The organism is Bacteroidetes Order II. bacterium, assembly GCA_016788705.1.
In the GTDB taxonomy this organism is placed as follows: domain Bacteria; phylum Bacteroidota; class Rhodothermia; order Rhodothermales; family UBA2364; genus UBA2364.
In genome coordinates, this window is the sequence record JAEUSQ010000012.1 from 1 (window position 1) to 57671 (window position 57671).

50 protein-coding genes and 1 tRNA gene (1 of these 51 running past the window's edge) are annotated in these 57671 nt (G+C 47.0%); 13 read left to right on the forward strand and 38 right to left on the reverse strand.

The window, feature by feature from the left end:
* Window positions 1–152: 152 nt before the first annotated feature.
* Both JNN12_01760 and raiA read left to right on the forward strand, forming a co-directional pair.
* On the forward strand, window positions 153–770 hold the full coding sequence (locus tag JNN12_01760) for a hypothetical protein (GenBank protein ID MBL7977037.1): 618 nt from the start codon (window positions 153–155) through the stop codon (window positions 768–770).
* A gap of 131 nt (window positions 771–901) precedes the next feature.
* On the forward strand, window positions 902–1252 hold the full coding sequence (raiA, locus tag JNN12_01765) for a ribosome-associated translation inhibitor RaiA (protein ID MBL7977038.1): 351 nt from the start codon (window positions 902–904) through the stop codon (window positions 1250–1252).
* 235 nt (window positions 1253–1487) lie between these two features.
* Here the strand turns inward: raiA and JNN12_01770 are convergent, their stop codons facing one another.
* The gene (locus JNN12_01770) at window positions 1488–1895 is read right to left on the reverse strand and encodes a rhodanese-like domain-containing protein (protein MBL7977039.1); all 408 of its coding nucleotides are present in this window, start codon (window positions 1893–1895) and stop codon (window positions 1488–1490) included.
* A gap of 210 nt (window positions 1896–2105) precedes the next feature.
* Here JNN12_01770 and JNN12_01775 point away from each other — a divergent pair, with 210 nt between their 5' ends.
* Window positions 2106–2867, forward strand: coding sequence for an endonuclease/exonuclease/phosphatase family protein (locus tag JNN12_01775; protein ID MBL7977040.1), 762 nt, complete (start codon window positions 2106–2108; stop codon window positions 2865–2867).
* Here the strand turns inward: JNN12_01775 and JNN12_01780 are convergent, their stop codons facing one another.
* Together JNN12_01780 and JNN12_01785 are read right to left on the reverse strand one after the other, a co-directional pair.
* A complete protein-coding gene (locus JNN12_01780; protein ID MBL7977041.1) occupies window positions 2868–4394 on the reverse strand; it encodes a HAMP domain-containing histidine kinase in 1527 nt (508 codons plus the stop codon). It lies immediately after the preceding gene.
* Window positions 4394–5125 carry a response regulator transcription factor gene (locus tag JNN12_01785; protein MBL7977042.1) on the reverse strand — a complete coding sequence of 244 codons (732 nt, stop codon included), beginning with the start codon at window positions 5123–5125 and terminating at the stop codon, window positions 4394–4396. The genes JNN12_01780 and JNN12_01785 overlap by 1 nt, the downstream gene beginning before the upstream one ends.
* A 230-nt stretch (window positions 5126–5355) precedes the next feature.
* Here JNN12_01785 and JNN12_01790 point away from each other — a divergent pair, with 230 nt between their 5' ends.
* The gene (locus JNN12_01790; GenBank protein MBL7977043.1) at window positions 5356–6114 is read left to right on the forward strand and encodes a hypothetical protein; all 759 of its coding nucleotides are present in this window, start codon (window positions 5356–5358) and stop codon (window positions 6112–6114) included.
* Between the two features lie 234 nt (window positions 6115–6348).
* Here JNN12_01790 and JNN12_01795 read toward each other — a convergent pair whose 3' ends face one another.
* The 4 genes from JNN12_01795 to JNN12_01810 all read right to left on the reverse strand — a co-directional run bounded on the left by JNN12_01795 (window position 6349) and on the right by JNN12_01810 (window position 10916).
* Window positions 6349–6582, reverse strand: coding sequence for a type I restriction-modification system subunit M N-terminal domain-containing protein (locus JNN12_01795; protein ID MBL7977044.1), 234 nt, complete (start codon window positions 6580–6582; stop codon window positions 6349–6351).
* Complete coding sequence (locus JNN12_01800) at window positions 6583–6738, reverse strand: SAM-dependent DNA methyltransferase (protein ID MBL7977045.1); 156 nt, start codon at window positions 6736–6738, stop codon at window positions 6583–6585. It abuts the gene before it with no gap.
* Window positions 6739–7186: 448 nt separating this feature from the next.
* A complete protein-coding gene (locus JNN12_01805) occupies window positions 7187–9448 on the reverse strand; it encodes a S9 family peptidase (GenBank protein MBL7977046.1) in 2262 nt (753 codons plus the stop codon).
* Between the two features lie 79 nt (window positions 9449–9527).
* Window positions 9528–10916, reverse strand: a complete 1389-nt coding sequence (locus JNN12_01810) for a Gfo/Idh/MocA family oxidoreductase (protein MBL7977047.1) — start codon at window positions 10914–10916, stop codon at window positions 9528–9530.
* Between the two features lie 87 nt (window positions 10917–11003).
* On the opposite strand from JNN12_01810, the gene JNN12_01815 reads away from it, so the two are divergent.
* Complete coding sequence (locus JNN12_01815; GenBank protein ID MBL7977048.1) at window positions 11004–12785, forward strand: Na+:solute symporter; 1782 nt, start codon at window positions 11004–11006, stop codon at window positions 12783–12785.
* A gap of 138 nt (window positions 12786–12923) precedes the next feature.
* Here the strand turns inward: JNN12_01815 and JNN12_01820 are convergent, their stop codons facing one another.
* The gene (locus JNN12_01820) at window positions 12924–13400 is read right to left on the reverse strand and encodes an ester cyclase (GenBank protein ID MBL7977049.1); all 477 of its coding nucleotides are present in this window, start codon (window positions 13398–13400) and stop codon (window positions 12924–12926) included.
* Between the two features lie 121 nt (window positions 13401–13521).
* On the opposite strand from JNN12_01820, the gene JNN12_01825 reads away from it, so the two are divergent.
* From JNN12_01825 to JNN12_01850, 6 genes are all read left to right on the forward strand, one after another.
* On the forward strand, window positions 13522–13854 hold the full coding sequence (locus JNN12_01825; GenBank protein ID MBL7977050.1) for a helix-turn-helix transcriptional regulator: 333 nt from the start codon (window positions 13522–13524) through the stop codon (window positions 13852–13854).
* Window positions 13855–14070: 216 nt separating this feature from the next.
* Window positions 14071–15150, forward strand: coding sequence for a peptide chain release factor 2 (prfB, locus tag JNN12_01830; protein ID MBL7977051.1), 1080 nt, complete (start codon window positions 14071–14073; stop codon window positions 15148–15150).
* 188 nt (window positions 15151–15338) lie between these two features.
* Window positions 15339–16178, forward strand: coding sequence for a hypothetical protein (locus tag JNN12_01835; protein MBL7977052.1), 840 nt, complete (start codon window positions 15339–15341; stop codon window positions 16176–16178).
* Window positions 16179–16208: 30 nt separating this feature from the next.
* Window positions 16209–17792 (forward strand): L-aspartate oxidase, encoded by a 1584-nt coding sequence (gene nadB, locus JNN12_01840; GenBank protein ID MBL7977053.1) that lies wholly within the window; start codon window positions 16209–16211, stop codon window positions 17790–17792.
* Window positions 17776–18960: a hypothetical protein gene (locus tag JNN12_01845; protein ID MBL7977054.1), complete on the forward strand. Its 1185-nt coding sequence runs from the start codon at window positions 17776–17778 to the stop codon at window positions 18958–18960. Before nadB ends, JNN12_01845 begins: the two co-directional genes overlap by 17 nt.
* Window positions 18961–19006: 46 nt before the next feature.
* A tRNA-Thr gene (locus JNN12_01850) sits at window positions 19007–19079 on the forward strand.
* Window positions 19080–19184: 105 nt separating this feature from the next.
* Here JNN12_01850 and JNN12_01855 read toward each other — a convergent pair.
* The 3 genes from JNN12_01855 to JNN12_01865 all read right to left on the reverse strand — a co-directional run bounded on the left by JNN12_01855 (window position 19185) and on the right by JNN12_01865 (window position 21648).
* A complete protein-coding gene (locus tag JNN12_01855) occupies window positions 19185–19706 on the reverse strand; it encodes a hypothetical protein (protein MBL7977055.1) in 522 nt (173 codons plus the stop codon).
* 268 nt (window positions 19707–19974) lie between these two features.
* On the reverse strand, window positions 19975–20790 hold the full coding sequence (locus JNN12_01860) for a thioredoxin domain-containing protein (GenBank protein ID MBL7977056.1): 816 nt from the start codon (window positions 20788–20790) through the stop codon (window positions 19975–19977).
* 129 nt (window positions 20791–20919) lie between these two features.
* Window positions 20920–21648, reverse strand: a complete 729-nt coding sequence (locus JNN12_01865) for a PorT family protein (protein ID MBL7977057.1) — start codon at window positions 21646–21648, stop codon at window positions 20920–20922.
* Between the two features lie 107 nt (window positions 21649–21755).
* Between JNN12_01865 and JNN12_01870 the strand changes: the two genes are divergently transcribed.
* Window positions 21756–22853, forward strand: a complete 1098-nt coding sequence (locus tag JNN12_01870; protein MBL7977058.1) for a quinone-dependent dihydroorotate dehydrogenase — start codon at window positions 21756–21758, stop codon at window positions 22851–22853.
* Window positions 22854–22905: 52 nt separating this feature from the next.
* The gene (locus tag JNN12_01875) at window positions 22906–24492 is read left to right on the forward strand and encodes a hypothetical protein (protein ID MBL7977059.1); all 1587 of its coding nucleotides are present in this window, start codon (window positions 22906–22908) and stop codon (window positions 24490–24492) included.
* A gap of 19 nt (window positions 24493–24511) precedes the next feature.
* Here the strand turns inward: JNN12_01875 and JNN12_01880 are convergent, their stop codons facing one another.
* The 27 genes from JNN12_01880 to tagF all read right to left on the reverse strand — a co-directional run.
* Window positions 24512–25078 (reverse strand): GrpB family protein, encoded by a 567-nt coding sequence (locus JNN12_01880; protein MBL7977060.1) that lies wholly within the window; start codon window positions 25076–25078, stop codon window positions 24512–24514.
* A 114-nt stretch (window positions 25079–25192) separates the two neighbouring features.
* A complete protein-coding gene (locus tag JNN12_01885) occupies window positions 25193–29245 on the reverse strand; it encodes a DUF11 domain-containing protein (protein MBL7977061.1) in 4053 nt (1350 codons plus the stop codon).
* Window positions 29246–29357: 112 nt separating this feature from the next.
* Window positions 29358–30269, reverse strand: coding sequence for a hypothetical protein (locus JNN12_01890; protein MBL7977062.1), 912 nt, complete (start codon window positions 30267–30269; stop codon window positions 29358–29360).
* A 73-nt stretch (window positions 30270–30342) separates the two neighbouring features.
* Window positions 30343–31260: a hypothetical protein gene (locus tag JNN12_01895; GenBank protein ID MBL7977063.1), complete on the reverse strand. Its 918-nt coding sequence runs from the start codon at window positions 31258–31260 to the stop codon at window positions 30343–30345.
* 7 nt (window positions 31261–31267) lie between these two features.
* Entirely contained in the window at window positions 31268–32563 is a 1296-nt protein-coding gene (locus JNN12_01900) for a DUF2169 domain-containing protein (GenBank protein MBL7977064.1), read from the reverse strand.
* A 1-nt stretch (window position 32564) separates the two neighbouring features.
* Window positions 32565–33557 carry a DUF2169 domain-containing protein gene (locus JNN12_01905; GenBank protein ID MBL7977065.1) on the reverse strand — a complete coding sequence of 331 codons (993 nt, stop codon included), beginning with the start codon at window positions 33555–33557 and terminating at the stop codon, window positions 32565–32567.
* The gene (locus tag JNN12_01910) at window positions 33557–33892 is read right to left on the reverse strand and encodes a hypothetical protein (GenBank protein ID MBL7977066.1); all 336 of its coding nucleotides are present in this window, start codon (window positions 33890–33892) and stop codon (window positions 33557–33559) included. Before JNN12_01910 ends, JNN12_01905 begins: the two co-directional genes overlap by 1 nt.
* Before the next feature lie 12 nt (window positions 33893–33904).
* Complete coding sequence (locus tag JNN12_01915) at window positions 33905–34294, reverse strand: hypothetical protein (GenBank protein MBL7977067.1); 390 nt, start codon at window positions 34292–34294, stop codon at window positions 33905–33907.
* Window positions 34295–34308: 14 nt separating this feature from the next.
* Window positions 34309–36528: a type VI secretion system tip protein VgrG gene (gene tssI / locus JNN12_01920; protein MBL7977068.1), complete on the reverse strand. Its 2220-nt coding sequence runs from the start codon at window positions 36526–36528 to the stop codon at window positions 34309–34311.
* Window positions 36529–36714: 186 nt separating this feature from the next.
* On the reverse strand, window positions 36715–38016 hold the full coding sequence (locus JNN12_01925; protein ID MBL7977069.1) for an alpha/beta hydrolase: 1302 nt from the start codon (window positions 38014–38016) through the stop codon (window positions 36715–36717).
* Between the two features lie 13 nt (window positions 38017–38029).
* Window positions 38030–38887: a hypothetical protein gene (locus tag JNN12_01930; protein ID MBL7977070.1), complete on the reverse strand. Its 858-nt coding sequence runs from the start codon at window positions 38885–38887 to the stop codon at window positions 38030–38032.
* Window positions 38888–38910: 23 nt separating this feature from the next.
* Complete coding sequence (locus JNN12_01935) at window positions 38911–39798, reverse strand: hypothetical protein (protein MBL7977071.1); 888 nt, start codon at window positions 39796–39798, stop codon at window positions 38911–38913.
* The gene (locus JNN12_01940; protein ID MBL7977072.1) at window positions 39795–40262 is read right to left on the reverse strand and encodes a DcrB-related protein; all 468 of its coding nucleotides are present in this window, start codon (window positions 40260–40262) and stop codon (window positions 39795–39797) included. The genes JNN12_01935 and JNN12_01940 overlap by 4 nt, the downstream gene beginning before the upstream one ends.
* A gap of 3 nt (window positions 40263–40265) precedes the next feature.
* Window positions 40266–41048 carry a hypothetical protein gene (locus JNN12_01945; protein MBL7977073.1) on the reverse strand — a complete coding sequence of 261 codons (783 nt, stop codon included), beginning with the start codon at window positions 41046–41048 and terminating at the stop codon, window positions 40266–40268.
* A 3-nt stretch (window positions 41049–41051) separates the two neighbouring features.
* A complete protein-coding gene (locus tag JNN12_01950) occupies window positions 41052–42242 on the reverse strand; it encodes a hypothetical protein (GenBank protein MBL7977074.1) in 1191 nt (396 codons plus the stop codon).
* A 3-nt stretch (window positions 42243–42245) separates the two neighbouring features.
* Window positions 42246–42746, reverse strand: a complete 501-nt coding sequence (locus JNN12_01955) for a hypothetical protein (protein MBL7977075.1) — start codon at window positions 42744–42746, stop codon at window positions 42246–42248.
* A complete protein-coding gene (locus JNN12_01960; protein ID MBL7977076.1) occupies window positions 42743–43849 on the reverse strand; it encodes a PAAR domain-containing protein in 1107 nt (368 codons plus the stop codon). Before JNN12_01960 ends, JNN12_01955 begins: the two co-directional genes overlap by 4 nt.
* Window positions 43850–43863: 14 nt before the next feature.
* On the reverse strand, window positions 43864–46053 hold the full coding sequence (tssI, locus tag JNN12_01965) for a type VI secretion system tip protein VgrG (GenBank protein MBL7977077.1): 2190 nt from the start codon (window positions 46051–46053) through the stop codon (window positions 43864–43866).
* A 94-nt stretch (window positions 46054–46147) separates the two neighbouring features.
* Window positions 46148–48769: a type VI secretion system ATPase TssH gene (tssH, locus tag JNN12_01970; GenBank protein MBL7977078.1), complete on the reverse strand. Its 2622-nt coding sequence runs from the start codon at window positions 48767–48769 to the stop codon at window positions 46148–46150.
* A gap of 91 nt (window positions 48770–48860) precedes the next feature.
* Window positions 48861–49871, reverse strand: coding sequence for a type VI secretion system baseplate subunit TssG (gene tssG, locus JNN12_01975; GenBank protein MBL7977079.1), 1011 nt, complete (start codon window positions 49869–49871; stop codon window positions 48861–48863).
* 44 nt (window positions 49872–49915) lie between these two features.
* Entirely contained in the window at window positions 49916–51658 is a 1743-nt protein-coding gene (tssF, locus tag JNN12_01980) for a type VI secretion system baseplate subunit TssF (protein ID MBL7977080.1), read from the reverse strand.
* 52 nt (window positions 51659–51710) lie between these two features.
* On the reverse strand, window positions 51711–52130 hold the full coding sequence (gene tssE, locus JNN12_01985; protein MBL7977081.1) for a type VI secretion system baseplate subunit TssE: 420 nt from the start codon (window positions 52128–52130) through the stop codon (window positions 51711–51713).
* A 117-nt stretch (window positions 52131–52247) separates the two neighbouring features.
* Window positions 52248–52754, reverse strand: coding sequence for an Hcp family type VI secretion system effector (locus JNN12_01990; protein ID MBL7977082.1), 507 nt, complete (start codon window positions 52752–52754; stop codon window positions 52248–52250).
* A gap of 159 nt (window positions 52755–52913) precedes the next feature.
* The gene (gene tssC, locus JNN12_01995; GenBank protein ID MBL7977083.1) at window positions 52914–54446 is read right to left on the reverse strand and encodes a type VI secretion system contractile sheath large subunit; all 1533 of its coding nucleotides are present in this window, start codon (window positions 54444–54446) and stop codon (window positions 52914–52916) included.
* A 77-nt stretch (window positions 54447–54523) separates the two neighbouring features.
* On the reverse strand, window positions 54524–55027 hold the full coding sequence (gene tssB / locus JNN12_02000) for a type VI secretion system contractile sheath small subunit (GenBank protein MBL7977084.1): 504 nt from the start codon (window positions 55025–55027) through the stop codon (window positions 54524–54526).
* A gap of 222 nt (window positions 55028–55249) precedes the next feature.
* On the reverse strand, window positions 55250–57010 hold the full coding sequence (gene tssA, locus JNN12_02005) for a type VI secretion system protein TssA (GenBank protein ID MBL7977085.1): 1761 nt from the start codon (window positions 57008–57010) through the stop codon (window positions 55250–55252).
* A 70-nt stretch (window positions 57011–57080) separates the two neighbouring features.
* On the reverse strand, window positions 57081–57671 hold the 3' portion of the coding sequence (gene tagF / locus JNN12_02010; protein MBL7977086.1) for a type VI secretion system-associated protein TagF. Its footprint extends 360 nt past the window's final position; the window shows 591 of its 951 coding nt (coding positions 361–951); the start codon falls outside the window, past its right edge; the stop codon is at window positions 57081–57083.

Genomic DNA, 57671 nt, shown 5'->3' on the forward strand with positions numbered 1-57671 from the left:
CGGAGCGGAAATCTATGCCCGTATTCAATCCTTTATCTCCACTGTCCGAAAACTCCAATTCAATCCTTTCAATGAACTCTATACCGTGCTATCTGGCGGTATCCCAGAGTATCGGGGCCCCGCAGGCTAACCAGTTACGAAAAATAAACTAAATGCAGCACGGTCGAAATTTTCGGATTCTTGCCTTGGGCGATTCCTATACCATTGGTGAAGGGGTTTTGCCAGAACATCGTTGGCCTAATTTATTGGCCCAATACATACATACAGGGGGGATTTCCTGCGAAGTTCCGGTATTGATCGCCCAAACGGGTTGGACCACCGACGAATTGCAAGATGCATTTATGACAGAAAAGTTAAACCCATCGGTTGATGTTATCACGTTGTTGATTGGGGTGAATAACCAATACAGGGGACAAAAGCCTTCGGTGTATCGTCGTCACTTAACGTCCTTGTTTCAAGTAATCCGGGACTTCTATCCGCAGACACCGTTATTGGTATTGGCCATTCCTAATTGGGGGCTTACCCCTTTTGCGGCAGGTCGAGACCGGGCAAAAATTACATCCGAAATAAAAACATTCAATCAAATAAACCGAGCACTGGCCATCCGGTTTGACGCACGATGGACACCGCAATGGGGGCCGGAAGCGGAGGTTATCCCACCTGCGGAATGGATTGCTGCGGATGGATTGCATTATACCTATATGGTGTATGCGCAATGGGCAAGGGTTGTTTATGACATTTTGCGTACAGAAAACTTTTTTCCTGTGTAAATAAATCCCCTATTGACACAAGGATAAATTGATCTTAACATATACTTAACCTTTTCAACTAAGCACCAATGGGTGTCATTCAGTATGGTGCCTATTGGATTTTTACAAATTTGGTATAGGAGCGATAGCATATGAGAACCCAAATTTCCTCTCGGCAATTCAAAGCAACCGAAACCCTCAAACAATATGCGGAGGAAAAGCTAAAAAAACTCTCCCAGTTTTATCCAGATATTATAGAAATAAAAGTCATTTTTGAACACCTGAAAGATACCAGTGTCAATACTGCGGATGTGGTATTGAGCATTCCGGGCGGAACCCTCACTTCGACGGTAACAGCAGATAAGCATGAATTGGCTTTAGATGAATGTGTGGAAAACCTAAAACGCCAATTGATTAAAATAAAGGAAAAAAGAAATAATCGCCGCGTTTCACCCCCGTCCATCGTCGAGGCAGAACCTGAATTGGAAATGGAAGACGAATAATCGTGCTGAATAACGGGAAGCGTTAAATAAAAATAAGCATACTTTGTTTGCCTTGATCTATCAGGTATTTCTTTTCGATGATTGTTGTGAGTAAGCACAAAGAGGCGAATATCTTGAAAGTATATTCGCCTCTTTTTTTGGAATTTTGTCAAAGGAAAAAAATAAAAATTACCCAATAATTAAATAGAATTTGGATATTAAGCGATGCTTAATATCTTTTTAAAGGTTTTCTGTTTTAGTTTTTGCCTTTTACCACTGGAAGCCCTTGCGCCTGCCATTGTAGCATTCCTCCTTCCATATTGGTCATATTGGTATAGCCTTTTTCTTTAAGGAGGTTATAGGCTTGCTGGCTTCTTCGGCCGGAACGGCACATCATCACCACTTGTTTGTCTTTGGGTATTTCGGTATATCGGCTTTCAAAAACACTCAAGGGGATGTGTATCACGCCGGGGATGTCATAAGCTTGTTCTGCCACCTCGTTGGGCTCACGTACATCCACAAATACCGTCTTTTTACCAATAAGCATATGTGCTTCCGCTACCGAAATTTGGCTACTTGGACTTATAAAAGCTTTTGGGGTACAGCCAGTAGCCGTAACAAGGGCGAGAAATACCAATGTGTGTAATAAGGTTGACTTTTTCATAAAAGGAATGATTAAGGTGATAAAATCGCTTGACGTAAAGGATAAAAAGTACTGCCAAATCACTGAAGGTGAAAACAATACGTCTTTTTTTGTCTTACCTTAATGAAAAACGACAATCCCATGCGAATACTGCTCCTTATGTTTCCATTTTTATGGGCGATAAGTTCATGTAAAAATTTGCCTTATAAAGGGCCAGAAGACCTTAAAGTTATGACTTATAACATCCGATTCAATAATCCTGATGATGGTCTAAATGCGTGGCCTTATCGCAAAGCGGCGGTGCGGCGTCTCGTTTTGTTTGAAAAACCGGATATTTTCGGCATACAAGAAGGGTTGTGGGATCAGGTTCAGTTCTTAGACAGTCTTACACAGTACGAACGGGAGGGAGTAGGACGTGATGACGGGAAGACAAGCGGCGAGTTTAGTGCGTTGTTTTTTCGTAAAGACCGATTTCATCGCCTTGATGGTGGTACTTTTTGGCTGTCGGAAACACCCAATGTCCCGTCCAAAGGGTGGGATGCGGCCCTTAACCGAATTTGTACATGGGCGAAATTACAAGACCGCAGAAATGGAAAAAAAATAGTCGTTTTGAATACCCATTTTGATCATCAAGGTATGGAAGCGCGTATTCAATCTGCCGAATTGTTGCACCATAAAGCCAAAGAGCTGACTCATGATGGGCCTGTGATCTTATTAGGAGATTTTAACCTGCCCCCCGAAAGCGTACCGATAAAAAAAATACAAAGTTTTTTTCAAGATGCTTTTCTGGCAACCCAAACCGAACCTTTTGGCCCAGTTGGTACGTTTAACGCGTTCAAAATAGCGCAGACATATAACCATCGTATAGATTATGTGTTTGTAAACAATGGCTTTGTGGTATTGGATTATCAGGTAAGGAGCGATGTTCGGTCGGGTGGGTATTTCTTGTCAGACCATTTCCCGGTCATCAGTCGTCTGGTATATCAAGAATAATCAGGAGGTGGGAAGCGGTTCGGCTGGGTGCAGGGGGAGTTGGATGGTAAAAGTGCTGCCTTTGCCCTGAATACTTGCTGCAATCATTTGACCACCATGTGCTTCTGTGATGGCTTTGGAGATGGCCAATCCTAGCCCCGTTCCATGTGCACCCCGTGTTCTGGCGTCCCCACCTCGGTAATACCGCTCAAAGACATGTTTCAGTTCCTCTTCACTCATGCCACTGCCCGTATCGCGTACAAAAATAGACAAAAGGTGTGTATGCCTTTGCACGCCAAGGGTAACTGTTCCGCCAGCGGTTGTGTGCCGCCGGGCATTGGAGAGGAGGTTATCCAATACGCGCAGCAGACGCAAACCATCTGCCTGAATGGGCGGCAAGCCGGAGGGGATTTCTAGTACCAATTCAAGGCCAGCACTTGTAAACAATCGTCGGTGACCGCGTGCCGCTTCATGAAGCAGCTCGCTGATTGGGATGGATTCGCGTCGCAAGGTGTAGTGCCCCGCATCTAACAAACTAAGCTCGAACAAGTCTTGCAACAGGCGGTTTAGGTATTGGGCTTGTTCTCGTGCTGTTTTAAGGGCATCTCGTGCGGCTACGGGGTTCCGAACGTCGGTGTGCCGTTCTGCTTCTTCTATATTGCCCAAAACGGCAGCAATGGGGGTGCGTAAATCATGGCCAATATTGGCAATGAGTTCACGGCGTACTTGGTCGGTGGTACGGAGGGCTTCTACACTCGTTTCAACTTCTGCTGCCATCTGATTAACGGCTCCAGCCAATCGGCCCAATTCGTCATGGCCTGTTTGCTGGATTCTGGTTTGATAATTTCCTTGTCCAATAGCCTCCACTTTTTCCGTAATTTTACGAACAGGTGTTACCAGACGCCATGTTAGAATTCCGCCCATCATCAAGGCCACAACCCCCCCAATGAGCAATACGATCAGTAGGGCATCCACGAAAGTTTGCTGCACGCTCGATAATTCGCCCTCCAAGGTCTTACGGAGTGAAGGTGCATAGATGGCGCCAGCGAGTTCTCCTTTATAAAAAAATGGCGTTATCCCCCAAGATTGATCCACCCGGAAAAGTGAACGGGGAAAAGAAATGAAGTTGTTGTTGTTTTGGATGGCTGAAAGTCCTTCTATGGGGATGGTAGAAAGGTTTGTCCGTGTGGTATCTGATTCTGATAAACCCGCAAATTGTTCAGGGGAAAGGACTTCCCCCTTTCTGTCTGTGATGAAAATGGGGTCTTTTAAACGTCCCGTCAAATCCAGGTAAGCAAAAGAGGGCATCTGAAACGATCCATCCTCTGCAAATTCAGCATTTCGTTCCATTTCAGCGGCCACATTGTTCAGTTGCAAAGCCACACTATTCTGGATTAAAGTTACGCTCTGCGAAGCGGCAATCCATACCGTAATCCCAACCGCCACCAGCCCTGTAAGCAATTGAGCACCAATCAGAATACCCGCAACCCGCCAGAAAATTGAATTTCGAACGGCAACCCGAAGGGCGGGAGGAGCCGGAAGTTGCATTATTCCTCGTCTTTGCTTTGGAATTTGTATCCAAGACCCCAAACCGTCCGAACATAACGCGGGTTCTCGGAATCACGCTCTATTTTGGTCCTTAGGCGCTGAACATGCGAATCCACCGTCCGGTCATACCCTTCATACCGGATGTCCCAAACTTTTTCCAATAATTGCCCTCGGGTAAAAGGGCGATCTGGGTTTTGCATCAGAAAAAGCAAAAGATCAAATTCACGCACCGTTAGATGAAGTAATTGTCCGTCTTTGCGTACCTCCCGACGGGTCACATCCAAATGAAGGCCATCGAATTGCAGAAGTTCATTCGGCGTTACTTTGGGGAACGTATTGCCACCACCCGATTCTTGGGTCAGCCGAATCCGCCGAAGAATGGAACGAACACGGGCAACCAGTTCTTGTAAGCTAAACGGTTTGGTGATGTAGTCATCTGCACCCACTTCCAGCCCCACTATTCGGTCTATTTCGTCGGTTCTTGCGGTCAGCATCACAATATAGAGCAAAGGATGTTGTGCCCGAACCCTCCTACAGACTTCTAAGCCATCAAACCCCGGTAACATGACGTCCAGCAGCAGCAAATCGGGTAATTGGGCTTGTACGGCATCAACCGCATCAGGACCGCTACCAACCACACGGATGTCGTAGCCAGAGTCTCGCAATCGCCCGGATACTAATTTTGCCAGTTCAGCATCATCTTCCACTAGTAAAATATTCGGATTGTTCATATGGGGTCACTCATTAGGTTTGGAAAGATACCCTTAACTTTTTTAAAGTACGTTGTTTCTAAGGCGTGTAAGCCCATAAAGGCGCAACTTTTTTTTCTGCGCTCAGATCAATATAAAAAACCTGCATCCGAAAAGAAGGCTCGTACAAAAATCCCATGCTCATTCCATACTTTTGTGACAACTTCTAAACAAGGTTCGTCGTTCTTTTGGAAACGTAAACCAATATGCCCATGACCCACCGATACCTTTTTCCTTTATATGTGATTTTAATCGCCCCAGTGGGGTGTTTATTTGCGCAACCTAGTGCCCAAAGTCTTTGGAATCAGTGGCGTAGTGGTCAACGCCAAGAAACACAACGTTTTCAGCAAATGGCGGCCAATGAATCTGCACGTTGTATTATTGAGAACCGTTTTGAGAAATGGGACTTGGTGACTGAAGCCAAAATTTCGCGTCAGACGGGTAGTTTTGAGCCGAATCGTCGGTTTGTAAATGCGACACTCAATGGTCGTGCGGTCAGTGATCTCGGAAATTTGGATTTTGGTGGACAAGCAGAGTGGCGGCCCCGATTCCGACGCATCTGCCAAGCATCCGTTGTGCTCAATCCAGGACTCCTACTCAATTTGGAAGCTAAGTCAAATGCTAAACTGGAAAACTTCGACGGCAATTCTGCTTACCGGATTAAACTTGAGGTAAAAAATACCAACCTGCCCATACGAGCAGCCGAAGTATGGATTTCGCGCCGTGACGGAAGGTTGCTGGCTGCCCGATTGGTGCGTCCGTTACCTTTCCCCCGGTTAGACGAGCCGGGAGGACCGTCTCCACCTGATCCATTGATCGTAAATCTGTATTTTGACCGTTTACAAGGCATAGACCTTATTAAGCGCTCCGAAGTCACGGTTACATTTAAACGAAAAATGCGGGGCCAAGTCTTTCATACCGTTATACAACTCAATGCGCAGTATAATGGCTTTGCGTTTTTTGAAAAGTGATCCTACTTTTTCAGAATATTCAGGGTTTGCAGGGTGTCTCTTGGTATTGGGCATAATGTTTCACGGCTTTGCGAAGGTGGCGACTTTCACCACTAAACTTCAATCGAAGCACCAAGTTTTGATTAATCACTTCACTGTCATACGAAGCACTGCACCGCCACTTTTACAAAACCGCTGTTACCAACTGGCGTTCTGTCGTCCGTGTTTGTAAACCATTGTCGTTCTTGAGTTTCACTATATTTGTCGGGCAAATACTTTGGGCAAAACGCCTTTTAAGGAAGTATTTTCTTTTTCGATGACATCCATGGCATCGTCCACAAACTTCCCGATTTCCGGTTGCTTGGCTTTCGATTGCAAGTAGGTCCATCGGGCATCCTGCGGCACAAAAAATACATTTTCTGCTTTGTATTCGTCTTTATCTTCGGGGTCTGCTCCGTTTGCTTCGTCTGCTTTTAGTCTTGCATACAATTATTCAAAAGCATCAGAGATATATTTCAGGAAGATGACACCCAACACAATGTGCTTGTATTCGGTAGCGTCAATGTTTGTGCGGAGTTTGTCGTCAGCTTTCCAGGGTTGTTTCTCTAAAGGTTCTTCCGTTGTTGCTTTTTGTTTTGCTATTATGTTTTCTTAAGTTTTAATTCGTTTTTAGCCTGCCGATCGGCAGACAGTTCTGCTAAATTATGTTTTTAATGTCCATTATCGTCATTGGGTGTGGTGGCAAAAATGGCTTTTGGGGCGTTGGCTCTTGTGTCTGTGAAAACCAAATATGCCATTTACGGCGAGTTGGCTTTTTATACGGATGCTTCATAGTACAATACCTTTGGAAAAGTTGTATGGATTCAATAGAATATAGGGATTGAACGAAACAACGCCACAATGTCTTTTCTACGTAGTAAAAATAACGTTTTTCTCAAGAAATATGACCAAGTAGTCTGTGCAAGCTTATTTCGGAAAGGCATAAGCGAAAAGAAAGGATTGCAATGAAAATAAAGTGATTGTTCTTTGGTTTTTAGACGAAAAACGGCCCCTCCCAGTTTGGAAGAGCCGTTTTTTCTTGGCAAACGTTGGGTTATTCCACAGGTTCGGGCTTAAGGTGTTGCTCGAAATAATCTAAGCGAAGCGTATTGTAGTGCTTGCCGGATGGACCACCAATGCCGTGGCGGTTAAGTGGATACATCATTAGATCGAATTTTTTACCTTCCTTCACCAGTGCTTCGATCAATTGCATGGTATTTCCGGGATGAACATTGTTATCAATGGTGCCATGTACCAAAAGGAGTTTGCCTTTCAGGTTTTTGGCATAAGTCATCGTAGCCCCTTCATCATAGCCGGACTTGTTTTCTTGCGGCGTAAACATATAGCGTTCGGTGTAGATGGTGTCGTAGTTCCGCCAATCGGTCACGGGTGCACCTGCCACGCCCACATGATACACCTCTGGTTCGCGAAGTAAGGCCAAGGCGCTCATATAGCCGCCGTAGGAATGACCATAGATACCCACACGGCTACAGTCCACAAAGCTAAATTGGGCGCAAACCTGTTTAATGGCTGCGGTTTGGTCGTCTAAATCCACCAAGCCCAGTTTTCGGTAGGTTGCGGTTTCAAACGCTTTTCCTCTGCCCACCAAACCTCGGTTATCCACATGCCAGACGACGTAGCCCAATTGTGCCAACGCCTGCAAATTATTGGCCATATTATAGCTATTCCGAATGGCTTTGGAGTGCGGTCCCCCATATACGCTTACGAGTAAAGGATATTTTTTGGCGGGATTATAGCCCGCTGGACGATATAAAATGCCGGGCAGGTCGGTTGCTTGATCGGCGGCTTTTACGATTACCAATGCTGGTTTTTCGAGTTTCCAACCATCCACTTTATCGGTTTTGGAAGTGGCACGGTTTTCAATCAGGGTTCCGTCTGCTTTGTGTAAATTTGACGTTGTGGGGGTAGAAAAATTGGAGTACGTGTCGAGGTAATAAGTGGCCGTATTGTCCATCGAAATATTATGACTTCCGGGAACAGTAGTCAGGGCTTGCGCCACGCCTGTACCATCTAATTTGGTTCGCATAAACACGGTTTCCATGCCCATATTGTCATTCGCCATATAATAAACATAGCCATTTTTTTCGTCCACATGCACCACATTTTGTACAGGCTTCGTACCGCTTGTCAAAGATTTTAGGAGGTTTCCTTGCCAATCATACATGTATAATTGGCGGTATCCACTGCGTTCGGAACTCCAGAGGAAACTTTTGCCGTCTTTGAGTTGGAAATAATCGTCTTGCAGATTCACAAACTGAGGTTCTTGCTCAGTGAGAATGGTACGCAAGGTTCCTTTTTTTGCATCTGCAGCCAGTAGTTCCACCACATTTTGTTGGCGGTTTACCCGCTGGAAGGTCAGTTCTTTGCTATCCAATGTCCACGTGGGGCGAACAAGGTAGTTATCGGCGGTGCTATTGGTGGCCAATTCTACTTTTTTACCAGTGGGTATTTCAGCGATAAATAGCTTAACGGTGGGGTTGGGTTCGCCCGCTTTAGGATAGCTTTGCAATTCTAATTCGGCCTCGGGTGCATTGTCGCGCACCAGTGGGTATTTCCATACGGCGGATTCATCGGAGCGATAAAAGGCCAGTCGTTTGCTATCTGGCGACCACCAATAGGCGGTTTGTTGGTCAAACTCTTCGGGATAGACCCAGTTGGGGCGTCCATTGAAGATGTTTTCGCTACCGTCGTTGGTGATGCGATAGGTTTTGCCATTGCGGGTATCCGCCACATACAGGTCATAATCCACCACATAGGCAAACCAGTTATAATCTGGAGAGTATTCCCCATTCCAAAGTTGGCTACCGGACATATTGCGCATCAGGCCATCGGTTCCGGGTTGTTGTTTTACTTCCGGGTGTTTTAATTCTCGGAGTTTCCGACTTTTCAGGTCATAAACAAAAGGCCGCTTTTCTACCTTGAAAAAGATCCCTGAACCCTCATTGGTAAATTGCATCTGTTGCGAGAACGGCAGGTTCTGTACGCCAAGGCCTGTTATATCGTTGTACTGTCGGATAATGGCTGTGCGCTGGGCCTCGTCAAAAAGCAGGGTTTTAACTTTTGTAACGGGATCCACTTTATACCATTGTGCGGTTTCGGTTTTGCCTTGTTGCCCACTTTCATAAACCAGTGTAGCGGCTTCGGTGGGGTGCCAGCGCATAAAGGTGGAGCCATTCATAGAGGTTGCCGGCCCCGAGGTCATTGCTTGGTAAAGGGCTTTGCCACGGGGTTGGGCAAAGATGATTCCAAAGGCCAGGCCGCATAAGATGAATGATTTTAATAGTTTAATTCGCATGGTTAAACATATTGTTTGGTTAAAGAAGACATAAGTTGTGTTAAGTGAAGGTGGGGCATGTACATGTTTTTTTTGAAATCTATTCTACTACTTCCCAAGCAGTCCACTCCTTCCAGCGGCCCCGTGTAAAATCGGGGACTTGAATCGGTTGACTGCCATTGGCCACCGAAATCTCGGTTAGTTCGCAAATGGCGGAATGCATGGCAGCGTCATAAACATTCATGTCGGTAGGTAAGCCTTTTTGTAGGCATTTAATGAGGCGGTAATCCTCCATATAGTCCATCCCGCCATGTCCGGTTTTGCTACTCGTCAGTTTTTCATTTTTCCAGAGCGGGTGTTCATGTTCGGCATACCAAAGCTTGGCCTCGTCCCAGCGGTGTGCGTTGGCACTTTTTCCCTCGATATAAACCCGTTCTGGATGTCCCTGCAAGATGCCTTTAGTTCCTTGAATGAGTTTGATTCGGCTGTATGGACGGGGCAAGTTGGTATCGTGGCTGAGGTAGATGGTGCGGCCTCGATGGGTTTTGATCATGGAAACGTTGACATCGCCCAATTTAAAGGTTTCCTTTCGCTTGGGATGATCTTCGGGATAATGGTCCTTGGCCCATTCCTGTAAGCCTCGTGAAGGCCCACTCATAGAGACCAAATAGTCTAACTGGTCCCCTCGGTTGATGTCCATCAGATTGGCAATAGGGCCAAGGCCGTGCGTGGGGTAAAGGTTGCCGTTTCGCGCCCACGCATGGGCACGCCGCCAGAGTCCTTCCCCTTCCTCCGAGAATTTGATGTCTCGAAGGTCATGCAAGTAGCCACATTCTCCGTGCAGAATTTCGCCCAGTAATCCCTTCATTTTTAGGTTATACATCAACAACTCGAAACGGTCATAATTGCAATTTTCCATCATCACACAATGTTTACCATACTTTTCGGCGTGTTCCACTAAGGCCCAGCAATCATCCACTTTATAAGCAAAGGGGACTTCGCTGGCAATGTGCTTGCCATTTTTCATGGCATATAAGGCTACGGGTACATGCCACTCCCATGGGGTTGCCGTAAAAACGAGGTCTAATTCCTCGGTATCAATCATGCGTTCAAAATCTCGCGGTCCTTTGGTATAAAGGGTAGGTGGTTTTTGTCCTGCGGCCACGGCCAAGTCGTGTGAACGTTTGGCGTTTACCGCATTGATGTCGCAGATCGCTTTTACTTCCACCCCTTCGAGCGCCAGAAAGTTTTGAACGTGAACGGTTCCCATGCCGCCCACACCAACAAAACCCATTTTAACGACCGGAATTGGTACGGTTGCTAAAGGGGAATTGGGTGGACTGGTCAGGGATTTTCCACGTGCTTGTGGATCTTTGGGATTTAGCCCACTGGCTGCTTGCATAGGACCAGCACATCCGGAAAGTCCGAGGGTTGTAGCAGCCAAACCGGCGGCCCCCCTTTTTAAAAAATTACGACGCGAATTTTCCATAATCAGTTTTATTTGTGGTTTGCGAATGGAATTTGTAGCTTGCATTCCCGCAATCTACACAATAGAATACCTTAAAAATAGTCCCCTATGCAGTTTACCTTGATTGACTGGGTCATAATGGTGACCTTCTTCGTGTTTTCCATGCTTATTGGGGTGTGGTCGGCACGTCAAGCCAGTAAAAATTATAAAGCCTTTTTCTTGGCCGATCAGAACATGAGTTGGTGGCTTCTGGGCATTTCGCTGGTAGCAACCACGTTTTCTACAGACACCCCCAACTTGGTGACCGACCTTGTCCGGACTCAAGGCGCTTTTGGGAACTGGGTTTGGTGGGCCTTTTTGCTCACCGGAATGCTGACGGTTTTCCTCTATGCCAAATTATGGCGTCGTTCGGGGGTAATGACCGATGTTGAATTTTATGAACTGCGGTATTCCGGGCCTGAAGCGGCATTTCTTCGTGGCTTCCGTGCAGCCTACTTGGGCTTGTTGTTTAACGTCTTTGTTATGGCCACCGTTACCCTTGCTGCTATCAAAATTGGGGGGGTAATGATGGGGTGGACGCCGCTCCAAACGGTCTTAATTGCTGCGTCGGTCACCATGATCTACTCGGCGCTCGGAGGGCTAATGGGGGTATTGCTCACTGATTTATTTCAGTTTATCATTGCGATGGTGGGGTCTGTGCTTGCAGCAATCTATCTGATCAATCTTCCAGAAGTAGGGGGACTTTCTAACTTGTTGTCCCATCCGAATGTGGTGCCCAAAATGACTTTTTTGCCCGATCCCAGCACCATTGGCGCAGGGGAAATCCTGACCATCTTTCTGATTCCGATTGCCGTTCAATGGTGGGCCTCATACTATCCAGGGGCCGAGCCTGGTGGCGGGAGCTATGTGGTACAACGGATGCTCTCGGCAAAGGACGAAAAAAATGCCGTAACCGCCACCTTGTTATTTCAGGGAATGCATTACGCACTACGCCCTTGGCCGTGGATTTTGGTGGCCTTTGCCTCGCTGATCATCTTCCCAGATGTGGCCAGTATCGCCGCAAAATATCCACACTTAGACCCGAAAATTGTAAAAAATGACCTCGCATATCCCGCCATGATGACCTTTTTACCCGCCGGCTTAATTGGTATGGTGGTGACTTCGTTGGCAGCAGCCTATATGTCCACCATGTCTTCACAAACCAATTACGGTTCCTCTATTTTGGTGAACGATTTGTATCATCGGTTTATCAATCCCAATGCCACCGACAAAGATCTGGTCTGGATGGGACGCTTTTCTACGGTTCTACTGATGGTACTTTCTTGCACGTTGGCACTCTTTCTGGAAAATGCACTACAAGCCTTCGATCTCATCCTATTGATTGGTGCAGGAACCGGACTTATCTACCTGTTGCGGTGGTTTTGGTGGCGCATTAATGCCATGACCGAGATTGTGGCCATGATTGTGTCGTTCATTGTGGCGCTTTTGCTTAAGTTCACCGCGCTTGGAACAATGGTGCCAGACTGGTCGCACCTGATTGTAACGGTGGCTTTCACGTCGGCTGCCTGGCTACTCACGGCTTTTTTGAGTAAGCCGACATCCGATGAAAAACTGCTTTCATTCTATACCAAAATTAAACCGTCGGGACCAGGCTGGGGCCCAGTGGCTGCAAAAGCCCAAGCCGCAGGACTCGACATAAGTGGGGTTAAAAACGATTTTGGCATTGGGTTACTTTGCTCGGTAGGCGGATTGATGTGCATCTATGGCCTCTTGTTTGCTACGGGCTTTTTCCTGTATGGCAATATAATGGCTGGTTTGGTTTGGCTGCTCATCGCTGCGGCTGGAATTTTGACCATTCGCAAATTTTGGAACCAACTTTCGTTCGAGTAAGGACTTGAAGGGCGCATGAACAATAGGTGAGAGGCACCCCATGTAAAGGGCTTGATTGGCTGGAATCGCATCAATCAAGCCCTTTTCCTAAAGGCAAAATAAAACTCTGGGTAATTTCGTATGGAAGCATCAACTTTGTTAAACCTTGTCTTTACGCTTTGGTCTTGGTTGCTTTACCTTCAACAATCCGACAAATATGGTATAACCAAGTAACGCGCCAAAACCGATCTGACGCATGGTGCCCAATAAATCGGTTGTTTGCCACTCGCGCATAACCTTCCCTGCTTTTACTTCGCGTATAAAAATGCCATGTACCTCCAATTGTTTGCGATTGGCAGGCGCACCCATAAATTTTCCGGTATTAACCGCACGCGAAATAAACCGGATAGATGCCAAGTTGCCCTCTACGACGATATGTGGGAACTCCATGTTCAGATTTGAAAAAGCCGTTTTCATATCTTGCATAAACCCAATGTATTCATCTTTGGTAAAGACAAATCCGTCCCCAGTATAGGTAAATTGATCGTCTAAGAGCTGGTCTAAATCGTTCCATCGGCCTTCCAAAATAGCCAATGATACGGCCAGCGCTGTGTTTTGTACTTGATCCCTGTCCATAAAGATACTGTTTTGATTATCGGTGAATGTTTTTTATAAATTAATCTTGATAACTTACCTTGTTCAATATACTTTCCTATTTGAAAGTACTTTCTTTTTGGTAAGTTAATTGCGATCATCTATGAAACGTTATGAACTTAACGGCGTCTTTTACTTTTGTCCTGTTGATCTCACGCTTCAGATAGTAGGAGGGCGTTGGAAGGGCGTTGTGATCTGGAATCTTCGGGATGGACCGAAACGGTTTAGCGAATTGAAAAAGTGTTTAGTAGGGATTAACGACAAGATGCTTTCACAAGTATTAAAGGCATTGGAAATGCAAGGCGTGGTATGCCGTACTGTTCACGAAGTGGTTCCTCCAAAAGTAACCTATCATCTTACACCCGAAGGCGAAATACTTCTTCCAATTATGGAAATGATGAGCATGTATGGGGATAAATATGCTGTTTCATCGTAGTAGCATGGCGGTATCTGGACGTAAATAGGTTGCGGTACTTCGTGCTTATGTGTACGGAAAGACCTACCCCTCCCCAATCATAGACAAGATATTATTTTATGACTGCCTTAACCGATTATGTGCAAACACAAGAGGTGGCATGTCGTATTATATTAAGCTAAACAAAAATCTTAACAACACTTTATATGGCCTTTTTAGATGAGATGAGAGCACGGACTGAAGTGCTCGGGAGGTCTCTTTGACCTCGATACCCGCAGAGAAAAAATCCGTACTTTAGAAGCAAAACGACTTGAACCGGACTTCTGGAACGATGCCGATGCCGCTCGGCAAACGGAGAAACAGGTGTCTGAAGAAAAAAGTTGGGTCGTAATGTTTGACGAACTCTACCGAAAATTAGAGGATGTCGAGACCCTTACCGAGTTGGTAGCCGAAGATCCCGATCCCGAATTACTCGCCGAAGTTACAGGGGAAGAAAAAGCCCTCGCCGAACTTCTGGAAAATGCCGAAATTCGTTCCATGCTCACCGAGCCAGACGACCACCGCAACGCCATTCTTAACATCAATTCCGGCGCTGGTGGAACCGAAAGCCAAGATTGGTCCGAAATGCTCATGCGTATGTACATTCGCTGGGGCGAGAGCAAAGGGTATGTCGTTAATACGTTGGAGTATCAGGAAGGCGAAGTGGCGGGCATTAAGTCTTGTACCCTTCGCTTTGAAGGCCCATCAGCATTTGGCTATCTGAAGGCCGAGTCTGGCGTACATCGCTTGGTTCGCATTTCCCCGTTCGACTCCAACGCACGCCGTCATACATCCTTTGCTTCGGTTTTTGTGTTTCCGGAAGTAGATGATACCATTGAAGTGAGCCTGAATGCCGACGATATAGAAATGCAGGTTTTCCGCTCAGGGGGTAAAGGAGGGCAAAATGTGAACAAGGTTTCATCTGGTGTTCGCCTCATTTGGACGGGGAAACTTTCCGATGGGCGTGCAGAACGGGTGGTGGCGGAGTGTACCGAAGAACGAAGCCAGTTGCAAAACCGCGAAAAGTGTATGATGATGCTCAAAAGCCGGATATATTTGTTGGAACGTGAAATTCAGGACGCAGCCCGTAGCCATTTGGAAAAAGGCAAAAAGAAAATCGAGTGGGGAAGCCAAATCCGTTCCTATGTTTTCCAGCCCTATACGATGGTCAACGATCACCGGATTGAACTGAAAAGCACAAATATTCAGGCAGTTATGGATGGAGATTTAGACCCATTTATCAAAGGCTATCTGATGGCGACGGCGCTCTCAGATTAAGAACAATAGTTGAAGGCCGGGTTTTCCGGCCTTATTTTATGGCATCAAGATTGATCAAGCATAAAGTGAAGCAGTAGCATCTTGGGGTACGGATTTATTTAGGGAAGACATCTTCCCGTTTTAGGTTTTTTAGCAAGACATTCCGTATAGGTATAAATGGGTTTCTGATGACTTAAAGTCCACTACATATGCCACGTTTTCTTGTATTACTACTAATCCCACTGCTGCTTACGGCCTGTCGAAGTACACGTCCCGATCCTGAGCGCGGTTATCCGGTGTATTCTGAGCGCCCACTCTTGGTTAACAGTCCGTTATTGCCTGATACGACAACAGGCATTCCTGCCGAAAATCCAACATTAACGCCACTTCCACCCGCTTCTGCCAACGATCCCGAAGAAGCCGATTTTGAACTCATTATCCGCGAAGTGGAAGCTTGGAAAACCCAAGATCCGGGGCCGGGGGCAACCGATGAAGTCGCCTTATATTACCTGGCATATGTCCGAGAAAAAGGTCAGCCGGAAGCGGATATCTATAAGGCAGGGTGGACCCAGCAGAACGTTGCTGCCCAAACGGTATTTTCTATTGACTGTGGTGCCTTTCTGTCTAATGTTAAACGGAGTGATGTGGCTTGTTTACCACTACAAACCATGCCTTTGCGCTTCCGAATGCAAAAAGATGGCCATGTTAACCTTGTATTTCGACTCATGGAATTGGATGATGAGGCAGATTTTGCCTTGGCAACGCAAGTGATAGGAGGTCTTACGACGGCCAATAATGTGGTGCGTATTATAGCAAAAGTACCCACTGCCATGCTGGTGACCGAATGGATAAATTATGCACTGGTGGGGGCTAATTTTGGGATCAAGGCCGCTAATATGGTTAATCAAGACGATGTTCTGGGCGAAAAATCGGATGCCCGCACGTGGAAAACCCTTCTCCAAAACCAAAGCACCCAAGCACAAACATTTGTTGGTGGAGATGGATCCTATCAATATAAGGTTAGGTATATCATCCGTCGCATTCGCTAATTGTTTTCTTTTAAAAAAGGGTCTTTTAATATGATTCATCAATTTGATTTTCTGGTGCTGGGTTCGGGCATTGCCGGACTTTCATTCGCACTCAAAGTGGCCCCACATGGGTCGGTAGCGATTGTCACCAAAAAACAGTCTGCCGACTCCAACACCAATTGGGCACAAGGAGGGGTGGCTGCAGTTATGGATCCATCAGATAGTTTCGAGAAACACATTGAGGATACCTTAATTGCTGGAGCGGGACTTTGCAAGCGGGAAGCGGTGGAGGTGGTGGTAAAAGAAGGACCAGGATACGTGCGTGAATTAATGAAAATGGGGGCCCACTTTACGCAAAAAAATGGTGTTTTGGACTTGGGGCGAGAAGGGGGCCACTCTATGAACCGGATTGTCCGTGCAGAGGACATGACAGGTCGGGAAATTGAACGGGCTTTGTTGATACAAATCCGAAATCATCCGAATATCCAAGTCTTTGAACACCATTTTGCCTTAGAATTGATTACACAACACCATCTTGGCGAGGTCGTTACCAAATTCAGGACCGATACCCAGTGCTATGGGGCCTATGTGTTGGATGAGCACGAAGACAAAGTAGAAGTGTTCTTGGCCAAAGCGACATTGTTGGCTACTGGTGGGGGAGGGCAGGTCTATGCCCATACCACCAATCCGATGGTAGCGACTGGCGATGGGATGGCGATGGCGTATCGCGCAAAAGCGCGAATTGCTAATATGGAGTTTGTGCAATTTCACCCCACGTCTTTGTATCGGCCCGGAACGTCTTTTCTTATTACCGAGGCTGTTCGCGGCGAGGGTGGTTTGCTGTTTAACCAAGCAGGCGAACGCTTTATGACTAACTACGATGAACGATTAGAACTGGCTCCACGAGATATTGTGGCACGCGCCATCAACGATCAAATGAACAAGCGAGGAGAAGAATTTGTCTATTTAGATATTTCGCATAAGCCCAAGGACGAAATTATTTATCATTTCCCCAATATTTACGATCAATTGCTGTCTTATGGCATAGACATGACCAAGGAACCGATTCCGGTTACGCCGGCTGCACATTATTTTTGTGGGGGGGTTCTCACAGATTTAGAAGGTCGGACTTCTATCAATGGCTTGTTTGCCTGCGGAGAGGTTACTTGCACTGGTTTACACGGGGCCAATCGCTTGGCTTCCAACTCGTTGGTAGAAGCGATGGTATTTGGTAATCGGGCCGTAAATCCTGCCATTGCATATGCCCAGAGCACCCAATTCCGTACCGATATACCCGCATGGGATGATAGCGGGACCACAAATGCCGAGGAATTGGTGCTCATCACCCAAAATAGACGAGAATTGCAGGCCATCATGTCTGCCTACGTAGGTATTGTTCGCACCCGGCTGCGCTTGGAGCGGGCATACCGTCGGACCTTCTTTTTGTTTGAAGAAACCGAAGATTTTTATCGCCGAACCCGAGTGTCTGTTGGGCTGTGTGAATTGCGCAATATGATTACCGTGGCTTATATGATCATTAAATGTGGCCTCCAGCGAAATGAAAATCGGGGGCTGCATTACTTGCTGGAGTACCGCGATAAACCTCAAATGGAGCCGCGTGACTCTATTATCTGACCCACGTTTCACGACGGTCTTCCGGTATTCCGTCCTATTTGTCGGTACGACTCTTTTTTGCTGGGGTTGGTACGGACACATTGATTTGGCGGTTTTTGGAGACAAGGATCTCCGCCATTATCGGCACATGGCAGCGGCAGCCCCAGATCTGGCTTGGACGGTACGTGCTCCGTTTGGCTTCCGAATCTTGCCACCGTGGCTTGCTGGTTTATGGCCGGGGGGATTGGATGCGGGCTTTAGATGGGGGACTTTGCTGACCATTGGTGGGTTGGCTATTTTATGGGTACATTGGCTGGCAAATTGGGGATTAAGTCCCACGGAACAAAGTGTGGGTCTGCTTTGGCTCCTGTTGAATCCACATTTTGTGGGCTTTCCGGCATTTAATCCATATCAATGGGGAGATGTCCTAACCATGGTGCTAATTTTGGGAATGGCCCTCAGTTTGTTCAAAAATAAATACAGCCAATTTGGTTTTTTACTCCTTCTTGGTGCAATGACCCGCGAGGCGAACTTGCTCATGTTGCCAGTGGCTCTCTGGTATTTCCGCAAAAATCGTGTAGGGATCAAGGATGTATGGGGAATGGTTTTACTGTCCATCTTGGCATTAATGGTTTTTATGGCCATCCGGACCGGAGTTCGGGTTGAAAACCAAGATTGGCACCTTTGGGGCGCTCTTTCAATCTATGCCCGACAATTAGCCGATCCTGTGGCGTGGGGGCGCTTACTGCTCAATACATATGCCCCTTTTTCGGTTCTGCTGCTTGTTTGGTACAAGCCCTTCTTTCGCCTCTTTAAAGCCCATCCGGCTTGGGGGGGGTTTGGAGGATTGGTCTGGATTTCTTGCTTCTTTGGGCAAGACAAGGAGCGCCTACTCGCACCAACGTTTTTTTTGGTCTATTTTGGCATTCTGCTCTTGTTTCATGGGTTGCCGGAAAATCACCGTAAGACCGGGTACTGGATAACCACTTGCGCCGCCTTTTTAACTTCTTGGCACCATTTGGTGGCCCGCTTTCCCATTTTCCCCAAAGGAATATATTTTGGGTTAAGTGCCTTTCTGACGCTTGTATTGGGCTTCTGGGCTTGGAAGCAGAAAGATCATTTATCTGCACAAGATGAAGGCTTCTTGAAAGACGTAGGGTTTGGCGTAGAAGTTAATAAAAACACTTGACACCCATAGGGGTTTTCCAGTATCTTGAAAACCTTGAATTTATCAGGCCAATGTAGCTCAGTTGGTAGAGCAGTTCACTCGTAATGAACAGGTCACCGGTTCGAGTCCGGTCATTGGCTCAAAGCCTCGTTTCAAAAAACGGGGCTTTTTTTATCGGCTATTATGGCTACCAATGGGTTACGAGCCGTCTAATTAAACAAATTGAAGGCGTTTAAGCCAGAGGATTAACCCAGAACAACCTCCATTAAAAAGCGCATGACAGGCTCGATTGTGATAGGATGTTCACCACTTAACCGCAAGATGGGCCTGAAGCTAGGGGGCACTTGCCCATATGTTTGATGGCTTAACCAGATGTGTTCCCGGTACCAATCGGGAACGCGACCCCACCTTAAATCCCGATTCTTTCGTTCAATAAAAGTTTTTTTAGAAATGGATAGGAAGATACCAGCATCGAATCGGCGATACAATTCCGCATCCCAGAATACCATTAGCCCATCGGCAATTACCACCGAGTGGGCCTTTCGTGCCTGATCTATGGCAGCGATAAAGGCCGAGAAATCCAGTGAACCTGGGGCCTCCCAATCCGTCCGATCCTCATCCCCATGTCGTATTCGGGGTTGTAGGGAGCGCTTAGCCACAAACTCGTCTTGATGAAGGGCCACAGCGCTTGGGCCAAACTGTTGCACAAGTTGCAGCGATAAGGTGGTTTTTCCGGATCGGCTGATGCCCCCGATTCCAATGACCATGTTTTATCTATAATATGAAGATGGCCCACAGACGATCGCACAATTTGGGCACAAAAATAGAAGCATTTCCCAATACCCAGTCCCAAGTTCTTAAAGCTTTCGCAATCAGTATTTATTGTACTGGTATCGTTTTATTACGGAGTTAGCGAACCGATCTCCGAAAGCCTTATAGAGGCCACAGAAAAGGGGGCGTATTGCTGGATTCTTGTTAGCCCAAAAAGCCCCAGCCAATAGGCATAGGGCTTACGTTGAAAAATGTCAGATGGCCTTAGCGTCGAGGACGTTTTCCTTTGGGTTGCTCGGCTGGTGTAGCTGCCTGAGGCTGTAATTTAGAACTGAGTGCTTTGATCTCTTCGACAAAGTTGGCACCTGAGCCTCGAATAAATTTGGCCACTTTTACGCTTCCGTCTGGCTGGGTATAGCCCAGTACCAATGTCGGGGTGGAACTGATGCTTGCACCTTCTGCCATTTGGATGGTTTGATTAATGGCTGCATCGTATTTGGGGCCATTAACGCAATCTTGCAGTTTGTTACCATCGGCTCCCACTTTGTTCGCAAACGTGCCCAAAGAATCTAAGGACGATTGTAGTTTGCCTTGGTTTTTGAAAAAGGCGTCGTGAACCTCCCAGAATTTACCCTGCTCGTTGGCACAACGTCCGACCTTTGCTGCTTTTAAGGCGAGTGGATGAATAGAAGTGAGTGGTAAATCCACAAATACTTTTTTCAGCACGCCAGCTGTTACCAAGCTATCTAAAGTTGGGGCCACATTGTTCGCAAAAGTAGCACAATAGGGGCACTGAAAATCGGAAAACTCCAGGATGGCGATGGGTGCGGTGGCCTTTCCTTTTTGGGGTAAGTCTTTGACATCAAAAGACAATTTAATTTCTACGGCGGCGTCAATAAATTGCTTTAAGGTACGGACTTCTCCATCTAAATATTGCACATAACGGTACAATTGCTGGACTGCCTGACGCAATTGGGTCACTTCATCGGCGGCAGGCGGATTGCCTTGCGTCACTTGTTGGGCACGGGTAGGAAGCCATACCAGGCCAAGCAACAAGACAGGAACATAAAATTTTTTCATGTAGAAATAGATTATAGGTTAGATGCTGAATTCAACGCTTGATTCGTCTTAAATAGTATAATCAATCCCTATACCAAAAAGAAAGCCCACTTCTGTTGGAAGCAGGCTTTCGGGAAAAATTATTGTAGTTCAAAGTTTGATACTGAGAATAACTTGTCCGGAAATGAGTTTTTCGCTGTTTTCATATTCAGCAGGATTCAAGAACTTAACATAGTAGTTGTTCATGACATCCGTAAGCCCATAGTTCAACCGGCCCTCAATCCGTGTTCTTTTTAAATTCAGCCCCAAGCCAAAGTTTGCATCAAGTCCCATTTTTTCATAGAGACTGCCTTCTTGCGGTGTCCCTGTTGGAATGTCTGCATAACCACCTTCGCCAATTTTATCCTTCAGATAGTCGTAGGCCAGATCTTTTATGGCTTCTGTATTGCCCGATTGAATGTTTTTGATTAGTTCTTGTCCTTTTGCAACCGAAGTCAAAAGCGCATTGATTTGTGGTCCAGCCCCAATGTCAATCCGTCCAATCTTGGCATAAAGCATAAGGGGAACGGAAACATAACCATTTTTGGTATCTAATTGCCGTAGGATTTGGGTATTGCTTTGTCCGGCACGTTGCTCTTCGGTGCTCCATTGTTTGGAAGCATAAATGACCTCTATTTGTGCGCCAATCCGTCGGGTATTGGTGCGCGCATAAAGTCCGGCCATAAAGCCTGGGGCAACATTTATGGATTTGAATTTGTAATCTGCATCAGTGATGAGGCTGATATTCGTACCGCCTTTGAGACCATACTCAAGGCGTTGTGCGGTAGCAGGAAGGGAGACAAGCAGCAGGACCGCAAGCAAGAAGAAGGTATTTTTCATGAGAAATAAGGGTTGATTGTTGTAAGATGTGAATTAAGTTATGTAAGATTTAAATGCTATAATAATCGTTACGCATTAACACCATCGGAAGGATCATCAAAGGAAATATGTTCTATCAACTTCTAAAACCGTTTTTGTTCAATATGGATCCAGAAACGGCACACCACTTAGCGATGCAAGTGGCCCACTGGGGAACTTGGGCGTCGGGGGTGATTGATCAGGTGTATCGGGTCTCGGATATGCGGCTACGGCAAAACTTGTTTGGAATGGACTTTGCCAATCCTGTAGGACTTGCTGCTGGCTACGATAAAAATGCAACCCTTTTGCAATTTTGGCCTGCATTGGGGTTTGGTTTTATGGAAGTTGGGTCAGTGACGGCGCAGCCCTCGGCAGGGAATCCCAAACCGCGTGCGTTTCGCTTGCCCGACGACGAGGCCCTTATCAACCGGATGGGCTTAAACAACGACGGGGCGGCAGCGGTTGCGCAACGGCTGGCTGGTGTGGGCCAATCGGCCATTCCATTAGGGATCAATATTGCCAAAACACACGACCCCACCCTCTTGGGAGCAGCGGCCATAGCTGATTTTGCAATGACTTTCCGGCTATTGGCCCCCTTTGCGGGGTATGTTGCCCTAAATATCTCGTGCCCCAATACTGCCGAAGGCAAAACCTTTGAGGAACCGGATGCTTTAAGCCAGCTCCTTTCTGCCATCTTCACTGAACGATCAACGCTTGGTTCGGAAGTACCTGTTTTGGTGAAACTATCGCCTCCCGCCTCCGAAAATCCTCAAGACCTCGCTTATGTAAAGGATTTACTATCCGTCATTCGGGCCTTCCCCATTGCCGGACTAATTGCGACGAATACGGCATCGGATCGGGCAGGGCTGAAGTCTAAGGCCAAGGTTGTGGAGGAAATTGGGCGGGGCGGCCTCTCTGGGAAACCGCTACGGAATCGTTCTACGGCCTTGATTCGGGTATTATACCAAGAAACTGAAGGAAAACTACCGATTATTGGGTTGGGGGGCGTGGATAGTCCGCTCGCCGCGTTCGAGAAGATTAAAGCGGGAGCGGCATTGGTGCAGGTTTATACGGGGATGGTGTATCAAGGGCCGGGGTTGGTTTGTGACATTAATAAAGGATTGCTTCGTTTGATGGAAGAAAATGGTCTGCAACATATCCGAGAAGCAATTGGCAAGGAGGTTTAAAGAAATGTGGATGCTACTGATGTTTTTTATGCTGTTTAACGTGAATTCGTTCTTGCGTATCAACAATGTTAAAAAAAACACAACAGCTATTGAAGAGCATGATGAGGAATATACAACTTCTATCAAACGAGATTCCATCTGGGTGAGGTTCTCTTCACGAGTAAAACCCGGAGAAGTAGCTTATTTTGAGGGGATGAGTCTTTCAAAAACAGATATAAACCTTGAAATAAGCCGTCTGGAACATACCAAGCCCTTTATAAGCAACGAAACTAAGGGAGCCATTCTTCAAGAAAATTACTTCATATCCTTAAAAAAGAAGGAAGAAAAAAATTTTTATTTAGGAAGAAATAGTAAATATTTTGATAAAGAAGGAGTTTATAAAGTGTGTTTGATTAATAAAAAATTTGATGAAAATAAAATATGTAGCTATTTAGAAGTAACTCATTTTTCTGTTTTTTCAAGACTAAAAATAGATAGAAAAATTCTTGAATTAATGATCGGTTATACGAATATTATTGATTTTTCAAAAGATGTTTCTGTTGTAGTGGTCTATATGGATGAGAATAAAATAAATATAAAAGAAAAACGTAAAATAAAAATAAACAAAAATGGAATGGTTTCGATTAACTTGAATCAAGGAATTGATTTTTATGTAATAATTGAAAATAAAAATGGTGATTCAGTTACTTTTTTACCTGATTTTAGTGAATATAAATACTATCAAGAAGAAAAAAAAGAAATGATTATTGATAAAAAATTATTAAGAACAGTTGTGGATATAACATTTGATAAAAATATCTACAGTGTAGGTGATACGGTATGGTATGCAGGTTATATACATAAATTAACATCAAAGGGCCTTAAGCCTATTTCATCCTATGTTAAAAAAATTGATTTTTTTTATAAGAAGAATATTGGTGCTGATCAATCTGACGTTTTATTTTTGACGAAACAAGAGAAAACGAATAAATTTGGTGTTTTTGAAGGATACTTTATTTTGTCCGATTTCTTAGCTAATGCCCGTATCTTTACTAGATCGGCGTATGATGAGCCGTTTGCAGATATAAGATATGACAATAAAGTTGATTCCTTAAAGACACAGGTTCGTGTTTCTGAGTTTATTGAGTTACATGCTCCAGATCCTGAGTTTGATAATGAATTACCTAGGTATTTTGAAGGAAATGAAGAGCTTTATTGTAAAAATAATTTGATGTTTTTTACGATGGATTCATATTTTTATGTGCCTTCATACCTTGATAATAATATAGGTTTTATTAAATTTAAAATAAAATCTAGTGTAGAGCAAAATGTTTTGTTAGAAGAGTCTATTAATGGAAAATTGAGGGCAAGTTGGCGAAAAATAAAGAAAGGAGATAATTTTTTTATTTTGAATTCTTTTGGTAAACACAGGAAATCATTTTCAATATCTATTTCTGGTGTAAATATGGGGTACTTGACGCAGGTTTCAGAAAGATTTTTTGATGAAATGAAAGAGATAGATAATGCAGAATTACAAGAAAAATTCAAACGTAAATATCAATCCTTTTCTCTATATCACAATAATAATTACTATAAAGTTTACCCAGCGATTGGACATTGGGTCGATGAGAATGGATATTATTCAAGTTTATCTCGATAGATATGATTTTAAATATTCATCAGATATTTTGCTTTTTGATTGTTATTAAATCATTTTCATCGAAATCACCCATGCTGAGAATAGATAAAACGAATGCTGTTTTTTGTTGATTATAGCGTTCTTTTGTCATTGTTTTTTCTTTGATCAAATTTGCTTTAAGTTGAGAATATTCCTGTGCCAGTTGTTGATTATTTAATAAAGTATCTCGGAATAAAATATGGTTTTTCAAGGCCAAACTGTCTGAGAAACATACGTATAGGTGATGTTTCTGCCATTCTTTGTCGTTACCGGTTATTGGTGTCCGAGGAGAAGTTTGTCTAAATACAAATCGCCCAGGAATGCCTTGTTCGCCTTTGTATATATACCCCACTTCTCCGAGCCTCTCCGAGATGCCATCGAGGTGTAATTTGTCTTCAATAATAATATCTATGTCTAAAATGGGTTTTGCTACAATGTCAGGGATGGCTGTGCTTCCGATATGCTGAAGGTCAATCGGGTAGCCGTGAAGGACCTCTGATAAAGCTTTTTTTACCCGGCTAAATTCAGTAGCCCAATTTGGATTATGGGGTTCGATAAAGTGTGTCATGGTGCATGCTGAAGGCCTCTTTAATTTGAAAATAATCTTTCATTTATTGACCCCATTATAGATATAAACCCCATCTTGTGAGGATAGGGTTTTATCGGAATGCTGTTTTTTGGGTTAGTCTGATTTTACGACCCGTTGAACAAAGACTTGGTTGTTAATGGCGACACGCATCAGGTACAAGCCATTTGCAGAAGTCGTTCCATGTACTGTTTTCCCGTCCCAGTGCAAGGTATGGAAACCAGCTTCCATACCTTCATTAAGCATTAAATCACGCACCCGCCGGCCCAGCAGGTCGTACACTTCGGCGTGGATTGTGGCCTTTTCTGCCAACTGAAGCGGAATAGACGTTTGTAGGCTAAATGGGTTTGGATACGCTGGTAATAGTCCATTGGCTTGGGGCAGTTCGGAAGTAGGCGCTTGTTGCGATACCCGAATTTTAAAGCGTCGGACGCTGTTTTCCTGTTGCGATACGAATGCGAGTACGGGATTTTTACGCAAATCCTGCATTTGTTTAGAAACAGGATCTATTGCCCATACACCCAGATGGTTGGGTAACGAGGGGGGGATGGTTGCTGAAACCTGAATGGGGCCTCTTTCGCTGCTTCGGATGCTCATTTCCCATTCGCCTTCCGTAAGAAATGGACGAATGTCGGACTTATACCGGGTGAGTGGCCTTCCCCAATCTTCATGGTCGAAGGTGAGTTGTAGGTATGGTCCCAAAACAGGTGGGGCAGCCCGATCCATCTCGTCCCAATCTGGCTCGGCGGCTTGATGTGCCCCTAACAAGGCCTCTTGTGCCAATAATTTACCGGATTTCGCTTGAAGACGGATCTGCCATTCTGGGTTAACTGCTTGTAGTGTCTCGGTTTTGGTCACTATTCTCCTGAAGGGATCTACAAATAGGCTATCGGACTGGTTGCCAGTCAGGTTGTTGGCGACAATATATCCTTTAAACGGAGAAAAAACCGTTGCAGCCAACCACAAGGGTTCTGGTGTTCCATCTTCATTTTGGTCGCTCACATTAAACGTCTCCATTTGGAGGGCCTGTCCAGATTTAGCGGAAAGGTTGCTAATCGGTAAGTCGAATTCAAAGGGCGACCCGACCATGTTCCATCCGGGAGCCAGTACACGTTTAAAGACCTTGTTTAGGGGGATAGAAGTGGCTTCGCCCAAGAGGAGGTCTTGTGGCAAAGGTTCTCTGAAGATGAGCCAGAATGCAGCACCGGGTGTGAATGTCAATTCTGTTTCAGAAAGTTCAACCAGTTCCTCACTCGTTGAATTTTGACCAAACAATCGCCAACGAACCGGGTTGTATGCTCCCAAAACAGGTTCAAAGAGGGTGCGGATATTGTTGTTCTTCAGCAGGTGGGGGGTAGAGATGAAATTATATTGCGCTGGATCATTTCCATTGGTTAATAATTCCGATTTGAAGCCCAAACTACCATTGGCAATGGTGATTTGAACCGCACCACGGGGGCTGATCACATTTTGCCCCCTATTGTCTTGAATGGTTGCAAAATATTCCAGCCCTTGGATCCCCACCGCCGTTGCCGGAATGACAGCACTAAACGTGGTCGGATTGGTCTCTGTCCCGTCCCGTGTCATGGTTAGGCTTGTGAAGCTTGGATCCCCCCCTTTACGGAACTGCAAGGTTGCGCTGGAGATCCCTACATCATCTTGGGCTTGCACACGGATGGTGAGGGGTACTGAAAGGGGTTGTGGTGTTTCAAAGCGGGTTATCCCAACAATGACGGGTGCGGTATCGCGGTTAATGGAAATCTGAGCGCGACTCCAATCATCTTCGGATTGCACGTTATTGCCAGGGGTGGAGTCCACATCTATTTCGCTTGCTTTGGCAACCTGAGCGATATTGGTCGCCAATCCAGGCTCGTTCAATCGGGTGGTAATGGTGAGTTGTACGGATTCAGATTCTAAGAGCTCACCAATCACCCATTGCCCTGTTTGTGCATTAAAGGTGCCTTTGTTGGGGCTTCCAGAAACGAAGGCTAAGTTTGGGGTTTTGGTATTACTAACTTCGACATTGGTGGCTGGGCTGGGACCTTTATTGACGACAAGGATTCGTAGGGTAGAAGTAGTTCCTTCGATGCCTGTGGTAGGGGTTGCGGTTTGCGAGATTTCGAGATCAATCCGTGGGGTAACGGAGACATTCACACAATCGTCGTCGTCTTCGTCGGTGGCGCCATTATTGAAGTTGTTGGGTCTGGAATCTCGGTCTGTCTGAGTAACGGTAGCAACTTCGGCACAGTTACGGTGGCTTTGTAAAGCCCTGACTGTAATCCGTAGCGTCGTGGAGGCTTGTGGCGCCAAACTGCCAATCGTCCAGAGGTTATTGGTAAATACCCCCGATGGGCTGGCCGATACAAAAGAAACCCCAGCAGGCAGGACATCTCGGACAGTCACGCCAGTGGCGGTAATGCTGCCCGTGTTGCGTAAAGAGAGGGTGTAAACCACGTTGCTTCCGGCAAGAGGGTTTGTGTTGTCCACGGCCTTGCTGAGTTCCAAATCCACAAAAGGATCATTTACTACCAATACTTTATCTCGGCTCCGTAGTACCAAACCGGAGATTGCGGTGTTGGTGACTTCAAGATAATAGGCGCCACTCTCGTTCAATTGTGCATTTGTGAAAGTAAGCGTATTGGTGGTAGCCCCTTGGACTGCGTTTTGACCACGTCGCCATTGGTAGCGGTTGTTCGCTCCCCCCACTGCTTCCGAAAACGACGCCGATTGCCCAACATCCACCGTACGGTTTTCAGCGGTACCAAAAAGGTTTTGTGGGGAAATGATTGGGAAAGACTTTCCTGCAAGCCATGTGGCAAAAGGTTCAAAATCTTCGAATGTCAGGTTATTATTCGAGACATTCAGGGTTTGTAAACTACGAAAATTGGTGAAATTAGGAAGGTCGGAAAGTTGATTGTTCTGTATTTGTATCGAAAGCATGTTGGCCGGTAAATTCACCGCTCCTGTAGAAAGATTGTTGCCTGCAAAATTAACAAATTGTAAGGCACTGAGGTTCATAAACGACGCTGGAATGCTACCGCTCAGGTTGTTATTGGCCAAAGCCAAGCCTGTTACTCGGTCTCCACTCACGGTGACACCCTCCCAGTCAGCTACTCTTCCAGTGAGCCAATTCGCTTTACGCTGCCAGTTTGTACCACCTGTATTGTTGTATAGACCAACCAATGCCAGTGAATCAGCTTGGTTGATGAGGGTACGAACCAATAAATTAATCGTTGCAGAAGTGAGCACGAGTCCCTGAACTTGGCTGTTTGAAACCGTAAATTGGTATTGTCCAGCCGAAGATTCTGTTATACTATTTAAGCTTAAGGGGTTTTGATTGGTATTGGGGATAGTTACATTATTTTTTGCCCAGGAAAAGACATTGTATTGGCCACTCACCGTACCAAACCCTAATGTTGTATTGTCGCCATAGCTGACTACTTGTGTTTTGTCTGAACCGATTGTTTTTTGAGGAGAGATAATATATTTGGCCGCATTTTGGCTGAAAAATCCTGCATTAGGTTCGAAATCCGCAAAGTCTAATTGGTTGTTAGATAGATTGACGGTTTCAATATACATAGACATTTGCTGAGGATTAAACAGGAATCCATTCAGGTTGTTATAAGAGATGTCTAAAACCGACATGTCATACACATTATGCACTTCAGCAGGAAAAAGCCCTGAAAAGTTGTTGTTGTTTAACCGCAATTGATAAAATCCGGCACTTTTTTTATTTAAGGGGGCTTGATTCGGTGGTCCAGATGCTTTGCTTTCACTAAAGGTATTCCGAATGATTTCCTTTGGTACCGCGCCTGTAAGTTTGTTATGAGACAGGTTCATCACCGAAATATAGTACAGTGCATACGGGTGTGCAATGAAAGCATTAGCAAACTCAGACAAATCCCCTGTGAGGTTATTGTTGGATAGGTTGATTTCGTCCACCCAATTGTAATAAATGGTGATGCCATACCATTGGGAGACAGGGTCTTTTAGCCAACCTGTCTTATTCGTCCAATTGGTCCCTCCCGTGCTATTGTACAAAGCAACCAAGGCCAGAGAGTCCGCCTCGGAGACAGTGGGTTGGGCTTTTGAGGGTTGCGGGATTAGCAGAAAAGGCGCTAATGCGTAGAGAAGAATTCGCTTTAACATGGCATTGTAAGATAGGAGGAAGGTATTGGTAAATATTAAAATAGAAAAATGATCATGAAAATAAAAGTGTTATATGGATCATCCTGCCCATTTGCTCCAACGAATGGTGGACTTATTCCCAAATATTGGGGCGCCTGCCCACTTGGTTGGGTGGTGGATTGCCCACTTGGTTACCCATTTCCCCGAATGCTGCACCAACTCCTGCCGGAGCGGTGACAACCCCCACATCGGTGAGCATACGTCGCCTTGCCTTATCTTCGGCACTATCGGGGCTTCCAGTCCAGTTTTGCAAGGCATTGTTGATGTGACCTAAGGTGGCTCCCAATACGCCTTCCAGTACTTTGGTGGCCACGGCTTCGGATGCCCCAAGTCGTCGGGCCAAGGCTGGTGCAACCCGTCCTGCAACCCGCGAGAAAAATCTGGAACCTGTCAGGAAGTCTCCAATTTTAGAACCAATGGCAGCCGCAAGCGCATCACCCACCATACCGATGACACCAGCCGCTAGATCTGCTAAGGTAAAACCGACAAAACGGGTCGTTGGCAGACAAAAAACCGTCCCAATCGGCAATACAAAACCCACACCAGCGGCATCTTGGCATTGTTGCACCATCATCATGCCGGGAGGGGCAGAAATGGCAATCGGGCCGGATTGGCCAATGTTGATTGCGCCCATAGTAGCCTTTTCTTGAACCCCAAACGAGGGCAAGAAGTGCTTCGTGGATGAACCTAACATCACCGTGATGGTCTCGATGGGTGGAATGGCCCATGTGGCGATGTGTGGGATAAGCATCCCTTTGTCGTTGCCGTGCAGCGTATCGCTAAAGCATAGACCCGTATGCACGCGACCGATTGTGAACTTGCCCAACAGCAATTCGCCTACCGGTACTCCTGGTGGAATAATGACGACCCATGGATAAACGGGCATGGGAACAGGAGGCGCAGGCGGCGGATTGATGAGCGTCGCCTTGTGCATATCCATCGAGAATCCGCCTAAATTGGGGTGCTTCGTGGAGATTGCGGTCATAACGGAGAGATTTCATGATGTTTATTCAAAGAGCAAGGTGTGGTTTTGTCGTGTAGCGATGACGCGGCTATTCTCATTCCCAAATATTCGGGCGGCGGCCTCCTGTTTCGGACGACGACCCAACGGCATCCCCCAATTGCCCAAATAATAAGCCAATACTGATAGGATGCGTTGGGCTTGAAGCAATAATCGCATACCGCATCCAATCTGGGACGTATTCTGAAGACGCTATGTTTTGTAGAATCGTAAAATACGTACCCAATGCCAACGTGAAAAGCCCTTGAAGCGTATTGCTGGAAATATCCCTTGCCACGGTTTCGCCAATACGGAGCCGTCGCATGAGGGTTGGAGCAACTTGCCCCGAAATTCGGCCCGAAATACGGGTAAAAAACCTATTGCCAGTTAGGAATTTTCCAATCAGTGACCCAATGGCGGCGGCCAATAAATCTCCTATCATCCCGATTGCCCCAGCAAAAAAATCACTCCAAGTAAACCCGACTAAACGGGTGGCGGGGATACATAAGACAACGCCTGTTGGGGCTACCAAACCAACTCCCCCAATATCCTGACACTGTTGGACTTGCATGAACCCTACTGGCAACGATACAGCTATGGGAGCAGATTGTCCGATATTTAATGCGCCCATGGTGGCTTTCTCTTGAATCCCAAAAGAAGGCATAAAATACTTGGTTGAAGAACCGATTGTTGCTGTAATGGTTTCAATAGGTGGAATGGACCATAAGGCAATGTGTGGAATAAAGGGACCTTTGTCGTGCCCATATAAGGTGTCACTAAAGCATAATCCAGTATGTACACTAAGGATGGTATGTTTTCCCGTTAATAATTCTCCGATTGGCGCGCCTACTGAAATAGCCAGCCATGCGTAAGCCGGAGCCTTTAGAGGAGGTACAGGTGGTGGTGATAACAAGGTTGCCTCGTGAGTATCCGACGCAAAGCTGCCTAAATGAGGGTGTTTTGTAGAGATGAACATAATTTAGTTACGAAATGCGTTTAAAATGGACTTGAATACTTTCTGGAAGAGACTTTAGGAAGTCGGGATGCGGCGCTACGGGCATTGGGTAGCGTACCGACCATGTTTGGATGAGTTTCCGGTTTTCACTATCTAAATGGATTTTGGTGAGTTGAATGGACTTCACTTCGGGCAAAGTCAGACCTTTCAGCGGCAAAACCACCGGATATTCGTTAGGTAATACAACGCGAAATACGGGGTGTGCGGGATCAACACCGAGCAATTCTACGGTTTCGCTCCCGCGTAGCGGCCCAAACCACAGCCCAAGCGATGCCTGCCGACCGAGCATGGGATGGAGGATGTTGGCTATATCTGCGCCTGTGGCAAGCGCCACATTTCCCCGATAAAAGTCTGCGGGCAATATGTTGCGTTTTACTTCCGGTTGTGGGCCATTGGGATCAAATCCGGGCGGAGCAATGCCCATCATGGCATTAATCGGGAAGGTATAAGGGTCTAAATAATCGAAACCGACGGGTATGGGCTGTTTTTGCCAATGCGCCGGATTGCTAGTGATCAACCGTTCGGGGGTGAGGCGGTCATCGGGGCGCTCTAAGTGGGGTAGGGCGCGTCCGATGTGCCAATTGGGATGCGGAGCAACGGCATAGGCCATGCCAAAACGGTTTCTCGGATAGCGCAGGAGATAATTATTGTCTCCCCAGAGATGTTCGATGGCTGGTGCTACTTTTCGGTACTTATCGTCCGGAATATTCTTTTTCAGCTCCGATATATATTTTTCCTCATAGACCAAATCGGCCCCCCCATAGGCAAGCTCGTGCCGTAGCGGCAATGCTTCGAAGGGTTGTGGCGGCGTAAACACCACCCGATTGTGCATCACGTCCACTTGGCGATGGCCAAAAACCCATGCTTCGTGCGTATAATTACCCCATTTAATACCCACTTTCCATTCATGCGTTGGGCGGGGAGGCCGTGCAAAACCCTGAAGAATGACATCCGTTCCTGTTTTATGCCCGATCAGTTCCGGAAGTGATTTCCACGAAGGTTCCACCACGTCAGCAATTGGGTCGTGGAGTTGCCCCTCGGCATCCAACGGGATTTGCTCCTCGGCCACACGGGGAAGAGCATTGGGGAACAGGTCATACGTCTTTTTGATGACAATGGCCAGCGTACCGCCTTCTAATCCAGAAAGGTGCAGAGCGCCAATGGTTCCCAACTGTTTTTCTGGCGGTAGTGGCTTTTCCATCGCCTTTTGCATAGCTGCGGAGGCAGGTGTAGGTTTGGGTACTTTTATGGAGAGGCGTTGCATATCAGCGAGGTTTGGCGGGTTTTACCGGAAGGGGAGCCGTCCAATGGAGTTCGGCGGTGCGTTTCGTAAAGGCTTGCAGGAGATACCGAAAGTCTGCTCGATAGGTAGCCACCATCACTTTATGATCTGTCAGAAGGACGAGGCTACGCAGGATCAGCGGAAATCGGCTTCGTTTTTCGCCCATTATTAATCGGACAAACCCCGGATTGAGTGGGGGTGTGGGATAAAACTGATCACCTTGATGGTCAAAGCCAATGACGCGCAGCCACTCGCCCAAGTCAGCAGGGTCTAACCGCAATTCGGGAACAGCATCTTGCATAATGGTGGGCATCATGATCTGGGCCAATTCTTCGGGCTTAATTTGCCCCGTTTCGGCCAATTCTAACGGGCCAACGGGCTTAAACAAACAACCCGGAACGGGACGGTCTTCCCATTTTGTGACAAGGCCATCTGGTCGTTCCAAGTTAGGAAGCGGCTTGTTTAAGGCTTCTTCTGCCGAGAAATAAAACCCACGCCCGACAGGGTTGATCATATGTCCCACTTCTTGGCCGTTCATGCTGAGGGTTCCACCAAAGGCGTATTCATTACTGATGGGCATTTCGGTAAACGGACGTGGTGCCGAAGCTTTTAATCCAAACAGGTCTTTCAGCCAAAAACGATGGCCAAACATCCATCGAGCAACCAACGTGCGCTTGCTGCTTTGTACCCCAATAGGCATTTGGGTAAGTGGCTGTTGCTTGGGTGTTCGGGCATTTCCAAAGAGAAGCAGGTCGGTTTTTTGTTTACGGTAATCGGTATCTACATTAAGTGTAAGCCCTTGGAATTCAAAAGGTTCTTCAAAAACCGGCCACATTTCTTCGTCGGCAACTGGGACCAGCCACCCTTGGTTTAATCCGAAGGTGATCTTACACGTTACCGAGGCCAGGAGTTCTCGTTCGCCAAGTGCGCCTCGCGTAATGACGCTTGGAAAAGGAGTGGTGTTTACAAATTCCATTAGGACTCCAAATAATCCGGATGGCCGTGAAAAGGTATGTTTTTAAGGAGTTCGTGGCTATGCCAGAGGGTTGCCTCGCCGCTGTCCTTGGTCGTTCGTTTCTCGTAGTCTTCGTGCGCCGTCATGTTTTTTTCGGGGAAAAGCGCATTGGTGACTTCCTGATTAAAGTATTGTTTTTTAACACCTTGTATCACTTCATTTTCCAGTTTTTCCCATTTATCGGGTGGGGGAAGGACTCCTCGTTCGAGAGCAAACTGCATAAAAGAGGCCCTGAGATCCGATAGTTCGTGATCCAAAAAGAACAAAGCGGCCATATTGCGGGCTTCTGCAAGCATATACGGTTGGGTTTAACAATTCATCAAGATGCGCTCGCCGTCCACTTCCACATCGTCGTTGGCATAGAGCGAAAGATTACCGAGTTCTGCACGATGAAATTGTTGGCGTGCTGAAGTTGTGAAGTCCATCGAAACCGCTACATCCATTTCTCCATCGGAGGTGAGCGATAATTTTTTGCGGCCATGTAAGGCCAATTCCTCGGCCTCTAAACGCAGGTTGCTATCTGTTCGGATGCACAAATCGCCGCCTGTCACCTGTAAAACGGGCCCACTTTCGGTGACCACAATCGTGAGCGAGATGATGCCGTTCTTGCCCACGAATTGGAGCAAGGCTTCTGTTGGTTTTTCTTCGATGAGCAAGGCTTGTTCGCCGGGCAAAACAATTTTTTGTATGTCGTTCATGGTTGTGATTAAGATTAAGCGTTTTGTTTGATCATCGCACCCGAAATATCCACAATCGCACCTGCGGAGATTTTGATGCCTGTTGCCCCCAGTTCTATGGTATTTCCCATCGCTGTAAGTTTAATACCAGCGGGGCCCATTTCAATTGTAGAGCCGCTGGCAGTAAGTTTAATAGTCGGGAAACCTTCAATTTCTACCCCACTTCCCATCCCTTTGAGCGTCAGTTTACCACCTGTAGATTTAATATCCGCATTTGCCGTGGCTTGTACATCTAAGGTTTGGGTTTTGATCGTATGTTTGCCTGCTTCCGATAGTTCCCAGATTTCCCCGCTTACCGACCGAAGTTCCACTTTATTGGCAGCAGACTGGATCACCAGCTTGTTGTTTAAGGCTTGGTCTGCCAGTACAATGAGGTTGTTCTGATCGTCTAACGTGAGGTGATGGCCAGCTTTGGTAGAGAGTCGGATTTTCTTGGCTGGGTCTTCCATTTTGAGTTCATGACCGTATTTGGTTTGAACGGCGATGCCCTCTCTTCGGTCATCCAAACGGATCACATTTTCTCCTGTAGATTGCAATTGAATGAACTTATCCTGATCACTGAGGTGGAAAATGTGCTTATCCGTTGTTCTCATTTCTATATAATTCTCCTTGTCGTGCATCACCAATTTGTTTTCTTCTTTGGTGACCAACTCCACTTTTTCACCACCATCGGTCATGTTCAGCACATGGTTATTCGAGGTTTTTAGCCGGATGGCGGTTTCGGCATCGTCCATCAACAATTCGTTGTGGGCATGGGTGCGGAGGATATTTTGTTTTTGATTTTGCGATGTGACAGGCGTGGTATTATTGGCATTTGGGACTGTTCCAAGCGCAATGGGTCGGTTAGGATCTCCTTCCAAGCATGCAAAAACCATTTCGGTGCGTTCGTGGTGGGGGAAGTGGAAACCATAACCTGAGCCGGAATAAGGCTGGGTCATCCGGATGGGCAAGGTGGCATCACCGTTTGGGGCTATTTGTTGCGAGCGTTGGTCAAAGTGCATCCGAGCATGATAACGGCCTTTGTCGTCTATATAGTTGCCCTGATGATGCTCCATGGTTGCCGTTAGGATGCCGTCCATTCGAGGAATGTGGGTTTTGCGTTCTGGACGGAAGGGCAGGCTGAACAATACGCTATCAAATTCATTGACGTATTCTTCCCCCTGTTGCGAGGATAGTGCTGTGTGACGGTGGCGCTGATCGCCTTTGTGAAGTACGTGGGTGAGTAAATAACTAGTATTGCGGTCATCCCGAAAATGTTGCCTCATTCCGAAAATATAACCCACACGGAAAGCCCGGCAGTCTCCACGTCCAGAGAACATCAGTTGTCGGCAAGCAATTTCCTGTGCTCGTCGTTGCGCCAATTGGTCTGAAACCGTGGCATCTGGCACATTTGCGCCATATTCTACCGCAACGCCTTCCATCTGACTCACGGTGGTGGTTCCGGGGGAAAGCAAGTCTGTAGTAGGGGTGTCATAGTTAAAATCATCCACATAGTATTTCCCCGTAACCATTCGTCCACGCGTCAGGAAGTCGCGGATGATTTCGGTGCCTGTCTCATCTTGCATTCCACCTTCGTTATGGTATGGGATATCGTCATCCAATGCCACAAAAGGGCAAAACGCGCTATCGTCGGCAATCACCCATTTATCGGTATCGCCTTCATGATCGAAGTAGAAAAAAATGCCTTCGTGTTCCAATATCCGTTTTAAAAAGTCCAATTCGCTTTCTTGGTACATCACCACATATTCTTTGCGAGGATATTGTCCGAAGTGGGATTCGAATTCAAAATCCACACCGGCTCGTAAGTTGTACCGGCGGGTGAGTAAGTCTTCGATAATTTCTCGCACCGATTTGTCTTGATAGATATAATTTCCCCTGCTGAGGGATAGCTTCCAGATTTTGGGAACCATCGTCACGCGGTAAACACATTGTTCCACCACAAATTCGTCCTGAAAAAACTCGCTAACGATGCCATGATGTTTTACCTCTTCTCCATTTCGTAGGATGGTAAGGGTACAAGATTGCATCACCACATCCGCAAAATCAATGGCATGGTCATCGGAAAGAAGATGAATAGTGAATTCAAATAAGTCTGAAATGGTCTCTTCACCCTCGAAGTGTGTAACATGCCAATGGTCTTCGGAGATGGCAGCCGTTCGGAAGGTGAATTGCGTTTCGTGTGCACGTGGTGGCATAGAATTGGCAGTTTTTAGAGGTTCTGTCGGTTGTGTAGCAAATTTCTTCCGTGTCAAACGGGTGTCGGAAGAAAGGCCGGATGTAGGCTTCGTTGAAGCAAAGCGGTTACGGAGCCTTACTGTACCTAAGATAACGCTAAGAGGTGTGAATTGGGGATCAAGGGTACTTATTTTTATTCCCCATACTCAGCCTGTATTGGGTGGTGGATTTGGGTTGCCGGCGGTGTTTCGTGCAGCATATTCTCGGGCGATAATATCAATAAATTCAAGGGTTTTGGTAATAATTCCACCGTTATTGGGGGCCGCGCCATGTTCTACATTGGCAACGATGTGTTCTCGGTTTTTGGGTAGCTTGACACCATTTAAAAGATACCCCAACTGGCTCAATAAGGGTACAGTGGCATCGCTTGTATTGGCCTTTCCTACTTCGTAGGAATTCTGTATAATCCCAATGTCATAGGTTAGTGTGGTGGTTCCACTTAACCCAGAAGAGGCAATATTATAGGTTCTTTTGTGAAAAATAGTTTGTATGGCGGCATGGAATTTTTCGGCGTTAGAGATATTATTGCCGATATTCGTGATGATGGGGGCATAGGCTTGGTCTTTCAATAGGTCGTCGTGAACCAAGCGATATGGACCGCTGGCGGCGCCATACTTTTCTGTATAGATGTTCGCTCCGCTATATGGGGTGGTGGTTTCAGTTTTTTTAAGGCCAGACATTTTCCAAATCCGCTCTTTGAGCCAGTTCGCTTTGGTGTATTTGTTGTTTGGTAACAATTGGAAAGCGCCTGTCATTGCGGAAAGTACATATGTTTGACGAAAAGCCGTAATACCTGCAATAGCCTTTAGGTCCGAGTCGTCGGTTCCTGCTTTAAAGGCGGCATATAGTTTCGGTCCGCCATGGACGGGTTGTGTGATGTGGATCACGGCTTCCACTTTGCTATCGCCAAATTGTTGCAGGTATGAGCGGGCCACTAAGCCACCCATACTGTGGGTGATTAGTATTACTTTTTCCGCCCCTGTTTCTTTCGCCAATACCTCACCAATACGTGTTTTCAGGGCCTTGGCAGAATCTGCATTAGACTTACGCCAATCATAGCCGCAACCATATACATTCGAAATACTCCCTCTGCTTTTGTCGTTTGCGGCTTTGTGGAGGGACTCGATCATGCTTCCGTAAAACTTCCAACTTATCCCGCCCCACCATTGGCTAGCGGTAAGTCCATTGGCGGTTTCGTGACTATCGTCTGGATCAATATCGGCGGGATGCACAGGATTCATATACCGCGCATTGGTTGTATAGGAAGAAGTAACCCATTTTTTTACCATGTAACTGGTGGAGTCCGGATTCCATCGCACATCACTACCATCGCTCGCCACGCCTCGGATGATGATGCGCGAACCCATAATCCCCGGTAAAAAGATGATGGGCAGGCGATACCGGACAGTTGCTTCTAACGTTTTTCCGGTGGCGGGTGTATCTGCCATAAATATAGATGATTTAAGGGGTTATCGGAGAAAAGTGTACATCTGGAAGGGACGCGAAGGCTTCTTTTGGGCCTGTTGCACACATCGTAAAACCCGTTTTCTGTGTTGGTCTGAAAGCGGCGAAGTGACATAAAAACGGTATTGCAGCTTCCCAATAATGCACTTTTGCTTGAAAACCGTTTATAGAATTACTCGGCCAATGGCCATAGTCGGTGGTTTGTGACTTGTTTTCCAATAAGCCGCTCATCCTTACCAAAAAATCGTCCACTTTTTCTTTAGCGGTTTCTTCGTACGCCTGTTCATCCGCTTTGATTTCCAGTTCTACGTCAGGGCTTTGTGTTGAACCAAAAGTATAGGTGGTCTGGTCTGCCCATCCGTCGGGTAGGGTACAGGTCAGTCCGAAGCCAGAAAAAGTGTTTTGTGTAGCCGAAGTGCGGTGTTCGGTAGCGGGAATAAAGGGCGCTGGTACAAGCGATTGTAGGGTTTGGTTCCATACTTCCCGGACGGTTTGTGCCTGCTCGAATGTGCCAACGAGGGCAAGCCGTGCAAAACTCTGGCCGAGGTGTAGAAAAAAAATATCAGTAAACCGAGTACTAACTCCATGCTGTGCACTATACGTAACACGGTGTGCCGTTCTGCCGAGTAGCGACAATTCGGCAGATTGAAAAATGCGGCATTGTGGCTCTTGCTGAATTCGCTGGTTCCAGAAAGCAACAAAAGCCGTAAAAGTGGGTTGAGGTGGGAAGAATTGAATCTGAAATGAAGGTGATGGCGGGTCTAAACTTGGCGAAAAGACAAAAACACCCGGTTTAAACACAAAACCATCTGGTATTTCACTTTGTACCTTAAAAAAAGCAAATGTGGCGGGCATTGGGGTGTAGAATTAAGAGGAGGTTACGCAACAATAAGGGAGACTTCTTCAATCACCATCGCCTTGTTGGTGGGTTGGAAGGTAATCCGGATTTTACCCGGCGGAACGTTTTGTAAATGGGCCAAGCCTTCTGTATTGGTTTGGGTTTGCTTTTGGCTACCATCTGCAAAATGGAAAATACATTTCATGTTTTTTAAGACGTGCCCATATACATCTTTTACCGTTAGATACACTTCGTCCAAAAATTTGAGCGGGGGCGAATCTGCAAAAACATCTGCTACCGAGACCCGAAAAAACAAACTGGGTTGTTGATAGCCTTTGGGCGACTCGTCTTTGGTAGGGATTTGTGCGGTGCTGCCATGATAATCAAACAGCCACTCCACTTCGGCACGTCCGCCTGTTACGCGGGTATGCAATGTGGTGAGGTGGTCGTGGGCATATAAGGCGTCTTGCTCGAATACCTTAAAGGCAACAGGTGCGCCGTCTGGCGGGCCTTGGATGGAGGCGGACATTTTAATAATGTTTTGCCGTTTTAATTCGCGTTGGCTCCAACGTAGATTGCTGATCTCCACCTTTGGTAACAGCCACATGGGGAGGGCACTGGCCTTTAGTCCCAGTTCCGGCAATGCTACATCGGCATATAATTTCAGGCGTGCCTCTGCCGGAATTTTAAATTCAAGGGAATGGTGATTTCCAAATATTTTGGTGGTAACCTCCCCGTGTTGCTTCCCGTCCTCGTCTTTGATCATTACCTTTAGTTCAGAGCCAATGCCCACAAACTGGGTGAAAATTTCCAGCATCGCCTTAGCCCCACAAATGCCAAAGGGTTGGCCCCAAGAAACTTGTTCGATGGAAGAGGGCAATTCTATGGGGTGTATTTTGTTCGCTTCTCCCTGATATTCTTTTTTCATGTGCCCGCCTCCATAGGTACAAAACTGAGCATCATCTTTTCGATTTCTGCCCCGATACTTTGGCGGGAATATTTATTCATGGAAGCAGTTAGTTTATAACCTTTTCCATTGTGTAGCACATACACCTGATCTTGCACCAACTGCACTTCATCGGCCGGAATCCAAGAATAGACGAGCCGAAAGGCCGCCATGCCATTAAAAAGCCTAATAAATTCTCGTTTTAGCACGGTACAAGATTTTAACATGGTTTCCAAGTCCACTGTTTGAATGTGAACATAGGTTTGTAAATCCGGTGCATTGGGAGTTGAATCAACTTGTATGGTAATGTTGTGCTGAATGTTGTCCAATATAGGCCCAGCGAGGATGTAAATCGTGGCATCTACCCAGTCTGAATAATGCTTCAGGGCAAATCCGTTTCCGCGAAATGTTTGAACCGTGCGGTTTGTGGTTGAGAACGTGGACATGGATTATTGGCGGTTTAAGGCAAGGGTCTTGCGGATTTCGGCGCGTTGTTCGGGCGAATACACGATGGGTGGTTTGGGTTTGGTGAAGCTGAATTGTAAATAACCAAGCCGAAGAATGGCGCCTGCGGCGATGTCGCAAGCCCGGAGGTAATGGGGAAAATCAGGGCGTGCATCCACGCCTATCCGTTCCATCGGTTCTTCATCATCCAATATTTCGGCCAATGGGCGAATCAGCCAAGCGGCATTTAGGTAAGGAATATAGCGTAGCCAGCGTTGGCGGTCGCGTCCTCTGGTTTGTGGCATTTCTTGAGAGGCCCATCGGATGGCTTCAGAATTTCCCATGCGTGCAAGGGCGATCACAAAGGCTTCTTTTACCAAAGGCAAGGTTTCTTTGTACGACCGATTGCGTAGTTCATTGGGATCGGTATTGGGAAGTCTCCCTAATAATAAAGCCGTTTGTTGCCGGATGTATTCATGGGAATTGGTATCTAGAACCTTCCATAAAAAAGGAACCAAACTGGGCATCGGCATTTTAGACAAATGGCCCATTCCCAAATTACGGATCTGCTCCTTTGCATCGTATAGGGCTGTAAATTGTGCTTTTAGGTTTTCATTCCCGCCCAATTCATCCAGACAGACAAGTGCCAACTCGCGCACCGACACCTCGACGTGTTTTGTTAGTTCCACAAGTTCTGGAATCAACTCTTCCCTATTTGCTTGTGGCAAATACAATTGAACCGAGAAGTCTTTCTCTAAAACTGCTGCAATAAAGTCTTGCGTATCCATAATTTAAGGAGTTGTGGGAGCCGTACCAAGGTTTGTTAGGTTGCCATATAAGGTTGTAGGGGTTCCCGCTTGGGTCCTTGCTCTTCGGGCCTGATCGTCTTCAGTCAGTTGGGCAAGGTCTTTTAGGCAAAGCATACAACCCCTTCTGGCAGATCCATTAAACATGCCATATCCGACATCATCAATACGGGCGGTATAGTTTTGACCCGTTGCGGGGGATGTTCCGAACATTGAATTATAGTTGTGCATAAGGTTACGACGCGACCATGTATCTGCGCGGGCATTGGGAGCTTGTACATTCTCCGGATGCCATAATGCCAAAAAATGTCCAATTTCATGTGCCAGATCATTCGCCCAATACATGAGGTCTCGACTGATAGAAGGGCTGGAATCTGCCAAAAAAATAGAAGGCCGGTTGATCCCATTGGAGGCATACGCATTGGTACTAAATCCAAATCCTAAAAATTCAAGACCGCTGGCTCCGGAGATATTAAAACGAGAAACACAATAGACATTAATCGTATTCCGTACCCATCTGGTTTGGATGATCTGGTTAAAGTCGGCAGTGGTCGCTACCGTACCCGCAGTGGCAAGGTTTACCGTCATTCTATGTGCTGCCGAAAGGGTATTGGGGAAATTGAACACAATTCCGGCGGGCTTCCAAATATCATTTACCATGCGCATGACCGCCGGAAAATCTATGACAGAACCAACACCCGTTGTATTCGTGGTAGAGGTAATGGTCACCAAATGAGGCGTTACGTTTACCGTCACCGGATCCCATACCCAAACACCCAGTTCATGAATAATCGGGCCGATTGCCGAGCCGAACCGAACTTTAACCCGTGCCCCCTGAGGATTTCCGCCATCCAACCCGCGAATACGGACTATATGGGTGGATGAACCTGAAAGTTGGCCCGTAGGTCGGACAATACGGATCACAGCGGTGTCTTCCGTGGTGATAAACAAAGGCGCATCGTTAGAAATGTTTTCACGGCGCAGGCGGATTTCCACCTCTTCGTCTTTTAACACACCCACTACAGGGCCGTGTATTCCGGATGGATTGGTGGCTACATACCCCCGATCATCAATATCAGGACGGCGTGCACTCGGATTTCCCGTAGTGGCGCGCTCAAACCGTACCGGAACGATTCGGTAAGGGATGGTTGTTTTTAATTCTTTAATAATGGCCATAGCTTATATCCCTGCGTCTGCTTGGAGATCACTGTTTACTTGTGTACGCGCCGAAGCCGGATATCCTGACACAAAACCATTGGTGTCTCGTGCTTTATCTCCTTGAAAATTAAGGATTTCTCTGTCAGTTTTTCGGCCAAGGTCTCCGTCTATGTTTCCCAATTCGTAACCAAGCATGGCCAAGCGGCGTTGTAACCCTTTGTTGGCATTGGCTCCGGTCAGCGGCTCTATGGTACTGATAAATCGGATTTGATACCGTGTACCCAAAATCTCCAATTGGTTGTTGCCTGTCGGGGCAAGGCCATTGAGCCGGACTTCGCCGTTGGCACCTGTTGTTCCAGCAGGGCCTGTTGCCACACCATTGACATATAATTGATACCGCAGTCCCGAAATGCCGTTAGTATGTTTTCCAGGATAGGGCTGGAAGTATAAAATAGCCTGAGCCGTTGTAAAAGTGGCGGTTGTTCCGGGTAGAACAGCCGTTCCGGGTGGGGCGGCGCTCATCGGGTTTCTGTTGTTTTGGTGATGCCCGGATAGTCCAGAAACACCACTTTATGTGGAACAGGTGGCAGGTTTTCAATTTTTGCTTTACCGCTACCATCCGTCTGGCCTTTTCGTACTTCGCCGTTCGAGACATATACCAAATATGAAGCACTCGGAATCCCACGGCCTGTATCATCTTTTAGGAGAATCTGGATAAACGAGCTGAAACGCATGAGGTTAGAGCGTGTCTTGGTGTTTTGAATCAGGACTTCAAAATAAAATTCGGGCGAGGAAAAATGGGTTACAGGCTGGTTTGGATCCATAAACGGATGTTCATATTTCCATGAAACCGAGACTTTCTCTCCCTGCGTGGTGGATTCCACCTCGGCAATGACCACATCGGCCTTTTTGATGTCGCGTTTATGAATTTGGAAAAGGGCCTTGGTTCCGTTCTCAAATCCTAAAACTTTGGCTTCTAAGGTGAGGATGTCGCCAACTTTGGCTTCTTGTTTACTCCATTTGGCGCCATAGGCCGCATAAATTTCTACTTTGCTTTGACCGTTTTTTTTCATGCCATATCGGTGGATCAATCCGGCCCCGTTGCTGTGTCCTCTTTCCACACGCCCATCGGCATCGGTAAACGTATTGGGGACATTGGGGATAGGTTTTCCGGCTTTGTCTTTCACTTGAAACACCACCCAATGTTGAATGGGTTTCGGTTCGTGATTCAGCTTACTTAGGGCAATGGTAGCGCCCGTTTGCGCACTTCCACCCCCGCCTCCTCCGGGTGCGGCACTTCCGCCACCGCTTCCGGAGCCAGCACTTGTCCCGATCAAGACAGTCATACAGCCCAAGGCCACCACATCTGGTGGTCCAACGCAGACCAACATATCCCCCATCCGGAGCGCAGGCAAGCCGCCAATCAAAACGGTGGGCGCACCGGGTGGCAAGGCTGGCCCACCAACATGTGGAATGGGTGCTGGTGCTGGCGTGACCATTGGGCAAACGTGCATATCCCCCACCCGTGCGGCAGGCATACCACCAATTAATACCGTGGGTGCACCCATGACGATGGAACCGCCATGTGCCGTCATATCGCCCAATCTTGCTGCGGGTTGTCCCATAATTCACTTCCTCCTTAATTGATCATCACGATTCCGCCTTTGATGGTGGTCATGGCCGAGCCCGAAACTTCTGCCATGGTTCCTTTTACATTGGCTTGTACCGAGGCTTGTAGATTGGCATTCACATTGGCCTTCACCGTTGCGTTTACTTGTGCCTCTATGTTTACATTGATGCCTTTCATGTCCATATTCGCGCCTGCTTCTATGGCGTGGTTCGCTCCAGCCTTCGAGGTAATATTCGTATCGGCTTCGTTTGTAATTTCCATCGCTTTCACCTCGATGGCCTGTTTTACCTCGGTAGTGGATTTGCCGTCTATGATCAGTTTGTGATCACCGCCTACTTTTGTTTCCATTTCAGCGGTCTCAATCAGAAGTTTACCAGAGGGGCATTTGATGGAGATGTCCCCTTCCTCCGAGACAATGGAGACAGACTTTTCGTCGAAGTTAAGTGTAATACCCACTTTTGTGTCTTTGTCGGCCCATGTTGCAACGGCGCCAACAGGACTTTTGTCCACAATCGTGAAATAGTGCTTATCTATGGTGTAGAGCTTAAATCCGGAAATTCCGTCCTTCTCGTCCTGTAGCAAGAAGTCGTGGCCTTTCGCCGTTTTAATATTGATACTCTTTTGGTCGTCGTCCATCACAATCACATGTCCAGTTTTGGTTGTGATCTGAATTTTATTGTGTTCATCGTCCAGAACCAAGTCGTGCGCATCTGCCGAGGTAAGCTGTATTTTTGTTTTGTCTTTCTCGTCGCTCATCTTTAGAATATTACCTGCCCATGTTCGAATGATGTTTTCATAAGCATTTTGGTTGGTAACGGGCGTATTATTAGAAGGATTAGGTATGGTTCCAAGCGCCATCGGGCGGTCCACATTGCCGTCCATAAACGCCAAAACCATCTCGGTATTGGCATGATTGGGAAAGTGAATGCCATAGTCGGCTCCGGTATAGGGCTGCGACATACGGATAGGTAAAGACGATTGCCCAGATTGCGTGGAGTCCTGATCGAAAGGAAGTTTTACGTGGTATTCACCGTTTTTGTCCACAAAAGCATATTGTCCGCCTGCCGATTCCACCTTCGCGGTGATAATGCCATGAATGCGTGGAATGGTGGTTTTTCTCTCTGGTCGAAAAGGGACATTGGCTGGAATACAACGGAAATGATTGGCATATTTGGGACGATTACCTCCTGAGTCCAAACCAATGCCTTGACTGCCCTCATGTCGTACTTCGGTAAGGAGATAGTCTATGTTGCGCTCGCTTCGGTAGTGTTGCTCCAGCGAAAAAATAAGCCCACTTCGGAATGCGCCACAGTCACTTTCCCCATCAATGAGCAGTTTTTGGCTGTTAAAATATTCTTGACGAACCTGTACTAAATAGTTGCCGTGTCCTGTATGCTGATAATCGGGTGCATATTCATAGTGAAGCCCGGCCAACGCCTGTGCGGAGGCTTTTTCTACGGCCAAATTCAAGTTTGGCGAACGATAATAATAATCGTCTAATAGTGTTTTTCCGGTAGTCAGTTGGGCACTAAAGATGAAGTTGCGTACAATCTCTTGGTCGTCGCTATCGCTAAGCCCGCCTTCGTGGTGAAAAGGTAGCGCGCCTCCTTCGATGTGTGGATTAGATAAACTATCATCACAAATCATGAGTTTATCTACATCCCCCGAGTGGTCGAAGTAATAGAACATCCCATAATGTTCTAGCTGGCGGAAGATAAAGTCTAAGTCCGACTCTTGGTATTGAATCGTAAACTCTCGAGTAGGGTAGCGGGTTGAGTTGGTTGCGGGAAGCTCAAAGTCTTGTCCTGCACTAAAACCGCCATCGGAGAGTAATTTTTTAATAATGTCCAAGATGCTCATGTTCTGGAAAACCCGACTATACTGCCCCAAGCCGAGACGGGTTAGACGGGGAACCATCACAAATTCGTATAAAAAGCGACCTCCAGACATATGGCCTTGCTTAAAAAAGGAGACCAAACCATGAAATGGCATGTCTTTTCCGTCGCGTTCTATATATAAATGACAGGTCTGATTGATCAGGTCTTCATAGATCATCTGGTCATCGTCCGAGATCAAGTCAATATCGAACCGAAATAATTCGGAAATGGCTTCGCGTCCTTGAAAATGGAGTACCTCCCAAGAATCGGTGCTGGTACTGCCCGCTTCGAAGGTTATATGTGCATCTCGATTGGCAGGCATAGGAATGGGTGCTGAATGATAAGAAAGAGATAAGTTCCGAAGCCCGGCATAAGCATTGTGGGGCTTCGGAACCAAAAGCTACCGATAAGACCAATCAGGTAAAAGTATAGGTAAAGTTGCCATCGGCATCAATACCCAACAAGAGCGCATCAGGCATGTTTTCATCCACCATACGGAGGAGAAGGGCACGCGAGGCTTCGGGAAGTACGGTTCGGTCTATAATAAAATCTATATTCCGGGCACCACTATCCACCTGCGTACAGCGTTCCACAATGCGTTCCACCACTTCGTCGGAGTAGGAAAACGTCATTTGGTGAGAGGCCGCCAATCGTTTACCAATTCGGTTGAGTTTGAGTTTGGTAATGGCCCTAACGGCTTCTTTGTTGAGCGGGTAGTAGGGAATCACCTTCATACGTGCCAGAAGCGCGGGTTGGAAGTGTCCTACCAAATCGCGGTGAATGGCATCGCGCATGGCATCGGGCGATGGGCGCGGGTCTTCCAAGCCCATCGTGGTCAGGGTTTCCGTTCCTAAATTGGAAGTAAGCATGATTACGGTGTTGCGGAAGTCAATCTCCCGTCCTTCGCCATCTCGCATAAAGCCTTTGTCGAAGACCTGATAGAACAGGTTCATTACATCTTTATGCGCTTTTTCGCATTCATCCAAGAGAACAACAGAATAAGGTCTTTGCCGAACGGCTTCGGTCAGGATACCGCCCTCCCCATAGCCCACATATCCTGGAGGCGCACCTTTCAACTGCGAGACGGTATGGGATTCCTGGTATTCACTCATGTTAATGGTGGTCAGGAATTTTTCGCCGCCAAACATTTCCTCGGCCACCATGCGGGCGGTTTCGGTCTTTCCCGTTCCACTTGGCCCCACAAAAAGGAATACTGCAATGGGCGCATCGGGGTTCTTCATACCCGCCTTGGCCGTCCGAATGACATCCGAGACATCCTCGATGGCCTCGTCTTGTCCTTTAATATGGGCTTTCAGGCGGTCGTCCATTTCTAAAAGGGTCTTGGCCTCGTCCTTCATCATGCTTCCTACCGGAATACCCGTCCAGTCTGCAATGATTTGTGCAATGACCGCCGGATTCACCTCGGCATGAACCAAGGGGTCTTCGCCCTGAATACCCTTGAGTTGTTCTTGGTAGCCAGACATTTCGGTACGGAGCGCCATTAAGTCACCATCCTGATTGGAGATTTTTTCTCGGATGTCTCTAATTTTTAAGACGATATCCAATTCTTCTTTCCATCGTTTCTCGAAGGCTTCTTTTTGGACGTTGGCTTCTGCAAGTTCGCCCAGCAGTTTGTTCAGTTTTTCGAGATCATCAGAAAGGCCGGTGGCAATATCGCGCTTATTGGCCTCAATCTCTACCTCCAGATTTGCAATGGTCCGTTCTATGTCATCCAATTGCCCCGGCTTGGCGGTTTGGCCCATTTTCACCCGTGCAGAAGCAGTGTCTAATAAGTCCACCGCTTTATCGGGCAATTGGCGTCCGGCAATATAGCGTGAGGAAAGAGCGGCTGCGGCTTGGGTGGCTTCGGTAGAGATGTGGAGTTTATGGAATTTCTCGTAGATACCTTTGATGCCGCGCAACATCATGGAGGCTTTTTCGATGTCTGGTTCTTCCACTTTGATGGGTTGGAAGCGGCGCTCTAATGCAGGGTCTTTCTCGATATATTGTTTGTATTCGGAAAACGTTGTGGCGGCAATCGTCCGAAGTTCACCACGTGCCAAGGCGGGCTTTAGCAAATTCGCCGCATCGCCTGTTCCTTGCGAGCCACCCGCGCCAATTAGTGTATGTGCTTCATCAATGAATAAGATGATGGGCTTGGGCGCGGCCCTCAATTCCTCAATCACGTTTTTGAGGCGGTTTTCAAATTCACCTTTTACGCCTGCACCGGCCTGCAAGAGAGCGAGGTCCAGACCACGAATTTCGCATTCTTTGAGCGAATCCGGTACATCCCCCTCCACCAAACGCAATGCCAAGCCCTCGACGATGGCCGTTTTTCCAACGCCCGCTTCTCCAATAAGGATCGGGTTGTTTTTTCGGCGGCGGCTCAGTACGTCTATCGCCTGACGAATCTCGGCATCACGCCCAAAAATTGGGTCTATTTTTCCGGCGCGGGCCTTTCCAGTTACGTCGGTCGTATAAAGGTCTAAGGCCGTTTCGCCGCTGGCCTGTTCCCCTGCCGTCACATTGTGGGGCATATTTCCGGCGGACCTACTGGCCATCGTGTCTTCAATGGAGCCACCCACTACCTCGCGAAATTTTTGCCGAAGATCATCCGTTGCTACGCCCGAAAGGGCTTCAACATAGCCCTCCAATCGCAGAGTATCCGCCGTAAGGATGGCTTCCACCATATGGCCAGAACGCACTTCGTTGGCGTTATGATGTACGGATGCCACCACCCAAGCCGACTCGACCAACTGTAACAATACGGGTGAAAAAGAGGGCCTTCCGGTATTTCCTGTGCGAAAACTTTCCAAGCGGTGTTGTAATACCACCCAAAGGTTGTTTTTGGGAATGCCGTAATGATCCATAATTTTGGTGATGTCACCCGTTCCGTCTTCCATCATTTTGAGCAGTAAATGCTCTAACGAGACTTCGTAGTGACCGCGTGTAATGCAAAATCCGGCGGCGGCCTCCATCATGCGGGTATTGTAGGCATTCAGCCGAGAAAGAAGTTTGCGTAAGTCTTTGGTAACCATACGGTTGAAGGGCATTATGCGGTGGTGATACCGCAGGTGAGAAGGAACGTTTTGTATAGGTGGAGGGGCCAAAGCCTGCACCTGTTTTGATTCAAAAATATTGGATGATTCGCTTGTGTAAGGCTTCTTTGGCATGACCCAGCATACCAGTAAGCCCAAGCCGCATAGGTTTGTCTTTCCCCAGCGATTGGCGGGGCAAGAGGTTCGCAGGTATTTCCAGTTGTAGGTCATAACTCAGGCCATCCGGCGCATAAAGTCCTACCAAATAGCGGATCATGGCTTCATACTGGCCACCGGGCAATAAGCCCAGATATTGTTCTAAGGAATGGATCTGCATATGAATACGGAACTTACCAGAAATATCGAATAATTTGCGGCCAAGCGTGATGTTATTGCCAAGCAACATGCCATTTCGGGATTTCCGGCTCATAACAGGGCGTTCGCTGAGTTCCACCCATCGGGGAATGTTTTCCTGAATTCTTACCTTTGTGTCTTCAAAAAATGCCTCTAAAAGGGCACGTAAACCTTCGACATTTCGGGTGGGAGAAGAAAGCCGCCCGGCAAACGCTGCCAAACGCATCGGCGAAAAAAAATGGCCGGAACGCTGGTCTGGAAGACCAATGCCAGCCAATGCAAAAAAACGTTCGGCATGACGGTCCACATGCTCGTTCTGTGCCTGAAGCGAGGGTTGGTACTTCTTCCAAGCCCTAAAAAAATGTTGATAAAGCCGATGATTAAAGAAATCTAAAAAAGTCTTTAAGGGCAAGGTATAAGCCTGATCGGTCGCGATTTCATCGTAAAAATAAACCGGAAGCGGTGATGCAATGCCATATAGCCCCATGAAGGTTACGGTCACTGCGGGCATAGAATGGCCATGCCGTTGCGTTATTTCAATGTTTTTGACATCTGACGGCGGGAATATCAATCCTGTATGCGGTTGAATAAAAACCGGATGCGTCTCGTTATCAGTATAAACATCGCTTCGTTTTTGGTCCCCATATTGCCGTTCTAAGAGCATCACCGCCTGAAAGAAGTCGAATTGATGCGGTTCTTGCAACATGCGTTCCATGACGCGGTGGCTGGGTTTCTTTTTAATGGCCATAGATTCCGTTTTTCATTCTGACTTTATGAAACTGGTTTAACGCCTTATAAAACTGGTTTAACGCCTTTTTGCGGCGCCCATTCATATGTCTTTCCAGAAGGCATCGAAACAAGCGTGAGATATACAAACGAATTAATAGTGGCATACATGCCCAAAAAATGGCTCATTACCAATCCGAAAAGGCATAAGTCTCCTTCGTCTGCAAAAGCCCCATCTTGAACTTCCAAGACCACTTCGGAGCCACGAATGATGGCCCCCCGATATACCCGCTCTTTGGGTCGCCAGATAATGCTGCGTATGCCTTCGATGCGCTTGCGGTTGGCTTCGCTGCGCTCCCAGTCGTACAGGCTAAGCAAAAGCCGGAAAGAGATTGGATTGGCGATGGACATGTGGTTCATCGAAAGATGAGAAATCAGTTTCCAGAAAAAATTCTGGTCACGCGGCGGATGACGGTCTAACGTGGGTTGGGTCAAATTGCGCAACTGTACCACATCTGCAAAACCAGGCGGCGGCTTGGAAATATCGCCTTCTTTTAGGTGTTCACGGGGCAAACTTCGGTTGGTAGCCAAGGCCGTAATGGAAAGGGTCTCGTTAGCCAAGTCTTGATCGAGGTTAGAGCCTAAAATGGAAAGATACATGTCGTATTGTCCCGAAGGGGCTTGCCGGATCTTAGTCGTGTAAAACCTTCCTTTTTCGTCTCGTTCAAATGAATAAAACGGTTTATAATAATGCCGTCGGTTGGTTCGCTCTTCAATTCCTACGACTTCGGTGGTATCATAAAGCTCAAAACTACGTGGCGCATTGGTGTCGGGATTAATGCGATACTCGGTCGTGAGATGATCCACCCGAATAGGGGTTGTGTCTTTTGGAAAGAGGTTGATAATGGGGGTACAGTGGAGCCGGATATTATCCGTTTTAAAACGCCGATCTTCTGGGAAGGAGCGGTCAAAGTCCACCCGTACTTCAAAAAACGTTGGTGGTTCTTCTGGGGTAAAGCGATCAAAGCCACACAAATCCACAAACCAGAATTTGGGCCGGAAGCTGAAATATTCTTGCAACAACCGAAATCCTTTAAAAGAAAACCGAGAATAGGGTAAGAGACCGTCTTCCTCCATAAATCCACAAGGTTCTACCCACGACTGATTGTTGGCAATGGTAAATGGCTGGTCCTCAGGCCCACAAAAGAGGGTCACGCGCCGTACATGGCGGGTCATAAACAAATGCAGGGTAGAAGCAATGGCTGGATCTGCATAAAAAAACAGCCGGAGTTTTCCGTTTTTAAAACGGAGATTTTCAAAGGAAGCCCCTTTTAATAAATCAAACCTCAAGTTGAGGCTCGAACTGCCCGGTATCCAAGTCATTTCGGCTTTGGACAAGGTCAATGGGTGAACGTCCAAAGCGTTGGTGGTCGTAAAACGGCAGGCGACATTTTCTGGCCCCACAGGCTTAGAAATGACTTCGGTTCCAGCAGCATAGCTTGTAGTTTCTTGAATAACACCGATTTTAGGGCGCATTTCTAAGATAGACAGACCGGGAATAGGGCGCAGATAATGGGGCCACATTAGGTTAAATAACCCCTCGGTATATTCCGGTAAATCATCGTCTAGGCGCTCATGAATCCGCCCAGAAAGAAAAGCGAATCCTTCAAATAACCGCTCCACGTATGGGTCGCGATCGGTAATGCTGTCTAAATTCAGAAAACGGGCGGTTTCCGGATGCGCCTGTGCAAATGCTTTGCCGGCTTCGTGCAGATACCGCATTTCTTCTTCGTAGTATTTTCTCGACACGGTCTAAGGGCTTAGGGCAATCGGTGGGCAAACCGGTGCCTTTTCTGAGTGTTCAGGGTTCTCGCCGCACGGGCGAAACATCAATTAATTCGGTGGCCGAAATGGTGGTTTGAAAGCGTACAATTTGCTTTTTATCCAACTTGGCCCGAAGTACAAAGATGAGGCGCATTTGGTTTACATCGGTATGCTGGTAACTAATGTTTACTTGTGTGAGCCTCGGTTCATATTTTCGAACCACTTCCTCCAACAGTTTTTTGAGTTGCTCGGCCCCCCAAGGCATATCTCGGTAGAGCGTATGCAAGTCTGGCAAACCATAATCCGGTAAATGTTCGATGGCGCCTTGTCGGGTGTTAAACAGCCGACGGAGGTTTGCCATCACACTATAAAGCCGTTGGTCGCGTTCTGGGACGGAAGAAAGCGGGTTTTGCACGTCAAAGTGTCCCAGAAGAACGTCTAAAAGACTTGCTTGCATGGGTTGGGGATTGATCCGGCATCAAGGAAAGCGGGTTGCCGGAGGTCTTACTTCAAAATGCCGAAACCCCGAAGGTTTCCCAACGGAGTTTCGGTGAAAACGAACCTTTAAACAGGTTTATACTACTGGACTTTCCCAGTCATCCTCGGCGGTGATACCACCATCATTCCACGTCCATTCGATCTTTTGATAGGTAAAGGCAATTTCTTCGTACTCGGCGTAGCGGGTGAGTTCCGGATTTTTGTTGTTCAGCATTCGGAAATTGACGGAAGCGATATTGGCATTGGTCAATTTGATGGTGTAGTGTTGTTTTTCCGTTCCACCGCCACCAACAGCACCACCAATTTGTGGCGTCCAGAACTGGAGTTCAAATTCGGTGATGTTTTCGTTGTTCACAAGTGCATTATAGAGCAACGGCGAAGATTTGTCTAACTCTTTGGTAATGACCAAGGGCTTGTGCATCCGTTTGCCCGTTGGAAGCCCGCTGGCTGCATCACGCGGGCTAATGATTTCATGATTTACGGCGATCACCATAATTTTGCCTTCGCGGCCTTTTTGGGTAACACTGCCTTTGATTTCGCCTTGTTTCTGGCCTTTCAGTTTCAGATAAGCATTGAGTGCCATTTCGATTCTCCGTTTTGTAGTGATAGGTTTTGTTTTAAGTTGTTGTAATTTGAAGTGTTTACTTACACTATTAATAACGCATGGAATTGGAAAAAGGGATCATAGAGATCAGATTATTTAGGTTACCGAGGAAGAAAACTTTCTCGGTAACCCCATTTGCTATTTGGCGGGCATTTTTCCGACAAGAGAAAGGTTAATGTCCATTCCCTCAATCTGGAAGTGTGGCATAATCATGGTTTCGACACGATAGAATCCAGGGTTGTCCCCTACTTCCGATACTGTTACCTGAGCCCCTTTTAAGGGGTAACGGGCAATAACTGCCGGGGAAGGATTCGACATCTCAGTGACCAAACTTTTCAGCCAGCGGTTCAGTTCTTCTTCTATGACCACACGGCTCTTGGTAGAACCAATGTTTTCGCGTTGCATTACTTTCAGATAGTGCGAAATGCGGGAAGCCAAAAAGATGTAGGGCAACCGAGAATTGATCCGACTGTTTGCGGTCGCAAACTCGTCGTCATAAATTTTGGCCTTTTGTGCCGAATTTGCCGAGAAGAAACACGCAAAATCGCGATTTTGATAATGGCTAAGGGGAATAAAGCCCAAATTCGCGCACTGAAACTCCAAGGTTTCGCTGATAGGGACCTCGGTGGGGGTTTTGAGTTGTTTGCCCTTGCCTACATCATACAGGTGGACTGGCAGGTCTTCCACTTTACCACCTGCTTCCGGCCCGCGTATCTGCACCGACCAACCATCTGCCATAAACGCTTTCGCCATGTTGGTGGCCATCGCAAAAGTGGCATTGGCCCACAGGTATTTATCGTGATCGCTGCCTTTTACGTTTTCTTGGTAATTAAACGCTTTCACGGGGTTGTCGTCGCCATAAGGCAGACGGGCCATAAAGCGCGGCATGGTGAGTCCTACATAGCGAGAATCATCGGTCGCACGGAAGGCATTCCATTTAATGTAATCGGATGTTTCCATATAAGCGCCCAAGTCAGGGATTTTTTTCCACTCTTCCATACTGGATTTGCCGAAGAATTTCGGGCCAATGGAGCCAAGGAATGGACAATGAGCAGAGGCCGCCACCTTAGACATATTGGTCAGTAGGTTCACATCCTTTGCAGAACTGTCGAACTCGAAGTTGGAGACGATGGTGGCGTAGGGCGTTGCACCAGGTTGATCATAGGCATCGGTATAAATGTGTTTGTATAGCGGAGACTGTATCAGTTCCGGTGAATCTTCGAAAGATTCGGCCAGTTCGTCTTTGTCCACATCTAATATCTCCACCTTAACGTTTTTCCGGAAGTCAATCCGATCCACCATAAATTTGAGTCCACGCCAAGAAGACTCCATTTTTTGGAAGGTAGGGTGGTGCATAACCGCATCCAACTGCTGGCTTATTTTTTGGTCTATGCTGGCCACCATGGCGTCTATAAAATGCTTGTCTAAACGGTCTAACGGGGTATCGAGTGCGGCAACCGTATCCACAAAAACACTAAGTGCGGCAGCCATCATCTCGTTTTTAGATTGATTGGCCAGTTGATCTCCTTCTTTGAAAACCTTTAGATTTACGGTTTCAGAAGGTTTCTCCATGTTAACTTGGGCAAAGAGGCTGTCTAATAAGCTGTCTTTACCATCTAATTCTTGAACCTGAGCGCCAGGAGCGCCCGAAGCCTGTTGTGTAGCAGACATGTAAGTAAGGTTTCGAGGGTTAATAAAAACAATTGCCGATCCCGCCCAGCCCAATATCGGTGGGCATCGGAGACGCATTAGGCATCTTGAGCATCATCAGGTACGATTTTGTGCAATTCGTCGGCAAGTCGTGCCAATGCGTCTTTGTCTTTGATAATGGTTTCAAGCTGGCGCCGAAAGTCACCCAAGGTGATAACGCGGTTTCGTAAGTCTTGCAACAGGTTCCGGGTGGCAAGCATCTTGTCCAACTCTGGAATTTGTTTGGCCACATTTTCCGGCGTAAAGTCTTTCATGCTCTCCACCTTTACTTGTACCTTCATTTCGGCTTCAGGGTCATCTTTCAGGTGATTGGCTACCACCATGTCCAACTTCATCTCCCGCGATTTTAGGATATCCTCGAAGTTGTCTTTGTTCACATTGATGATGTCCCGATCCGCGATGTCTTCGTCTTTAGAGCCGCCAAAATCTCCCATCACCAACATCCGGAAAGGCAATTCTTCGCGAACCAATGCGTCGCCTTTTTTTACATCCAGAAAGAGGTTGATACGGGCAGGGGGTTTTTCATGTTGGAAACTGCTCATGCGTTTTGCTCCAAGTGTTTATCCTTTACATGCGGTTGGGAAAATGCCGTTGACTCGGATTGTCGCAAGGTAAAGGTTTGTGAGGGGTCTATAATTGTGTTATGAAGAATGAATTTCGTGGATCAGCGGAAGTATCCGGGCCATAGGCAATAAAGATGCGCTTCATGTGGCCTTTATAGATACCAATTTTTTTATTCAAAATCAAGACTCATTTTGAGAAAATCAAGAATCAATTTCTGTCAATGTTTCCTGAGGTAAAGTATTTTTTGAGATGGATTTAGGCCGTTCTCCAATAGCTGTGAGGGCAAAGCGTACATCGGTCCGGCTCATTTTATCCAAAACTGTCTCCATCTTTTCTTGCCAATAGATTTGTCGGTCCTCATTGGCCTCCGACAATAGGGCTTTATAACAACGGTATTGATTTAGCCAGACATCCAAGGCAAGTGCTGGCTCCCACCGCGCCAGTCCTATGGCTTCTCCTTCGGAATCCAGCGTTTCCAGAAGTGGCAAGGCAATGCGGTTGAAGCCCACTTTACTACACAAAATGGCCACCATCAGGCGACGCCTAAACCGCGCCCTTCCAGAGAGGTCGGCTTCCATGCCAGCCTGAAGTTTTGCTACCGCCGTTGCGGCCCCTACGTCCTCGATTGTTTTTTGAGCTTCTTTGAACGCTGCTACCAACTCGGCCTCCTCTTCCCCCGCCGTAATCATCAGATTACCACCTCCTCCGCCCCCGCCTGCCCCAATGAAAGGCACAACCACATCTTCGATCCATGTTTGGGTGATTGGGGAAGCAAAGGGGGTTCCGTCATTAAAGCGAAGCGCAGGCAATCCCGGTACTTTTTGCAACATCAGGGCCAGTTCGGTCAGAATCGCTTCTTTTGCCATCACAAAGTCGCTGCCTGCTTTTTCAAGGGCCTGCACCAAAATACGCTGTAAATCTAAGATGAGCGGATAGGGAAATTCTTGCATCAAGCCTTCCACTTCTTCGATGATGGTCGCGAGGTCTTGGTTGGCCAATTCTCCGGTGTAGTAGTTGTAGCGGTGTGGTTCGGGAGCGGGTAGCATGTCGTTGGCTGGCTCGGACGTGAGGCCTGCCCACATGGCCAAGCGCATCATCCGGTACGAAGCCGGGTGACGACGGTCGGCGGCGCGAATGGCGGCACAAAGTTGCGGGACGGCCATGATTGCATCGTCCACCGTACCAAACGAAGAAGGCAAGCTAACCGAGGGGGCCGGAGAGGGGGCCACCTCGGTCGTGGGGGCAATTTCGGGGGTGGGGGCATCGGTAGTCGTCTCTGCGAGATCCGGCGGTGGAGGCGGTGGCGTGGGAGGAGCCGCCACTTGTTTGGCCAATTTCTCTAATCCCACCTTGAACTCGGTCGTAGGAGGGGCATGTTCATTGAGTTCCTTCATCCAAAATCCGGAGAGGAAGCTAAGATGCGTCTTAATGGCCTCAAAAGCGACCTCATCTCCCGACTGGGGCTTATATCGTTCTGCCCAATTGATCAATTTGGGCATCATGAAGTTCAGGGCCGCACCACGTAATCGCGGTTTTTTCTTTTCAGGATAACCCTGATCCCAATAGTTTTCGGCAAAAATGTGTAAGGCCCCAAAACCTTCCGCAAGACCCGTTGCCCCTTGATCGTATGCCAAACCTACATTCATGTAAGCAATTACCAAAAGATTTTTGGACTTGTTTTTCAGAATATTGCGGCTTGCGGAAACGATAAGGGCATATTGTGTTCCCGAAGAGACTGCTGCGCCTTTAATGGCCACATTTTGCTGGGTGCCAACCAAGGATTTGGATTGCTCCATGAGCTTTTCTTGGTCCACACTACCAGAAACGAGGCTCATTTTGTCCACCTCATTCTTGATGGTTACAAAATCAAAATCTTCGTTCGGATCTATCCGGCTTCCGGCAGGGTTGTCGCCGGGGATTGGGGCCAAGACTTCTTCGAGGAGAGGCGTAAGGTTTTCCATACGTCAAATACGGAGCTGAATCCGTGTGTTTGCTGGGTGAAGGTTCTGTTTGATAATACGGTTTTTTTGCCTAAATGCGCTCAGGGATTTTTTGGATTATTTGGGCAAGGCTCATAGCCGGGTTTTCCAAGGATTCCCTGACATGGTACGGGATGGCTTGGCCTACAATGGTTCCGTAACCCATCGGATAGACGGCTGGAAGCCCCATTTCACCGTCTAAGAGGGCAATTAAAGCATCTGGGTTTGGTTTCTCGAGAAATATTAATAGGCGGCGCGAGCCACGAGATTGAGGCAAAGACCAAAAGAGGCTTGGGTAAATGGCCGAGCCCCACAACCGCAGAACAGCCGTTAGCCAAAAAGCGACCTCGGTAGCCACCACCGTTTCCGAGGCACTCAGGGGCAAGACAATACCGGGAAATTTTCGGTTTTTCTCTAATCGTGCAAAATGGATAAAATTGAATAGCTGATGCCACAAATCCATTCTGCGAAAATCTTTAAAATCTCCGTAGATCCCAAACCAAAACGCGGCTTGTGTCGTCGTTTCCAAAAATAATTTCAGGTGGTTTTGGGCCTGTGCAAAGAATACTTTATCAGGAAGAGGCAAACTGTGTACCATTTGTTCGATGTGTGGATGCAAAAGATCGGGCGAAGGTTGATCAAG

Excerpts from the sequence above, each read along its gene's own strand:
- tssC (MBL7977083.1), bottom strand. The coding sequence starts at position 54,446 with ATGTCTGCTACACAACAGGCTTCGGGCGCTCCTGGCGCTCAGGTTCAA.
- JNN12_01825 (MBL7977050.1), top strand. The coding sequence starts at position 13,522 with ATGAAACGTTATGAACTTAACGGCGTCTTTTACTTTTGTCCTGTTGAT.
- JNN12_01880 (MBL7977060.1), bottom strand. The coding sequence starts at position 25,078 with ATGACACACTTTATCGAACCCCATAATCCAAATTGGGCTACTGAATTT.
- JNN12_01960 (MBL7977076.1), bottom strand. The coding sequence starts at position 43,849 with ATGGGACAACCCGCAGCAAGATTGGGCGATATGACGGCACATGGCGGT.
- JNN12_01935 (MBL7977071.1), bottom strand. The coding sequence starts at position 39,798 with ATGAAAAAAGAATATCAGGGAGAAGCGAACAAAATACACCCCATAGAA.
- JNN12_01815 (MBL7977048.1), top strand. The coding sequence starts at position 11,004 with ATGCAGTTTACCTTGATTGACTGGGTCATAATGGTGACCTTCTTCGTG.
- JNN12_01785 (MBL7977042.1), bottom strand. The coding sequence starts at position 5,125 with ATGAACAATCCGAATATTTTACTAGTGGAAGATGATGCTGAACTGGCA.
- tssI (MBL7977068.1), bottom strand. The coding sequence starts at position 36,528 with ATGCCACCACGTGCACACGAAACGCAATTCACCTTCCGAACGGCTGCC.
- JNN12_01870 (MBL7977058.1), top strand. The coding sequence starts at position 21,756 with ATGTTCTATCAACTTCTAAAACCGTTTTTGTTCAATATGGATCCAGAA.
- JNN12_01885 (MBL7977061.1), bottom strand. The coding sequence starts at position 29,245 with ATGTTAAAGCGAATTCTTCTCTACGCATTAGCGCCTTTTCTGCTAATC.
- JNN12_01835 (MBL7977052.1), top strand. The coding sequence starts at position 15,339 with ATGCCACGTTTTCTTGTATTACTACTAATCCCACTGCTGCTTACGGCC.
- JNN12_01990 (MBL7977082.1), bottom strand. The coding sequence starts at position 52,754 with ATGGCACTCAATGCTTATCTGAAACTGAAAGGCCAGAAACAAGGCGAA.
- JNN12_01820 (MBL7977049.1), bottom strand. The coding sequence starts at position 13,400 with ATGGACAGGGATCAAGTACAAAACACAGCGCTGGCCGTATCATTGGCT.
- JNN12_01940 (MBL7977072.1), bottom strand. The coding sequence starts at position 40,262 with ATGTCCACGTTCTCAACCACAAACCGCACGGTTCAAACATTTCGCGGA.
- JNN12_01945 (MBL7977073.1), bottom strand. The coding sequence starts at position 41,048 with ATGGATACGCAAGACTTTATTGCAGCAGTTTTAGAGAAAGACTTCTCG.
- JNN12_01855 (MBL7977055.1), bottom strand. The coding sequence starts at position 19,706 with ATGGTCATTGGAATCGGGGGCATCAGCCGATCCGGAAAAACCACCTTA.
- JNN12_01805 (MBL7977046.1), bottom strand. The coding sequence starts at position 9,448 with ATGCGAATTAAACTATTAAAATCATTCATCTTATGCGGCCTGGCCTTT.
- JNN12_01905 (MBL7977065.1), bottom strand. The coding sequence starts at position 33,557 with ATGGAATTTGTAAACACCACTCCTTTTCCAAGCGTCATTACGCGAGGC.
- JNN12_01955 (MBL7977075.1), bottom strand. The coding sequence starts at position 42,746 with ATGAGCGCCGCCCCACCCGGAACGGCTGTTCTACCCGGAACAACCGCC.
- JNN12_01930 (MBL7977070.1), bottom strand. The coding sequence starts at position 38,887 with ATGCCCGCCACATTTGCTTTTTTTAAGGTACAAAGTGAAATACCAGAT.
- JNN12_01760 (MBL7977037.1), top strand. The coding sequence starts at position 153 with ATGCAGCACGGTCGAAATTTTCGGATTCTTGCCTTGGGCGATTCCTAT.
- tssE (MBL7977081.1), bottom strand. The coding sequence starts at position 52,130 with ATGCAAGCAAGTCTTTTAGACGTTCTTCTGGGACACTTTGACGTGCAA.
- JNN12_01865 (MBL7977057.1), bottom strand. The coding sequence starts at position 21,648 with ATGAAAAATACCTTCTTCTTGCTTGCGGTCCTGCTGCTTGTCTCCCTT.
- JNN12_01925 (MBL7977069.1), bottom strand. The coding sequence starts at position 38,016 with ATGGCAGATACACCCGCCACCGGAAAAACGTTAGAAGCAACTGTCCGG.
- JNN12_01770 (MBL7977039.1), bottom strand. The coding sequence starts at position 1,895 with ATGAAAAAGTCAACCTTATTACACACATTGGTATTTCTCGCCCTTGTT.
- JNN12_01775 (MBL7977040.1), top strand. The coding sequence starts at position 2,106 with ATGACTTATAACATCCGATTCAATAATCCTGATGATGGTCTAAATGCG.
- tssA (MBL7977085.1), bottom strand. The coding sequence starts at position 57,010 with ATGGAAAACCTTACGCCTCTCCTCGAAGAAGTCTTGGCCCCAATCCCC.
- tssH (MBL7977078.1), bottom strand. The coding sequence starts at position 48,769 with ATGGTTACCAAAGACTTACGCAAACTTCTTTCTCGGCTGAATGCCTAC.
- raiA (MBL7977038.1), top strand. The coding sequence starts at position 902 with ATGAGAACCCAAATTTCCTCTCGGCAATTCAAAGCAACCGAAACCCTC.
- JNN12_01910 (MBL7977066.1), bottom strand. The coding sequence starts at position 33,892 with ATGCTTGCAGAAGCCCGCAATATGGCCGCTTTGTTCTTTTTGGATCAC.
- JNN12_01950 (MBL7977074.1), bottom strand. The coding sequence starts at position 42,242 with ATGGCCATTATTAAAGAATTAAAAACAACCATCCCTTACCGAATCGTT.
- JNN12_01810 (MBL7977047.1), bottom strand. The coding sequence starts at position 10,916 with ATGGAAAATTCGCGTCGTAATTTTTTAAAAAGGGGGGCCGCCGGTTTG.
- JNN12_01790 (MBL7977043.1), top strand. The coding sequence starts at position 5,356 with ATGACCCACCGATACCTTTTTCCTTTATATGTGATTTTAATCGCCCCA.
- tssB (MBL7977084.1), bottom strand. The coding sequence starts at position 55,027 with ATGAGCAGTTTCCAACATGAAAAACCCCCTGCCCGTATCAACCTCTTT.
- nadB (MBL7977053.1), top strand. The coding sequence starts at position 16,209 with ATGATTCATCAATTTGATTTTCTGGTGCTGGGTTCGGGCATTGCCGGA.
- JNN12_01915 (MBL7977067.1), bottom strand. The coding sequence starts at position 34,294 with ATGAACGACATACAAAAAATTGTTTTGCCCGGCGAACAAGCCTTGCTC.
- JNN12_01895 (MBL7977063.1), bottom strand. The coding sequence starts at position 31,260 with ATGTTCATCTCTACAAAACACCCTCATTTAGGCAGCTTTGCGTCGGAT.
- JNN12_01860 (MBL7977056.1), bottom strand. The coding sequence starts at position 20,790 with ATGAAAAAATTTTATGTTCCTGTCTTGTTGCTTGGCCTGGTATGGCTT.
- tssG (MBL7977079.1), bottom strand. The coding sequence starts at position 49,871 with ATGGCCATTAAAAAGAAACCCAGCCACCGCGTCATGGAACGCATGTTG.
- JNN12_01780 (MBL7977041.1), bottom strand. The coding sequence starts at position 4,394 with ATGCAACTTCCGGCTCCTCCCGCCCTTCGGGTTGCCGTTCGAAATTCA.
- JNN12_01900 (MBL7977064.1), bottom strand. The coding sequence starts at position 32,563 with ATGCAACGCCTCTCCATAAAAGTACCCAAACCTACACCTGCCTCCGCA.
- tssI (MBL7977077.1), bottom strand. The coding sequence starts at position 46,053 with ATGCCTGCCAATCGAGATGCACATATAACCTTCGAAGCGGGCAGTACC.
- JNN12_01890 (MBL7977062.1), bottom strand. The coding sequence starts at position 30,269 with ATGACCGCAATCTCCACGAAGCACCCCAATTTAGGCGGATTCTCGATG.